This window comes from Candidatus Chromulinivoraceae bacterium (assembly GCA_035478595.1).
Classification (GTDB): Bacteria; Patescibacteriota; Saccharimonadia; order Saccharimonadales; family Saccharimonadaceae; genus CAMLKC01.
On record DATIJL010000012.1, the window covers coordinates 1 to 56,513 of the forward strand.

Annotated in this window: 59 protein-coding genes and 2 tRNA genes (1 of these 61 running past the window's edge); 45 read left to right on the forward strand and 16 right to left on the reverse strand. The window is 46.3% G+C overall.

Annotation, left to right across the window (positions count from 1 at the left end; genetic code table 11):
* Nucleotides 1-159: 159 nt before the first annotated feature.
* Entirely contained in the window at nt 160-717 is a 558-nt protein-coding gene (locus tag VLG36_03395) for a non-canonical purine NTP pyrophosphatase (GenBank protein HSW77817.1), read from the forward strand.
* Between the two features lie 66 nt (nt 718-783).
* Here VLG36_03395 and VLG36_03400 read toward each other — a convergent pair whose 3' ends face one another.
* On the reverse strand, nt 784-1,134 hold the full coding sequence (locus VLG36_03400) for an RNA-binding protein (protein HSW77818.1): 351 nt from the start codon (nt 1,132-1,134) through the stop codon (nt 784-786).
* A gap of 342 nt (nt 1,135-1,476) precedes the next feature.
* On the opposite strand from VLG36_03400, the gene VLG36_03405 reads away from it, so the two are divergent.
* The 4 genes from VLG36_03405 (at nt 1,477) to VLG36_03420 (ending at nt 3,229) form a co-directional block, all read left to right on the forward strand.
* A tRNA-Ala gene (locus VLG36_03405) sits at nt 1,477-1,553 on the forward strand.
* Between the two features lie 83 nt (nt 1,554-1,636).
* Complete coding sequence (locus tag VLG36_03410) at nt 1,637-2,278, forward strand: histidine phosphatase family protein (GenBank protein HSW77819.1); 642 nt, start codon at nt 1,637-1,639, stop codon at nt 2,276-2,278.
* Between the two features lie 58 nt (nt 2,279-2,336).
* Complete coding sequence (locus VLG36_03415) at nt 2,337-2,879, forward strand: alpha/beta hydrolase (protein ID HSW77820.1); 543 nt, start codon at nt 2,337-2,339, stop codon at nt 2,877-2,879.
* Between the two features lie 77 nt (nt 2,880-2,956).
* Complete coding sequence (locus VLG36_03420; GenBank protein ID HSW77821.1) at nt 2,957-3,229, forward strand: hypothetical protein; 273 nt, start codon at nt 2,957-2,959, stop codon at nt 3,227-3,229.
* A gap of 11 nt (nt 3,230-3,240) precedes the next feature.
* On the opposite strand, the gene VLG36_03425 is transcribed toward VLG36_03420, so the two are convergent.
* From VLG36_03425 to VLG36_03440, 4 genes are all read right to left on the reverse strand, one after another.
* Nucleotides 3,241-5,268: a heavy metal translocating P-type ATPase gene (locus VLG36_03425; GenBank protein HSW77822.1), complete on the reverse strand. Its 2,028-nt coding sequence runs from the start codon at nt 5,266-5,268 to the stop codon at nt 3,241-3,243.
* Between the two features lie 17 nt (nt 5,269-5,285).
* A complete protein-coding gene (locus VLG36_03430; protein ID HSW77823.1) occupies nt 5,286-5,570 on the reverse strand; it encodes a metal-sensitive transcriptional regulator in 285 nt (94 codons plus the stop codon).
* A 335-nt stretch (nt 5,571-5,905) separates the two neighbouring features.
* Nucleotides 5,906-6,430 carry a hypothetical protein gene (locus VLG36_03435; protein ID HSW77824.1) on the reverse strand — a complete coding sequence of 175 codons (525 nt, stop codon included), beginning with the start codon at nt 6,428-6,430 and terminating at the stop codon, nt 5,906-5,908.
* Nucleotides 6,431-6,522: 92 nt separating this feature from the next.
* Nucleotides 6,523-7,950, reverse strand: coding sequence for an MFS transporter (locus VLG36_03440; protein HSW77825.1), 1,428 nt, complete (start codon nt 7,948-7,950; stop codon nt 6,523-6,525).
* A 107-nt stretch (nt 7,951-8,057) separates the two neighbouring features.
* Here VLG36_03440 and VLG36_03445 point away from each other — a divergent pair, with 107 nt between their 5' ends.
* The 3 genes from VLG36_03445 (at nt 8,058) to treF (ending at nt 12,095) form a co-directional block, all read left to right on the forward strand.
* Nucleotides 8,058-8,486, forward strand: coding sequence for a MarR family transcriptional regulator (locus tag VLG36_03445; protein HSW77826.1), 429 nt, complete (start codon nt 8,058-8,060; stop codon nt 8,484-8,486).
* A gap of 71 nt (nt 8,487-8,557) precedes the next feature.
* Nucleotides 8,558-10,378 (forward strand): translational GTPase TypA, encoded by a 1,821-nt coding sequence (gene typA / locus VLG36_03450; protein HSW77827.1) that lies wholly within the window; start codon nt 8,558-8,560, stop codon nt 10,376-10,378.
* A gap of 139 nt (nt 10,379-10,517) precedes the next feature.
* Nucleotides 10,518-12,095 carry an alpha,alpha-trehalase TreF gene (gene treF / locus VLG36_03455; GenBank protein HSW77828.1) on the forward strand — a complete coding sequence of 526 codons (1,578 nt, stop codon included), beginning with the start codon at nt 10,518-10,520 and terminating at the stop codon, nt 12,093-12,095.
* On the opposite strand, the gene VLG36_03460 is transcribed toward treF, so the two are convergent.
* Nucleotides 12,092-13,246: a glycosyltransferase family 4 protein gene (locus tag VLG36_03460; protein ID HSW77829.1), complete on the reverse strand. Its 1,155-nt coding sequence runs from the start codon at nt 13,244-13,246 to the stop codon at nt 12,092-12,094. The genes treF and VLG36_03460 overlap by 4 nt on opposite strands.
* Nucleotides 13,247-13,367: 121 nt before the next feature.
* Between VLG36_03460 and VLG36_03465 the strand changes: the two genes are divergently transcribed.
* The 3 genes from VLG36_03465 (at nt 13,368) to VLG36_03475 (ending at nt 17,473) form a co-directional block, all read left to right on the forward strand.
* On the forward strand, nt 13,368-15,254 hold the full coding sequence (locus VLG36_03465) for an alpha-amylase family glycosyl hydrolase (GenBank protein HSW77830.1): 1,887 nt from the start codon (nt 13,368-13,370) through the stop codon (nt 15,252-15,254).
* Between the two features lie 119 nt (nt 15,255-15,373).
* Nucleotides 15,374-15,583: a hypothetical protein gene (locus tag VLG36_03470; protein HSW77831.1), complete on the forward strand. Its 210-nt coding sequence runs from the start codon at nt 15,374-15,376 to the stop codon at nt 15,581-15,583.
* Nucleotides 15,584-15,874: 291 nt separating this feature from the next.
* Complete coding sequence (locus tag VLG36_03475) at nt 15,875-17,473, forward strand: alpha-amylase family glycosyl hydrolase (protein ID HSW77832.1); 1,599 nt, start codon at nt 15,875-15,877, stop codon at nt 17,471-17,473.
* On the opposite strand, the gene VLG36_03480 is transcribed toward VLG36_03475, so the two are convergent.
* Nucleotides 17,470-18,642, reverse strand: a complete 1,173-nt coding sequence (locus tag VLG36_03480) for a replication-associated recombination protein A (protein ID HSW77833.1) — start codon at nt 18,640-18,642, stop codon at nt 17,470-17,472. The genes VLG36_03475 and VLG36_03480 overlap by 4 nt on opposite strands.
* A gap of 59 nt (nt 18,643-18,701) precedes the next feature.
* Between VLG36_03480 and VLG36_03485 the strand changes: the two genes are divergently transcribed.
* The 4 genes from VLG36_03485 (at nt 18,702) to VLG36_03500 (ending at nt 21,831) form a co-directional block, all read left to right on the forward strand.
* Nucleotides 18,702-19,757: a D-alanine--D-alanine ligase family protein gene (locus VLG36_03485; protein ID HSW77834.1), complete on the forward strand. Its 1,056-nt coding sequence runs from the start codon at nt 18,702-18,704 to the stop codon at nt 19,755-19,757.
* A complete protein-coding gene (locus VLG36_03490) occupies nt 19,758-20,507 on the forward strand; it encodes a slipin family protein (protein ID HSW77835.1) in 750 nt (249 codons plus the stop codon).
* A gap of 61 nt (nt 20,508-20,568) precedes the next feature.
* Nucleotides 20,569-20,644 (forward strand) — tRNA-Phe (locus tag VLG36_03495).
* A gap of 200 nt (nt 20,645-20,844) precedes the next feature.
* Nucleotides 20,845-21,831, forward strand: coding sequence for a Fic family protein (locus VLG36_03500; GenBank protein HSW77836.1), 987 nt, complete (start codon nt 20,845-20,847; stop codon nt 21,829-21,831).
* A 126-nt stretch (nt 21,832-21,957) separates the two neighbouring features.
* Here VLG36_03500 and VLG36_03505 read toward each other — a convergent pair whose 3' ends face one another.
* On the reverse strand, nt 21,958-22,443 hold the full coding sequence (locus VLG36_03505) for a heme-binding protein (protein ID HSW77837.1): 486 nt from the start codon (nt 22,441-22,443) through the stop codon (nt 21,958-21,960).
* Between the two features lie 122 nt (nt 22,444-22,565).
* Between VLG36_03505 and VLG36_03510 the strand changes: the two genes are divergently transcribed.
* Nucleotides 22,566-23,240, forward strand: a complete 675-nt coding sequence (locus tag VLG36_03510) for a nuclear transport factor 2 family protein (protein ID HSW77838.1) — start codon at nt 22,566-22,568, stop codon at nt 23,238-23,240.
* Nucleotides 23,241-23,326: 86 nt separating this feature from the next.
* Here VLG36_03510 and VLG36_03515 read toward each other — a convergent pair whose 3' ends face one another.
* Nucleotides 23,327-23,746: a VOC family protein gene (locus VLG36_03515; GenBank protein HSW77839.1), complete on the reverse strand. Its 420-nt coding sequence runs from the start codon at nt 23,744-23,746 to the stop codon at nt 23,327-23,329.
* 62 nt (nt 23,747-23,808) lie between these two features.
* Nucleotides 23,809-24,630, reverse strand: coding sequence for an IS982 family transposase (locus VLG36_03520; protein HSW77840.1), 822 nt, complete (start codon nt 24,628-24,630; stop codon nt 23,809-23,811).
* A 157-nt stretch (nt 24,631-24,787) separates the two neighbouring features.
* Between VLG36_03520 and VLG36_03525 the strand changes: the two genes are divergently transcribed.
* The 4 genes from VLG36_03525 to VLG36_03540 all read left to right on the forward strand — a co-directional run bounded on the left by VLG36_03525 (nt 24,788) and on the right by VLG36_03540 (nt 27,356).
* The gene (locus VLG36_03525; protein ID HSW77841.1) at nt 24,788-25,249 is read left to right on the forward strand and encodes a hypothetical protein; all 462 of its coding nucleotides are present in this window, start codon (nt 24,788-24,790) and stop codon (nt 25,247-25,249) included.
* A gap of 244 nt (nt 25,250-25,493) precedes the next feature.
* Nucleotides 25,494-26,201, forward strand: coding sequence for a 30S ribosomal protein S2 (rpsB, locus tag VLG36_03530; protein ID HSW77842.1), 708 nt, complete (start codon nt 25,494-25,496; stop codon nt 26,199-26,201).
* Nucleotides 26,201-26,800: a translation elongation factor Ts gene (tsf, locus tag VLG36_03535; GenBank protein HSW77843.1), complete on the forward strand. Its 600-nt coding sequence runs from the start codon at nt 26,201-26,203 to the stop codon at nt 26,798-26,800. Before rpsB ends, tsf begins: the two co-directional genes overlap by 1 nt.
* A gap of 154 nt (nt 26,801-26,954) precedes the next feature.
* Complete coding sequence (locus VLG36_03540) at nt 26,955-27,356, forward strand: hypothetical protein (GenBank protein ID HSW77844.1); 402 nt, start codon at nt 26,955-26,957, stop codon at nt 27,354-27,356.
* Here the strand turns inward: VLG36_03540 and VLG36_03545 are convergent.
* A complete protein-coding gene (locus VLG36_03545; protein ID HSW77845.1) occupies nt 27,337-27,519 on the reverse strand; it encodes a hypothetical protein in 183 nt (60 codons plus the stop codon). The genes VLG36_03540 and VLG36_03545 overlap by 20 nt on opposite strands.
* 21 nt (nt 27,520-27,540) lie before the next feature.
* Between VLG36_03545 and VLG36_03550 the strand changes: the two genes are divergently transcribed.
* Nucleotides 27,541-28,800: a hypothetical protein gene (locus tag VLG36_03550; GenBank protein ID HSW77846.1), complete on the forward strand. Its 1,260-nt coding sequence runs from the start codon at nt 27,541-27,543 to the stop codon at nt 28,798-28,800.
* A gap of 85 nt (nt 28,801-28,885) precedes the next feature.
* Here VLG36_03550 and VLG36_03555 read toward each other — a convergent pair whose 3' ends face one another.
* Nucleotides 28,886-29,344: a hypothetical protein gene (locus tag VLG36_03555; protein HSW77847.1), complete on the reverse strand. Its 459-nt coding sequence runs from the start codon at nt 29,342-29,344 to the stop codon at nt 28,886-28,888.
* A 57-nt stretch (nt 29,345-29,401) separates the two neighbouring features.
* Between VLG36_03555 and frr the strand changes: the two genes are divergently transcribed.
* The 7 genes from frr (at nt 29,402) to VLG36_03590 (ending at nt 36,141) form a co-directional block, all read left to right on the forward strand.
* Complete coding sequence (frr, locus tag VLG36_03560; GenBank protein ID HSW77848.1) at nt 29,402-29,956, forward strand: ribosome recycling factor; 555 nt, start codon at nt 29,402-29,404, stop codon at nt 29,954-29,956.
* On the forward strand, nt 29,956-30,651 hold the full coding sequence (uppS, locus tag VLG36_03565; GenBank protein ID HSW77849.1) for a polyprenyl diphosphate synthase: 696 nt from the start codon (nt 29,956-29,958) through the stop codon (nt 30,649-30,651). The genes frr and uppS overlap by 1 nt, the downstream gene beginning before the upstream one ends.
* The gene (locus VLG36_03570) at nt 30,652-31,800 is read left to right on the forward strand and encodes a M50 family metallopeptidase (GenBank protein HSW77850.1); all 1,149 of its coding nucleotides are present in this window, start codon (nt 30,652-30,654) and stop codon (nt 31,798-31,800) included. It begins immediately after the preceding gene.
* Nucleotides 31,778-32,548, forward strand: coding sequence for a type II CAAX endopeptidase family protein (locus VLG36_03575; GenBank protein ID HSW77851.1), 771 nt, complete (start codon nt 31,778-31,780; stop codon nt 32,546-32,548). Before VLG36_03570 ends, VLG36_03575 begins: the two co-directional genes overlap by 23 nt.
* 125 nt (nt 32,549-32,673) lie before the next feature.
* Nucleotides 32,674-33,915 carry an aminoacyl--tRNA ligase-related protein gene (locus tag VLG36_03580; GenBank protein ID HSW77852.1) on the forward strand — a complete coding sequence of 414 codons (1,242 nt, stop codon included), beginning with the start codon at nt 32,674-32,676 and terminating at the stop codon, nt 33,913-33,915.
* Between the two features lie 96 nt (nt 33,916-34,011).
* A complete protein-coding gene (gene greA / locus VLG36_03585; GenBank protein ID HSW77853.1) occupies nt 34,012-34,467 on the forward strand; it encodes a transcription elongation factor GreA in 456 nt (151 codons plus the stop codon).
* Nucleotides 34,468-34,638: 171 nt separating this feature from the next.
* Nucleotides 34,639-36,141 carry an amino acid--tRNA ligase-related protein gene (locus VLG36_03590; GenBank protein ID HSW77854.1) on the forward strand — a complete coding sequence of 501 codons (1,503 nt, stop codon included), beginning with the start codon at nt 34,639-34,641 and terminating at the stop codon, nt 36,139-36,141.
* Nucleotides 36,142-36,187: 46 nt separating this feature from the next.
* Here VLG36_03590 and VLG36_03595 read toward each other — a convergent pair whose 3' ends face one another.
* Together VLG36_03595 and VLG36_03600 are read right to left on the reverse strand one after the other, a co-directional pair.
* Nucleotides 36,188-36,505, reverse strand: a complete 318-nt coding sequence (locus VLG36_03595) for a DUF5663 domain-containing protein (GenBank protein HSW77855.1) — start codon at nt 36,503-36,505, stop codon at nt 36,188-36,190.
* 38 nt (nt 36,506-36,543) lie between these two features.
* Nucleotides 36,544-37,509 carry a hypothetical protein gene (locus tag VLG36_03600; protein ID HSW77856.1) on the reverse strand — a complete coding sequence of 322 codons (966 nt, stop codon included), beginning with the start codon at nt 37,507-37,509 and terminating at the stop codon, nt 36,544-36,546.
* 152 nt (nt 37,510-37,661) lie between these two features.
* On the opposite strand from VLG36_03600, the gene VLG36_03605 reads away from it, so the two are divergent.
* From VLG36_03605 to VLG36_03630, 6 genes are all read left to right on the forward strand, one after another.
* Nucleotides 37,662-38,207, forward strand: a complete 546-nt coding sequence (locus tag VLG36_03605; GenBank protein ID HSW77857.1) for an NAD(P)H-dependent oxidoreductase — start codon at nt 37,662-37,664, stop codon at nt 38,205-38,207.
* Nucleotides 38,208-38,250: 43 nt separating this feature from the next.
* Nucleotides 38,251-38,916, forward strand: coding sequence for a hypothetical protein (locus VLG36_03610; protein HSW77858.1), 666 nt, complete (start codon nt 38,251-38,253; stop codon nt 38,914-38,916).
* Nucleotides 38,917-38,987: 71 nt separating this feature from the next.
* Nucleotides 38,988-39,329, forward strand: a complete 342-nt coding sequence (locus tag VLG36_03615) for a PadR family transcriptional regulator (protein ID HSW77859.1) — start codon at nt 38,988-38,990, stop codon at nt 39,327-39,329.
* Nucleotides 39,330-39,338: 9 nt separating this feature from the next.
* A complete protein-coding gene (locus VLG36_03620) occupies nt 39,339-40,337 on the forward strand; it encodes a PspC domain-containing protein (GenBank protein ID HSW77860.1) in 999 nt (332 codons plus the stop codon).
* A 2-nt stretch (nt 40,338-40,339) separates the two neighbouring features.
* Entirely contained in the window at nt 40,340-41,035 is a 696-nt protein-coding gene (locus tag VLG36_03625; protein HSW77861.1) for an ABC transporter ATP-binding protein, read from the forward strand.
* On the forward strand, nt 41,035-42,300 hold the full coding sequence (locus VLG36_03630; GenBank protein HSW77862.1) for an ABC transporter permease: 1,266 nt from the start codon (nt 41,035-41,037) through the stop codon (nt 42,298-42,300). Before VLG36_03625 ends, VLG36_03630 begins: the two co-directional genes overlap by 1 nt.
* 19 nt (nt 42,301-42,319) lie before the next feature.
* Here the strand turns inward: VLG36_03630 and VLG36_03635 are convergent, their stop codons facing one another.
* Nucleotides 42,320-42,796, reverse strand: coding sequence for a hypothetical protein (locus VLG36_03635; GenBank protein HSW77863.1), 477 nt, complete (start codon nt 42,794-42,796; stop codon nt 42,320-42,322).
* A gap of 126 nt (nt 42,797-42,922) precedes the next feature.
* On the opposite strand from VLG36_03635, the gene serS reads away from it, so the two are divergent.
* The 4 genes from serS to secA all read left to right on the forward strand — a co-directional run bounded on the left by serS (nt 42,923) and on the right by secA (nt 48,055).
* Nucleotides 42,923-44,221 (forward strand): serine--tRNA ligase, encoded by a 1,299-nt coding sequence (gene serS / locus VLG36_03640; protein ID HSW77864.1) that lies wholly within the window; start codon nt 42,923-42,925, stop codon nt 44,219-44,221.
* On the forward strand, nt 44,221-44,829 hold the full coding sequence (locus VLG36_03645) for a hypothetical protein (protein HSW77865.1): 609 nt from the start codon (nt 44,221-44,223) through the stop codon (nt 44,827-44,829). Before serS ends, VLG36_03645 begins: the two co-directional genes overlap by 1 nt.
* A 33-nt stretch (nt 44,830-44,862) precedes the next feature.
* Nucleotides 44,863-45,234, forward strand: a complete 372-nt coding sequence (gene raiA / locus VLG36_03650) for a ribosome-associated translation inhibitor RaiA (GenBank protein ID HSW77866.1) — start codon at nt 44,863-44,865, stop codon at nt 45,232-45,234.
* Between the two features lie 199 nt (nt 45,235-45,433).
* Complete coding sequence (gene secA, locus VLG36_03655; GenBank protein HSW77867.1) at nt 45,434-48,055, forward strand: preprotein translocase subunit SecA; 2,622 nt, start codon at nt 45,434-45,436, stop codon at nt 48,053-48,055.
* Between the two features lie 202 nt (nt 48,056-48,257).
* Here secA and VLG36_03660 read toward each other — a convergent pair whose 3' ends face one another.
* Nucleotides 48,258-48,857, reverse strand: coding sequence for a sugar transferase (locus tag VLG36_03660; protein ID HSW77868.1), 600 nt, complete (start codon nt 48,855-48,857; stop codon nt 48,258-48,260).
* Between the two features lie 324 nt (nt 48,858-49,181).
* Here VLG36_03660 and VLG36_03665 point away from each other — a divergent pair, with 324 nt between their 5' ends.
* The 7 genes from VLG36_03665 to VLG36_03695 all read left to right on the forward strand — a co-directional run.
* The gene (locus VLG36_03665; protein ID HSW77869.1) at nt 49,182-50,468 is read left to right on the forward strand and encodes a pitrilysin family protein; all 1,287 of its coding nucleotides are present in this window, start codon (nt 49,182-49,184) and stop codon (nt 50,466-50,468) included.
* A 9-nt stretch (nt 50,469-50,477) separates the two neighbouring features.
* Nucleotides 50,478-51,758: a UDP-N-acetylmuramoyl-L-alanine--D-glutamate ligase gene (murD, locus tag VLG36_03670; protein HSW77870.1), complete on the forward strand. Its 1,281-nt coding sequence runs from the start codon at nt 50,478-50,480 to the stop codon at nt 51,756-51,758.
* 34 nt (nt 51,759-51,792) lie between these two features.
* A complete protein-coding gene (prfB, locus tag VLG36_03675) occupies nt 51,793-52,872 on the forward strand; it encodes a peptide chain release factor 2 (GenBank protein ID HSW77871.1) in 1,080 nt (359 codons plus the stop codon).
* A 57-nt stretch (nt 52,873-52,929) separates the two neighbouring features.
* Nucleotides 52,930-53,613, forward strand: a complete 684-nt coding sequence (gene ftsE, locus VLG36_03680) for a cell division ATP-binding protein FtsE (GenBank protein ID HSW77872.1) — start codon at nt 52,930-52,932, stop codon at nt 53,611-53,613.
* A complete protein-coding gene (locus tag VLG36_03685) occupies nt 53,610-54,593 on the forward strand; it encodes a permease-like cell division protein FtsX (protein ID HSW77873.1) in 984 nt (327 codons plus the stop codon). The genes ftsE and VLG36_03685 overlap by 4 nt, the downstream gene beginning before the upstream one ends.
* Before the next feature lie 48 nt (nt 54,594-54,641).
* On the forward strand, nt 54,642-55,838 hold the full coding sequence (locus tag VLG36_03690; GenBank protein HSW77874.1) for a CHAP domain-containing protein: 1,197 nt from the start codon (nt 54,642-54,644) through the stop codon (nt 55,836-55,838).
* 91 nt (nt 55,839-55,929) lie between these two features.
* A protein-coding gene (locus VLG36_03695) for a S41 family peptidase (GenBank protein ID HSW77875.1) crosses the window boundary here: on the forward strand, nt 55,930-56,513 show its 5' end (the start). The gene runs 634 nt beyond the window's last position; only the first 584 of its 1,218 coding nucleotides appear in the window; it begins with the start codon at nt 55,930-55,932; the stop codon falls past the right edge of the window.

Sequence of the window (56,513 nt, forward strand, 5' to 3'; positions counted from 1 at the left end):
ACTCCTTTGAGTGTACGCTGCGGAGCAACCATGCTACTGAAGAGTAGTAGTCCAATGACGTCGTTGACGTGAAGAATAATTGGGCTGACGCCCGCTCGGGGCAAGAAGGCATCTACCACCTCAATTAAATTCTTGATATGATGAGAACGTAAAATACGCATGTTGCTTCTCCTTTTTTGTTTTGTCACTTCAAGGATAGCAGATGCGTATTTGCATTTGGAGGGTTTTGAGACTCAGGTACTAAAACATCAAAAAATAGATGTTGACGAGATTCAATCACCTCGCCTTGAAGAGGTCGCGGCACATAAGGCTAAGCAGGCGTATGCAGCTGTCCAGAAGCCAGTGCTAGTTGAAGATGTTGCACTGTCGTTTGCGGGTCTTGATGGCCTGCCAGGGCCGTTCATTAAGTTTTTTATCACCATCGACGATGGGTTGGAGAAGATGTGTCGTATTGCCGACGTCTTCGAGACGCGACAAGCAACGGGCGAGTGTGTGTACGCCTACTACGACGGTGAGCGACTTGAATTATTCCACGGGCGACTTGATGGCAAAATAGCCGATGCACCAAAAGGTGATAATGGTTTTGGCTGGGATGCGATTTTTTGTCCCGAGGGCTACAGCGGTCGAACGCGTGCTGAACTAACAGATAAAGAATACGACGCAGTGTATCTGCAGATCAAACCAATTGATAAAGTTCGTGCGTTTCTAAATTCATAAAATTTGTTGTATCTTACCATAACAAAATACCCCGCCGAAGCGGGGTATTTCTAGAAGTGTAGCTAACTACCAGCTGCGTTGGCGGAATGAACCACCTTCGCTACGGTTGTTACTGCTGCTACGACCACCGGCACCACCGCCGTTGAAATCACGGCGAGGACGGTCTTCTTTAGGACGAGCTAGACCAACGCTAATAGCGCGTCCGTCAAGCTCTTTGCCGTCGAGTTGGTCGACTGCTTTTTGGTTGTTAGCTTCGTCAACGTATTCAACGAAACCAAAACCCTTTGAACGGCCACTGTCACGGTCAGTGATGACACGTGCGCTGGCTACTTCGCCGATTTGCTCAAAATGAGCTTTTAGGCTGTCATCAGTAGTGCTATAAGCAAGGCTACCGATGAAAAGATTCTGTTGTGCCATGTAAATTGGTACTCTTTCTTCTTACTTTTTCGTCGTCAGATCGACCTTGGGGCGAACGTTTGCAAGAAAGAGTATCCATTGTGATAACACTTCTACGCTTCGCGTATGCTTCTGAACATAGTTTATTTAATCATATTATGTAAACCAAAGCTAGCATAAGCTTGTATTTGGTGAGCGATCGAGGCATAATATAAATCAAGCTGGTACGCTTCAAGGGGTACCTTGGCGTATAAAAACAAACACGATCCAAAAACGTAACGTGCCCCAGGGTGGGCGCGTAGCAGCCTAGAAGACTCACCTCTGGAAATTCCGGGTGAGTTTTTGCTATAATAACAAGACTACGGGGCATTGGCGCAGTTGGCTAGCGCGTTTCTATGGCATAGAAAAGGTCATCGGTTCAAATCCGATATGCTCCACCAAGACGCTATATTTTAAACAAGGCTGAGAAGCCTTGTTTTTGTTATCCTATGTAATCATGTCAACGTGTAATATAGTGGTAGATATGACTTTGATCGTTGATCTGATTCGCCATGCCGAATCAAGAATGAACGTAGACATGGCAGATGCACGGATCCCTTTTATAGGTGGAAGGCAGAATGAAATCGACTTGAGTGAACTGGGTGAAACCCAAGCATTAAAACTCGGTCGTTATGCTATGTCACATGACCTAAGACCGATGGATGTCTACAGTTCACCAGCCGTACGCACGAGGCGTACTCACGAGCTCTCGGCCTTTGCGATGGGACTAGTTATTGAACCGAAGGTAGACGATAGACTGCAGGAACTAGATCAAGGCGAGTGGACTAATCAGCCTCGCGCCCTTTACGACGATCCTGATATTAGACGAGAAATGGTTAGTCTAGGTAGTGACTTCGCTCCCCCAGGGGGTGAATCGATGAATGTCGTTTACGAACGTGCCGCCGCCTTTATGGAGTCACTCGTAACTCCTGAGCTTATCGAAGGGCCAAGATATATTTGGGTGCACTCCCATGGGGTTGTTATCAAGACTTTCGTTGGCAAACTTTTAGGTAAGACTCACGAAGAAACATACAAAACCCCGATTGACAATGCGTCACGTACACGTATTGTGTATGACAACGGTCAGTGGAGGGTCGAATTCGTGAACCGTCCCACGAGCGAGTAATTGTAGCTTGAAGTTTGGTTGCGACTGTGTTTGATTTTTTAGTTGATATAATGTCTACATGAAACCTCGCTTTATATTTATACATGGTAATCAGTCAACGCACTGGTCTTTTGCGTGGGCGCCATGGCTTAAAAGCGAATTAGAACAACTTGGGTTCGAGACATTCTTCGAGACTATGCCGGATTCTATCATCGCTCGTTCCGAGTATTGGCTACCTTTCTTAAAGAATCACGTGAAGGTCGGAAAGAACGACGTCATTATTGGGTGGTCTTCAGGAGCGGTTGCGGCTATGCGATACGCTGAAGAAAACAGGCTTCTTGGATCTATTCTTGTTTCACCTTGTTATACCGATTTAGGGGATGAGCTTGAAAAGGAGAGTGGATACTATGACCAGCCATGGCAGTGGGAAAAGATTAGATTTAATCAAAAACACATAGCCCTACTATGGGGTGACAACGATCCATATATTCCTCAGTCTGAATTCGAACACATCGCTAGTCAATTGCGTCCGACGGAAATGAGAATTCGTAATGCTGGACATTTTATCGAGAGACAGAATTTCCCTGAATTATTGCAGTATGTGAAAGATACCTACCTCTAACCCTAGTTGGGGTAGGTATCCACAGCGTTTCTACACCAAAAGAAGCGGTTGAATGTCTTTTGATATAAGATAGGACTATGAAGCAAAAAGCGGAATCTATTCTAAAAAATAGGGATGGACGTATTGTCTTGTGGCAGATGCCTAATTTGCTTTTATGGATTTGGATTGTTCTAAAACTCCTTACACTAGGCGCTAGTAGCGGACGCTTACACCTTGCGCTTGAGCAGCTCAGTAACGCAGTCTTATTTACCTGGGCGTATCTAGAGATAGCAGAGGGCGTTACTGTCCTCCGTAAGATTCTAGGTTCAGTTGTGATGACGTTGCTTGTATTCGGTTTTTTCTGGCAATGATTTTGGCATTTCTATAGCTGCAATTTGCGTAGTAGTTGTGCATTTAGCGCTACGACAATCGTTGAAAGTGACATAAGTATGGCACCGAAGGCTGGTGAGAGTACGAAACCGAATCCGGCTGCTACACCTGCAGCGAGAGGTATAGAGATGGTATTGTAACCGGCGGCCCAGGCGAGGTTTTGGAGCATTTTTCGATAAGCCGCGCGGGACAAGGTTATAACTTTGACGATTCCGAGCGGATCACTCGAAATTAACACAATACCAGCAGATTCAATTGCGACATCAGTACCTGCTCCTATGGCAATACCGACATCTGCTTGGGTAAGAGCGGGCGCGTCATTAACACCGTCACCAACCATGCCAACACGTTTACCTTTGGCTTGTAGCTCTTTCACCCTGGTTGCTTTGTCTTCTGGACGTACCTCGGCAAAAACGAGGTCAATTCCAAGTTTGCGAGCTACATAGGCGGCAACATCATGAGAATCACCGGTTATCATGGCTGTTTCAATCCCCATAGAATGAAGCTTAGTAACCGCTTCTCTAGATTCCGGACGGATTTCATCGGCTAGCGTAATACATCCAAGAACTATCTTTTCTTTTAAGAGGAAGACCTCGGTCTTACCCTCTTTTGCTGCCTTGTTCGTCTTGGTGCCGAGTGCTTTTGGTAGTTCTATCTTCTGTTCGGTTAGGTACCTGCGACTGGCTGCGGTGTAGACTTCACCTCGTAAGCTTCCCCGTACGCCAAGACCAGGAAGTGCCGTGAACTTAGTAGGAGATTCTAGCTTCAGCCGCTTATCTTCTGCTCTTTGGACGATGCCTTTCCCGATAACATGTTCACTATGTTGCTCAAGACTAGCGGTAAGCTGGAGGATATCTGCGTCTGTATAACCTTCAGTCGGCCAGACGTTTGTAACGCCTTGCTGTCCCTTAGTTAACGTACCTGTTTTATCAAATAATATGACATCTATATCTCGGGCTGATTCAAGCGCAATCCGTTCACGAATAAGTAGGCCATTCTTCGCGGCAAGCGTTGTGGAGATGGCGGTGACGAGCGGGATGGCAAGCCCTAGCGCATGCGGACAGGCGATAATAAGCACAGTGACGATACGCTCAAGAATAAAGGACGGTGTCTCACCTATAATCATCCAGACAACCCCTGTAATGAACGCAGCACCGATTGCAGTGAGAGTAAGGTAGAATGCGGCCTTATCGGCTAAAACTTGGGTTTTAGATTTGCTACTCTGCGCTTCTGCAACCAGTTTCATAATTCCAGCGAGCGCCGTGTCTTGACCAACTTTTGTAACAGTAATCAGTAGTGAGCCATTTCCGTTCACTGTGCCACCTGTTACATTTGCTTGGGCTGTTTTGTTGACCGGTTTGGATTCACCAGTCAACATCGATTCGTTAACATCCGATTCGCCGTCGATCACATTTCCATCTATTGGAATTTGTCCGCCTGGTCGTACCAGAATAATATCGCCTACTTTTAATTCACTAACGGATACTCTTTTTATGTCATCGTTATCACCTACAAGCTCCGCTTCGTCGGGTAGCAACTTTGCAAGCTCGTTGAGGGCACCTTCAGCTTTCATAACAGAAGCCATTTCTAGCCAGTGGCCAAGAAGCATAATAGTTACTAGCGTTGCGAGTTCCCACCAAAAGTCCATACCGTCAACGATTTTGAACGTTACGGCTAGACTATAGCCGAAGGCTACGATGATCGCCATCGAGATCAGTGTCATCATGCCAGGGAGCTTATTGGCGAGTTCGGCTTTAGCGCTCTTGAGGAATACCATGCCACCATAAAAAAAGATAACCGTGCCAAAAATAGGTGGAATGTACTCGACACCAGTGAAGGTTAAGTGGATATTAAACCAAGCCTGTACTGCGTGCGAAAATATAACCGTAGGTATAGTGAAGGCAAGACTAAGCCAGAACTTTTGTTTGAACATGTCAGGACTGTGACCAGCGTGTTTATCGTGACTGGTAGCTTTCATTGGTGAGTGATGATGATTGTGATGCTGTATATGTTCTGGCATTTGTGTTCCTATTCTTTCTACTTACTTTTAATATTATTGAGTTCGTAAAGACTTAGCAACTCTTGAATAGCTTTATCGTGATGCTTTTCATCGCCAGAACCAAGTATCTGAGAAATATGTGTTTTCAGGTGGTTTTCAAGGATAAGCTTATTCAAAGAGGCGAGGGATCTTTGGATGGCTAGACTTTGCGTAAGTATATCTATGCAATAAGCTTCGTTCTCTATCATTTTTTCGAGCCCTTTAAACTGGCCTTCAATGATTTTTGAACGGCGATTTGTTCGTTCTTTAATGTCTTGTATCATACCTTCATAGTATACCCCGAGGGGGTATTGATAAAGTATTTACCGATCTAAAATCACTTGAAGTGTAAACCCTTTAAGCGCTACGTTACCACTTGGCGGGTCTACTGTTTGATTCCACTATTGATAGCATGCTAGCGTGGGGTGGGGAGTGTATTCGGATGTTGGCGAATAGATCCATCACTAAAGCGGTAATATTTATCATGACGATTGAGGTCAGTTTTAAGTAGCGCATGATGACGCGGTAACAAAAAACACGCTTGTAGCGTGTCTGTTTCTTATATATTCGGTTCGTCTGGCTGTCCCCCGCCCTAGGTTCAGGGCGGGGGACAGCAGTGTCACGAGATGGAGAGGTTACCTGCCCATCCGACCACGATGGTGGCTACGTTGATGAACCCGGTTAGGAACGAATAGCGCCAGAATTCTAGCGCGTACCCGACCCAAGGCACCAGTGTCGCCAACGCTGTCATGACGAGACCGAAGAGGAAGCCATCCCAGAACAGCTTCTCGGAATTCATGTAGCGAAATCCGAAAATGACGGCCAGGATGACTGCGACGACGACACCGCCGATGTTCCACAGTCCGCTCAGGCCAGCGCCGAGCTGGTTGGACAGGTCGATGAGACGCTTCGAGAACGACCCGATGAGGTGGGTGTCCTGAAGCGTCGAGACGGCCGTCGCGGTCATCATCAGGACGATGACCTGGGGGATCCGGTTGCCGAGCTTGTTGACGCCCGGGATCCTGTCCGCCCACTGATCGGCCGCGATCACGGCGAGCATCGACAGCATGAGCTGAGTAATCCAGGTCGGCGTTGCCACGGGCTTGAGCACGTGTGGCACTGCCGCGAGGATAATCGTGTGCACGCTACACCTCCATTTTCGTCTGCCAAATCTTGACAATCTATATTAACATTTTTTGATAAAAATGTGAATACATTATGTGTATATTGTCAAATTTAGTGTACAGAAACAGGTTCAACCACTGTGTTTTGCGTAGTTTTTGGTTGCTCACGGATGACGAAACTTGCAATCAAGAAAGCAGCGAGGGCAAAGAAGCTTGCAACGAGAAATGCGCGCTTATCACCATTAAGTAGGGCGGTGACAGGTCCGAGGTTAGCTGGCCCTTGAGCTACAGAGGTTGCCACACCAGAGAGAACGGCGAGTCCGAGGGCGCCACCCATTTGCTGGGAGGTATTGACCATACCAGACGCCAGACCAGCTTCATTAGCTGGTACGCCAGAAGTAGCGGCAATGTTTACTGAGACGAAACTCATGCCCATGCCGGCGGCCATTAGAATAATAGCTGGCAAAATACTAACTACATAGTTGCTAGCGAGCGTTAGCTGGCTCAGCCATACCAAACCGCCAGCAAGAAGGAACGTACCAATCATTAAAAAGCGCTTGTAACCGTACTTAGGAATAAGTCGAGGCACAGTGTTTGAGATGATTGCTAGCATTGCAGGGAACGGCAGGAAAGCGATGCCAGCCTGAACAGGTTCATACTTCATGACAACCTGGATGTAGAGCGACAGAAGAAAGAACATGCCGAGCATACTTGCCATAATTGGAGTCATGATGGCGTTGGCGCCAGCGACGTTTCGAATTTTAAAGATAGACAGTGGCATAAGCGGATGTGAAGCACGTGACTCGTTCCACAAAAAGGAGACGAGAAGTAAGATACTTGTAGCAAGGAATCCGATAGTGCCCGTACTTAGCCAGCCCCAGTGAGGAGCTTCGGTCAGGCCATAGACGAGAGTCATAAGACCTGAAGTAACCAGCAGGGCGCCTGGGAGGTCAAGATGACGATGTGAAGCCGTTGAACTATGTGGAGGCACAAACTTTAATATTCCGATTGCGGCAAAGATACCAACCGGTACGTTGACGAAGAAGTTCCAGCGCCAGTTAAGGTATTCGGTGAGCAAGCCACCTACTACTAAGCCTGCAGCGGCACCGCCGGCAGCAACGGCTGTCCATACACCAAGAGCGGTATTGCGGGCTTTACCTTCGCGGAAGGTTGTCAGCACGATAGAGAGAGCGCTCGGTGACATGAATGCAGCAGACATTCCCTGTAGTGCACGGAGTACAATCAGAAGAGTTGCTGAATTCGATAAACCGATTAGCAGGGAAATCAAGGTAAACCCAGTTATCCCAAAAAGAAGTGTGCGACGACGACCAAATAAGTCGGCTGCACGTCCACCTAATAGTAATGTACCGCCAAAGGTAAGGGCGTAGGCGGTTATAACCCATTGGAGTGTGCTCGCATCAAAGCCGAGTGTTTTTTGGATTGCCGGAAGGGCAACATTGGCCACCGAGGTATCGAGGACAACCATAAACTGGGCAAGAGCGAGGAGTGTGAGAATGATCCATCGTGATCGTTCTTTCATATAGTTCCTTTCTTAAATTACTTGACTACATCAACTATCGTATATTAATATAGTTGATGTAGTCAAGTAATTTGCAAAAAAATGTTGAATGGGATAAAATACGATTTATGAATGACGCACGTAATAGTGATAATCTCTATTGGCTCCTTCTTCGTGTTGCCTTTCAAGCTAAACAGGGGTTAATAAGATTGGCTGATACGTATGGGCTGACTGTTGCACAATTACACTCGCTGGCTATTCTTGACCCTGGTGCGGGTGTTCCTATGAACAGGCTTTCCTCTACACTACTTTGTGATGCCTCTAATGTTACGGGTATTGTTGATCGTTTGCTGTCAGCTGGATATATCGTTCGTGAAGAAAATCCAGAAGATCGCCGAGTTAAGATGATCGCCCTCACAAAAGAGGGTGAAAAGCTTCGAAATCGCTTTTTCCATGAGTTGAACGACTATCAGTTACCTTCTTTTAGTGAACTGACACCCACTCAGCGTGATAACCTCAAAGAGACACTGCTTGTGATCTTGCGGCCGATAAGCTAGAGCGCTTTTCAAATAGTTCAATCTGTGTTATACTAGTAACAAGGAATTGTCCCCAAAGGGGCATTATTTTTATGATAGATCAGAAATTTATACGCAACATTGCTATTATTGCGCACGTCGACCACGGAAAGACGACGCTTGTTGATGGCCTCTTAAAGCAAAGTAACACGTTCCGTGACAACCAGGCTGAAATGAGCCAGGACCTTATCATGGATAGCGGTGACCAGGAGCATGAGCGTGGTATCACTATTACGGCTAAACAGACATCTATCTATCATAACGATTACAAAATCAACATTATTGACACCCCTGGGCACGCCGACTTTAGTGGTGAGGTAGAACGCACGCTTAACATGGCCGACGGCGTTCTACTTATTGTAGACGCTCAGGAAGGCCCAATGCCACAGACTAAGTTCGTGCTTTCAAAGGCACTCGAGCTTGGCCTTAAGCCAGTTGTTATTATTAACAAAATCGACAAGCCTTCACGCCGTATCGCTGAAGTAGAAGACGAGATCTCTAATCTCTTCTTGGAACTTGCTGTCGATGACAGTCAGCTGCATTATCCTGTTTACTTTGCTATTGGTCGCGAAGGAAAAGCCTGGACGACTATTCCTGAGAACCCATCAGAGCACGCTGATCTTAATCCTATCTTTGAAGCTATCATTAAAGATATTCCAGCACCTACCGTTGAGCTTGAAAAGCCTCTTCAACTACTTGTAACCTCACTGCAATACGACTCTTTCCTTGGTAAGTATGCCATTGGCCGTATTACGCGTGGAAGTGTAAAAAAGAACATGCCAGTCGTGCTTATTAAGCGCGATGGCACGCAGATTAATAGCAAAATCGACCGCATATTCGGCTATCGTGGTCTTAACCGTGAAGAAATTACTGAAGCTGGTGCAGGTGATATTGTGGCGCTTACCGGTATTGCTGAAGCGCATATTGGTGAAACGATTGCCGATAAGGAACAGCCTGAGGCGCTACCCGTTATCGATATCGAGGCCCCAACACTAAGCATGTATCTTGGTCCAAACACCAGTCCTATGAAGGGCAAAGAGGGTGAGTTTAACACAAGTCGCCAAATCGGTGATCGTCTTAAGAAAGAGCTTGAAACGAACGTAAGTCTTCGTGTAGCAGACGACGGTATCGGCTTTACGGTCAGCGGTCGCGGTGAGCTTCACCTCTCTGTACTTATCGAAACACTTCGCCGTGAAGGTTTTGAGTTTGAAGTTGGTCGTCCTCAAGTAGTGACAATCGAAGAAGACGGTGTTGTAAAAGAACCAGTTGAAGAACTACTGATTGAGGTTGCTCCTGAGTTCCTCGGTACTGTAAGCCAAGAACTTGGTACTCGTCGTGCTGCTATGGTTCGTCAAGAACAAACCAGCAGTGGAACCACTCGTACTGAATTCATTTTGCCTACTCGTGCGCTGATTGGCCTTCGTAACCTCCTTTTGACTGCGACTAAGGGCACGGTTATCATGAACACCTTGCCGCATGGCTATGAACCACTTGGTCCTAAACTGCAGAAAACCCGTAACGGTGCACTTGTTGCAACTGACCCAGGAGTGACAACACCATACGCACTGCAAACTGCCGAATCTCGTGGTGATTTGTTCGTTGGGCCAGGAACAACAGTCTATGCAGGTATGGTTATCGGTGTTTACAACCGTCACGATGACCTTGATATCAACGTCTGTAAGGCTAAACACCTCACAAATATGCGTAGTAGTAGCAGTGATGGTACGGTTCAGCTAACACCGTACACCGAACTGAGCCTTGAGCAATGTATCGACTTCATTGAGGATGACGAATTGCTTGAAGTGACACCAAAATCACTTCGACTCCGTAAGCGTTTCCTTGATCCAAATCAACGCAAGCGTGCAGCTAAGTAGTAACTGATCATATAAAAAGCCCTGTCTATTGTGTAGATGGGGCTTTTTGTGTTGATTTTATTACGTAGGCTATCTCCCTACAGTCCATTGAACCTTCCAAGCGTTACCACTATACTTGATACATCCCAATAGGAACTATATGAAAATACCAGGCGAAAATAAAATCAAGTCAACGATTGTCGCTGCTACAGGCGGTTTAATTCCGACGGCCAAAAGTCCAGATGAGGCGCTTGGTGAGTTGTTTGCAGATGTGCAAAACCGCCGAGTATACGGTGACGGTAAAACGTTTGTTGATCTAATACCTCGTCGGCGTATGAAGCATATCCAGCAGGAATATCTCCTTTCGAAGGACGATCCTCAATTTGATCTTCGTGATTTTGTTTCTCGTCATTTTTATGAGTTTGGTAGTTACAACGGAACGTACCACACTGATATGACCATGACGCCAAGGCAACACATTACCGAGCTTTGGCATGTGCTTGAGCGCAAAAATCGTCGTGATCGCGGTTCGCTCATTGCACTTCCTAACGCCTATGTCGTGCCGGGTGGTCGGTTTAGCGAGCAGTTCTACTGGGATAGCTACTTTATAATGTTGGGTCTTGCAGCCGATGATCGTTGGGACATGATTGAGGGTATGATCAAGAATTATGCCTACATGATCCGTAAATTTGGTTTCATCCCAACCGCTAACCGTACCTACTTTTTAAGCCGCAGTCAGCCACCGTTTTTTGCTTTAATGGTCAAATTACTCGCTCGTCACAAGGGTCGCACGCGAACGCTCGTTGAGTATCTGCCGTACATGTTGCTTGAATACCGTTTTTGGATGAAAGGCAAACGTACGCTCGCTAAGTATGAACATAAATCGTTCGCTCGTATTGCGGAGATGCCCAATGGCGTTCTGCTTAACAGATATTATGACAACAAGGCGACACCTCGTCCCGAATCCCTTCGCGAAGATGTGGAGACGGCGGGCGAAGCAACTGACCGCGAGCCAGACCGCCTCTATCTGCATTTGCGCGCTGGTGCAGAATCGGGTTGGGACTTTAGCTCACGCTGGTTTGTCGATCCTAATGATATTCGCACTATTCACACCGCTGATATTGCTCCGGTTGATCTTAATAGCCTTCTTTGTATCTTGGAACAAACAATCGCTGAGACATACCGTCTGCTGCGTCAGCCGCTACTTGCCCGTAAATTTCAGGCTGCGGCTGATCAGCGAGAACATGGTATTCAAGAATACTGCTGGAGCGAGACGGATGGTTTCTTTGGGGATTATAACTTTCACAAAAAAGAACAAACGCACAGGCTTACGTTAGCAGGTGTCTTTCCACTTTACGCAAAGATCGCCACTACTAAGCAGGCAGCAGCTGTTGCTAAGCGACTCGAAGAAGACTTTTTAAAGGATGGCGGGCTTGTGACGACATTAATAGAGACGGGTCAGCAGTGGGATGCGCCAAATGGTTGGGCACCTCTGCATTGGATCGTTATCGAAGGTTTGCGCAATTACGGTCACCACCAGCTAGCGGATGAGATTAAACATCGTTGGATAGCTACAAACGTGCGCGTCTTTGAAACTAAAGGCAAGATGATCGAAAAATATGACGTCATTGACCCAAGTGGTGTGGGCGGTGGTGGTGAATACCCGTTGCAAGACGGTTTTGGTTGGACAAATGGCGTATTAGCGGCACTTTTAAACGAAGACGATAAAAATAACTAGCGCAGCTGATCGACAATTTTCTCAGAAATAAGACGAACACCCTTGATAAAGGCTTTTGTTTTAGGCGGCGTACTGTACACAATGCTACTAAGGACAGACTCGTATTGATTGACCATGTGCGAAAGCGTAAAGTGATGCTCAACGTGCTGACGGCAATCACGTCGTTTAATCTTGCTAATGTTTTCGATGGTTTCGGTCATGTCGGCGGTGTTTTCCACTATAAAACCGGTTTTACCATCAACAATCACCTCAGGGACGGAACCTCGCCTAAAGGCAATAACTGGTGTACCACAAGCCATGGCCTCTGCCATGGTGAGTCCGAATGGTTCTTCCCATCGAATTGGCATCAAAAGCGCGGCAGCCTTCTGGTAGTAGCGCTTTAGCTGTTCTTGATCGATAAGACCTAAGTAAAGGATGCGGTCGCTAAGGTGAGGCTTAATATACTCATCAAAATACCACTGGTAGTTTGGGAGTACCTGGCCAATCAGGAATAATCGACGACCTGTTTTAAGAGCAACTTGGACAGCCTCTCTCACACCTTTTTCCGGCACAATACGGCCAGCGTATATCAAATAGTCCTCGGCGTCTTCGCTATAGGTGAAGAGATCTGTGTCGATGCCGTTGTAAACTGTATCAACATAAGGTAGGTCGGGCGCGTCACGTCGCTGGCTATTGGAAATAGAAACGAAGTGCTGGTTTGGAGAAAGGTTCATCTCTATGACTTGGCGACGCTTTTCGTCCAGGTAGTCGTGGAGTACATATAAAACGGGAACCTTAGGATAGAGTCTGGCAAAGCCCATTGCAGATTCTGGGTGGTGAAATACAAGTACATCAAACTCACCCGCTTTCGCACGTTCAAACATATCGCGTACCATGTACTGGTCGTAAAGACTTGGTAGATAGTCCTGAAAGAGGTCGTTAGTTGTAACCATCTCATGTAGTTGTTGAGCGGTCGTTACAAGGGGACGAACGTTATTTGTGATGACTTCAACACCCTCAAGGTGAGTGCCCTCAGGGCCAAAGAAGGTGACGTCATGACCTTTTGCCGCTAGACCCTCGGCAATTGGTATTGCAACGTTGGTTGGAGAATAGGCTATGTCATTCGACACAGGAGAGGTCATAAAGCCCCTCACCATCATGGCAATCTTCATAGGTTAAATACTTCCATTGCTGTTTATACCAAGTATACACCTTGTGTGGATATGTTGTATAGTCTACATTTTGCTGGCGTACTGTTGATACTCTGATAAGAATGAGGTATATACTACGATTATGAGCGAATATCTCAGAAAAAGTATGCCGCAGGACGATGTTGAGGTCGATCAATTTCTGAGACAGGAGACGTACCGTACGCGTAACTGGAACGAGAACGTGCTTCATGTTTATCCCCGTACGTTTAATGAAGAGCGACCTGAGGGTGAAACACATCGTGGAATCGGCTCGATACTTGGAATTATTAGTAAGCTTGATTGGATGCAGGAGTCAGGAATTACAGCAATCTGGCTCGGTCCCATCTACGCATCGCCCGGACTTGATGGCAATTACGATATTTCGGATTACTATCAGGTTAATCCGGAGCTCGGTACGCTAGACGACGTAAAGTTGCTGCTCGATGAAGCACATCGACGTGACATACGTGTGATCTTTGATCTTGTTCCAAACCATACATCGGATCAAAGTGAATGGTTTAAGGCTTCTTACGACGTAGATCACCCTGATCATGATAAATACGAGGGCTATTACATTTGGCGTGATCCTATTGAGGGCGAGCTACCCGAGGGCATTGTCGGCGCTGATCGCCTTGAAGAGTTGCCTGAAGGTCTCACAGTTCCCAACAATTGGTCGAGCATTTTCTCGTTGCCACAGATTGATAGGATACGTGAAGAATACGATGGTGAAATTCCGGATGGCATTACTATTCCGGCAGTAACAGCCTGGGTTTGGAATAAAGAACGCCAGCAATTTTACCTTGCTGAATTTATGAAGGAGCAGCCGACCCTTAATTGGGACAATCCTGTCGTACGAGAAGAGATTAAAGATGTGGTTCGTTTTTGGCTTGATCTTGGAGTTGATAGTTTTCGAGTAGATGTGATGAACCATATCGGTAAAGATACAGAGTTTCGAGATGAGGATCCGGCGCCAACAGGGCAGAGCTTAGGTGAGTATAATCCCGGCGTCACTAATCCTCATGATCAGTGGGAGCAGAAGCGACTAGTAAGTCATTGGCCAGAATTAGGCAACTATGCGGCGGATCTACTTTCGGTTCTTGATGAAGATGCCTACCAAGGCAGAAATATTCGCCTAGTGTTTGAAGATTGGATGTCAGCACTGGGTGATGACACTCGCCTTGACAATCTCAGTCCATCCCAGGCGAATGTCTTTAATTTTGAAATGCTGCTTAATACTAATCGTGAGTACTGGGTTGCCAGGAATATTGGTAAAGTAGTACGTAACTACTATGAGCGCATGAGCGTGCTTGAGGGCGCTATGCCTAACCAAGTAACGGGTAACCATGATGTTGATACTCTGCGTACGAGACTTGGCGCAGCTGCTACGGCGCGGGCGGCACATCTTATGCTGGCTGCACTGCCAGGGGCGCTCTATACATGGCAGGGTGATATGTTGGGACGACCAAATATGATTGTTCCCAAGGACTTGCAAAAAGATGGTGATATTGGAAAGCGGGATGGTGAGCGCATTCCTATTCCATGGGATGGTTCGCCGCAAGGTGGATTCTCCAAGGCAGAATCAGGAAAAATGTGGCTACGGGCGGCAGACCCCAGTGTTAACCGAGATGATAATCTTGAGCTACAAGCTAAAGACCCAAATTCACCATATCGTATGGTAAAAGAGGTCTTCAAACGACGTATCGAAGATGATGCACTTCATGAGGGTGGTATAAGAATGCTTCATACTGATAATCCTAACGTCCTGGTCTTCGCCCGCAACGATCCTACTAACAAAAGACGACAGGTTATTTCTCTCACTAATCTTACGCAGGATACAGTAACAGTATCGGTGCTTGATGTGGGTCAAACGAGAGGTAGAATCACCATGACATCATCTAAAGGTAAGCAGCGGGGTGATGAAGAAGTTGATTTTGAACGACCGATTACCCTTTTGCCGGACGAATCGTATCTGATTGATAGTAGCGTATAGATTACCTGTATGTTTTACGGGCTAAAAGTTTCAATATAACTTTATAGTGGTAGTTGTATTCATTTTTTGATTAGAATAGAATGATCATGCCAGTATTGTTCGTTTCGAGAGGAAATGCAATGAATCTGATCGACGATGTCAAACGCCACGTCATGCGCAATTATGGAGAGCACACCGCCATCGGCGTGCAGCGCATCTTGGGCGATAAATACCCGCTGGAGATCATCCGTGAGGCGTTCCGGCAACTCAAGGATGATCCATCAAGTGGTACCGTGTCTTCTTCGTCTGACAGTCGCATCTGGTCCCCTGGCAGTGGATCACGACGGTAGGGTCACACTCCACGTACCTCCTGAAGTCGTACTATGCGACTTCAGGAGGTAATAGAAAATTGCCATTACGATATTGAAATTGAAGTATAGGTATCAAACTTTGCAAATCTAATCTTTTGCCGCGAGTTGCCTGATTGAATCCGTCCCCAGACAATATGAAGGTATCAGGTGTTTTCTTTAACTATAAGAAAAGCATTTGTGTTGATTGAGTGAACTGTTGCGTTGCAGTTATATGTGTTACTAACAAATAATACGAATACCCTTAAAGCATAAACTTGCTACAATAAGCACATGACACGCTGGCACGATGTTAATGGCATCTATCAGATATATCCCCGTAGCTTTAAAGACTCCAACGGAGATGGTATTGGTGATTTACCAGGCATCATTGAAAAACTTCGTTACATAAAGGATGGTCGGCACTCGCTTGGGATTGACGCAATCTGGATCTCACCTTTTTTTAAGTCTCCGATGGCAGACTTTGGGTATGATATCTCCGACTATTACACTGTAGATCCATTATTTGGTACGAACGATGATTTTAAGAGCTTGCTTAAAGAAGCGCATCGTCGTGAAATTAAGGTGATGATTGACTATGTACCAAACCACACATCCGATCAACACGAGTGGTTTAAAGAGTCGCGAAGTTCGCGTGATAATCTGCGTCGTGATTGGTACGTATGGCACGATCCCAAGCCGGATGGCTCTCCGCCTAATAACTGGCTGAGTGTTTTTGGCGGGTCTGCATGGAAATATGACGAAGTAACCGGCCAATACTATCTACATAGCTTTTTGTCGGCACAACCCGATCTTAACTGGGATAACCCAGTAGTTCGAAAAGCAATGACCGATGTGCTTGATTATTGGTTATCTATGGGGGTCGACGGTATCCGCGCCGATGCAGTGCGCTGGCTCTCTAAAGATACGGTGCTTTTCGAGGATAATCCACCCAACCCTAACTACAAGGAGGGCGACGACCCATATCATAAGCAACTGCAACTACGTAGCCGTTACGGTGACTTGCTCGACTCGTATCTATACGAAATCGCTGCTACTGTGGCTAAATATCCTGACCGCATTATCTTGTTTGAAGATTATCCGGACGAGCGAATTAACGAAGATGCTCAGTATGTTAATTTTTATTCTATCTATCCAAAAGTGGCGGCGCCTTTTAACTTCGATGGAATGCGGACATCCTATTCGGCCTCTGCGTTTCGTGGGTTTATAGATAATTTTCAAGATCTTTTAGGCAGAGAGCTGCGACCATTCTATTGCTTTAGCAACCATGACCAATCCCGCTTAGTGAGCCGTGTTGGTCATCAACAGGCTAAATTGATCGGTATGATGCAATTGACGCTTCCAGGTATTCCAGTAGTTTATTATGGCGATGAGCTTGGCATGCACGATGTGATTATGCCGCAAGAGATTGTTCGTGATCCTTTTGGCCTCGCGCAGCCGCGACTTGGCCGAGACCCAGAGCGTACGCCAATGCAGTGGACGGCCGGTGAAAATGCTGGTTTTAGTGTAGATAGGCCATGGCTACCAGTTGCTGATGATAGTGCGCAGAATAACGTAGATACAGAGTTGGAGGATCCATCATCGTTTCTTTCTATGTATCATTCGCTACTCGAGCTGCGTCATGAGCACGATCTTCACACGGGAGTTTATCATCGGTGGGAGGGTTCGAATGACCAAGTCTTTGGCTATACACGTAAAAGCGGTGACCATGTATTCCTGATGCTCTTTAATATGTCCGATACGCCAGTAAACTGTCAAGAGGTTCAAGGCGCAGTTATCTATTCGACGCATCCGTCTATACAATGGGATACTGAAAGCTGCGCAACCCTTGAACCTCATCAAGGACTTATTACGCGCTACCACCAAGATTAAAATATTTTTTTGTCTTGCAGTTCATCGGGTAAGAAGCCTTTTTGATGTTTAAAATCAGCTTCCCATTTATAATCTTTGTTGTATCCCAAATCCTTCATGAGCTTTGTCGGTGCATTTCGCAGATGGAGCGGTACGGGCGCGTCCGGATACTGGCGGGCGAGAGCTTGAGCTCGACCCATTGCCTCTGTCGTTTGGCGCGATTTAGTCGCTTTAGCAAGGGCAGTGGCGGTGTGAAATAGCACATAGTTACTTTCTGGCATACCAATTCGCTCCACCGCCTGGAACGCGTTAAGTGCTAGGCCCAGCGCACCGTTTCCAGCGAGACCGATATCCTCGGATGCAAAAATAATCATTCGTCTAGCAATAAACTTCGGGTCTTCGCCAGCATCAATCATGCGAGCTAGATAATAGAGCGTTGCGTCGACATTGCCACCGCGCATGCTTTTAATAAAAGCTGAAATGACATTGTAATGCATCTCACCCTTTTTATCGTAGCCAGGTACTCGCCTTTGAGCAGCGGTTTTTACGATTTCAGGTGTGACTTTTTCATCTAGAGAAAGAGCTAGTTCTAGGTTACCAAGTGCAACGCGGGCATCTCCCCCAGATAGCTCGGCTAGGTAGTCGAGTGCCTTTGGCGTGACTCGTTTAGTCGATTTTAAGTCCTTAAGCGCACGCTTTAGAATATTGATAATCTCCTCTTTTGCAAGCGGCTGCAATACGAGGACACGACTTCGTGAAAGTAGCGGCGAGATAACCTCAAAACTCGGGTTTTCGGTAGTCGCGCCTATAAGAGTAATAAGACCAGACTCCACGTGTGGTAAAAACGCATCTTGCTGAGCTTTGTTAAAGCGATGAATCTCATCCACGAATAGTAATGTTCGCAGTTGGAGGTTCCAGTTTTGACGAGCGTGCTCAACAACTTTCTCAACATCTTTTTTACCGCTTGTTACGGCTGAAAGCTCAATAAACTCCGCGTTGGTCTCGCGCGCAATAATACGAGCAAGGGTTGTCTTGCCGCTGCCGGGTGGTCCCCATAAAATAAGGCTCACAGGCTCTTTTTTACGAACAATCTGCCGCAAAATTTCACCATCACCAAGCAGGTGGGTTTGTCCAACCACCTCATCCAGCGTTTGAGGACGCATTTTTTCTGCTAACGGCACTCTCTCCATCTCTTTTATTATACGCGTATATTTTACAGGTATGCTAGTTGGAGGTATACTAGTCTTTAATGGATCGAACTACCGTATTACTACTTTTCGGCGGTGAATCATCCGAACACGATGTTTCGATTTCTTCTGCACGCAATGTGTATGCTGCCATAGATGATGCTAAATATACCGTTCTTCTTGGTTATATTGATCGTTTAGGTAAGTGGTGGCTTATAGATAAGCTTGGTAACGAGCTAGATACTCACGGCGCACCTCAGCTTACGCCAGTTATGGGCGCAGGTAGCTTTATTACTATTCCAAGCAGTCGTGTCGTTAAGCCAGATGTTATCCTGCCTATATTACACGGTAAAAACGGCGAAGATGGTAGTGTTCAAGGCTTATCACAGCTACTTCATATCCCTATTGTTGGTTGTGACATGACTTCTAGCGCGCTTTGTATGGATAAGGTTGCGACTAAAGAAGTGCTTTCTAAAAACGGTATGTCGGTTGCTCCGTACGAGGTTCATCGTGATGGTGCGGCTATACCGGACTTTAACCAGCTTAGTATGCGTCTTGGCTCGCCGATGTTCGTTAAGCCATCTAGAGCAGGTAGCTCTGTTGGGGTAAGCAAGGTATATAGCGAAGAAGAGCTGGTTCGCGCACTCGAAACGGCACATCAGCACGACAAGACAGTGCTGATAGAGCGCGGAATTACTGGTCGAGAGCTAGAAGTAGCTGTACTCGGTAATCCTCCTAATCACAAAGCTAGCGGTGTAGGTGAAGTCAAACCGGGTGACGATTTTTACAGCTATGACGCTAAATACGCAGCTACTAGCACCTCGCAGGTTATCATTCCCGCTGAGCTCGAAGAGCGCGATGAAGCAAAAATAACGCAGTTAGCAGCAAAAGCCTTTGAGGTGTTAGGGTGCAGTGGGCTTTCACGGGTGGATTTCTTCTTAGCTGATGACGGCACAGTGTATGTAAATGAGATTAATACATTGCCTGGCTTTACAAACATCAGTATGTATCCAAAACTATGGCGCCAAAAGGGAATATCATATTCTGAGCTCATCGACCAACTGATTAGTCTTGCATTTGATGGCTCGCGGGCAGACACTGAAGATACGGAGGAATAAATGGACGGACTAGCAGTAACAATAGTAATCATTGTTTTGATCTATATCTTTAGTGGCATAAAAGTTGTCAACCAGTACGAACGAGGTGTTGTTTTGACGCTAGGAAAGTTCACAGGTATGCGAACTCCTGGTCTTTGCGTTATCGTGCCTGTCTTTCAGCGAATGATTAAGGTTGACGTTCGTACTAATACCATCGATATTCCTAAACAAGAGGTTATCACACAAGATAACGTCACCGTTAATGTTGATGCGGTAGTGTATTTTAAGGTAAAGGATGCCGAAAAGGCTGTGCTTGAAGTGAGGAATTACATATATGCAAGTAGTCAGTTCGCTCAGGCTGCATTACGTGATGTAACGGGAAATGTAGAACTCGACTCACTCCTGGGAAAGCGGAACGAAGTCAGCACCCAAATTAAAGAGATTGTCGATGTCCAAACTGAGAAGTGGGGAATTGATGTAGAGAGCGTGAAAATCCAAAATATTGAATTGCCACAGGATATGAAGCGTGCGATGGCAAAGCAGGCTGAGGCCGAGCGTGAGCGTCGAGCGGTTATTATTACGGCCGAAGGCGAAAAGGCAGCAGCACAGGCTGTGGCGGATGCTGCAGGTATCCTCTCGAAGGCGGCAGGCGGTATTAATATTCGTACACTTCAAACTCTCGAGAAGATTGCTGTGGAGCCAAGTCAAAAAACAGTTGTTGTTCTACCTTCGGAACTGACGAATGCTGTTTCGAAGCTTATGGGCAAGTAGCCTTGTGAAAAACGTCCATCTCTAGTAAAATGGTGAAGTTGCAGTTTAATACTGCCTGTGTGGCTCTTTAGCTCAGTTGGTAGAGCAGAGGCCTGAAGAGCCTTGTGTCCCCAGTTCAAGTCTGGGAGGAGCCACCAAAATTATCAGTAGATACAAATAGTTCCAGATTTTATTTTCTGGAACTATTTGTTTTATGTCGCCTCTGTTATTTCAATTCCGGTCTGGGAGGGTGACTCGGTGTGGATGACCCTAGTTAATCTAAATGTAGACGGCTATTACAATATTCTTCATACGACAAAAATGGATATTTTTCTGAAAATTATGCTAAAATTGTCGTATGAGATTAAACAAAAGCAGTTCGTACGTGCTTATATATCTTCTACAGGGCTATGAGACAGCTCCTGCGATAAGTGAACAGCTTAAGAGCGTCGATATTCGATCTATCCAGCGTTCACTGATAAGACTAGTGGACTTGGGGATAATCACGAGAAATGGAACAAACAATAATCCGACGTATAGCGTTAACTACCCGCAACTTATCGTCTCGGACATAGACGAGAAGCTTCTGGAAGATGAGAATCGTCCATCAACAACGCTTAATCATCAATTTATCGCTTGGCTCGACGGTCTTTCCAGCGAGGTCTTGGAAGAACTATTCGGTAATCATGCTGTGAAATATGAGCCCGGTACTCAAATGACCCCTAAGGAACTGGAGTATTTAACGGTTGAGCTGTCCTGGAAGTCCTCTTCTCTAGAAGGCAATACGTACACACTTCTCGATACACAACTTCTTTTAACTGAAGGCATTAAGGCGAAAAATAGAACTGAATTTGAAACGCAAATGATACTTAATCATAAAGATGCTATATCGTTTATAGTTGAAAATCCAGAGTTATTCACGTCATCTGTAGTTTTTCCTACTATTGAGGAGCTACATCGTATTATTGGACGAAATCTAGGTATTGAAAGCGGTGTCCGAAAAAAGATAGTTCGTATTAGTGCGAGCAACTACGAACCACTCTCTGGTCCACAGCAGCTAAGAGAAGCTGTTGATACGGTCTTGTCAGTTATAAGCCGTGTTGCAGATCCTTTCGCTCGAGCCTTACTTGCGTTAACGCTTATTCCGTATCTCCAAGTATTCGAGGATGGTAATAAACGAACAGGTCGCATGCTTGCAAATGCATTACTCATCACTACTATAGGTAAGGGTTTTAGTTTACGTAAGACTGAAGCTCGTGAGCTAGCGCTTGCATACCTATCATTTTACGAATTCAACAGTGTTAAGCCTTTGTCTAAAATACTAGACAAAGAACTCTCAAGGTAGTATCGCCCAGATATTGTCGGGGTCCACCAAGATTATCCAAAAAGACAAAAATCCGAAAATTATATTTCTTCGGATTTTTTGTTTGCAGAGTTGCTCTACTTCTTATTTTGGCCTGGGAGAGCACGACTATTGGAGTGGTTCGCCCTTCTCGTCAAAATTTGTCTTATACCCCATCTTGTGAGCTGCAAGAACCATCAGGCGACGATTGCCCTCAGATGTTCGTCCAGCTGCTGCCAGGGCGCATAGCAGCTCTCCGTCTTCGTCCATGACGACGATACCGCCATCCCATGGCAAGAACATCGGAGCGGTAGTTTGACGAAATAACATATCGGCTTCTGACCATGATCCGTCTTTCAGCTTGTTGGCATGTTTTATCGAATCTGCGCCGTATGCTAACACGGTGAAGGCAATATGGAGAGCAGTTGTAGCGCTCAACGCTTTGACGCCATCCATACGTCTAGAAACGGTAGGGACGGCCATGACGTCGGGCTGGGAAGTTATGCAGCAGATAGCCGCCGGCTTTATACCACCTTCGTCTGTAGTGGTTGTTTTGGCTATATCGACAGCGGTTTGTACGAGATCCGCTGCATCTTGATCAGTAAAATTCTTCATTATTACTAGTATACTAGATTCATAATCTACAACACCAAAAGTATATTGGCACTATCTCTAACTTTGATGACGGCCTGCTATGATAAGAGTATATAATCAGGTAAATGTGAGGCGAAAAATTAATGGCAGATGTGATAATCGGCGAAGGTGCTCTTGCGGGTAGAGGGGTTTACGCCGCTCGTGATTTCAAAAAAGGTGAAGTAGTTATACAGTTCAGACTCAAGGAGCTTACTCAGGAAGATTTCGACACGTTGCCTGATGGTGAGTGGGAGTGGACGCATACGTTTGGCGGTAAGATATATCTCTTCTCCACACCTGAACGTTATGTTAATCACGATGACAATCCTAGTACTTTGCCTACGTCTGAAGGTGATATTGCACTACGTGACATTAAGAAAGGCGAAGCGATCACAATTAACGACAAGCTAGAATTGCAGCGTGAGCTAGATACCTTCCTAAAGGCATACGAAGAGGCTGCAAATAGTCGTGACTTCAATAAGGTCGCGCCCTTCATCGCTGACGATGCGTCATTCTGGTTTACGAACGGTCAATACCAAGGCAAGCAGGAGGTACGAAAAGCTTTTGAGGAAACCTGGGGGAATATTAAAGACGAAACATATACGATTTCAGACGTTCGCTGGGTTGGCAAAAATTACTGGGTCTCAGCGTGTAGCTATAATTTTAAATCGGATGGGATTGTCAATGGAGAGCGCCAGGTATATGAAGGTAGAGGTACGAATGTGGTCGCCCGTATCAAGGGACGATGGCGGGTAACACATGAACACCTGAGTAAATAAGCTCTCATTGGTAGGCTGTTATTCTTCTAATCTCATGAATCAAGAACGAGGCATTCTGCCTCGTTCTTGATGAAATAGGGAACCTATTATGCTACTTGAAGTACCTCTAAGATATTACCCTGCGGATCCTTGAACCAAGCTGCATCTGGACCTTTATGCGCTGCAAGACCGCGAGCGATACCTTTCTCGTCTTGCGGAAAGCCCATATCCTCATAACGTTCGAACATGACACCTCGTTTAGTAAGAGCATCTACTGCTTCGTCAATATCATCAACGAAAAAGTTTAGCATGGTGTATGCTGCTGGTTGGTTTTTGTCGCTTTGATATACGGCGATCTTTGCGCCACCGGGTAGGTTAATTTCTAAGCCTGCTGGCGAATCTTTCACTTCGAGACCAAGTATCTCAGTATAGAAACTCCTTACGGCATTGAGATCTTTTGCCGAGAACGCGCTGAGTGCTGTTTTTGGATTGAACATTTTTGACTCCTCATTACTTTCATTTTGCAAGTATAAGTATAGCATATAGTTCATTCACTGACACGCGTTGTCAATTATGTAGGACCTGAGTCTCAAAACCCCCACATAAGCTGGTACGCGAGCAATGTTCGGATGTAGTGAACGGCGTAGCCGTTCACCGAGCGGGGAAACGAACTCTGTAAGAAGAGATGTTCTTTAAGATAGTCAAAGACGCATTCAATCCGTGGTCGAGCCCGCAGCAGCGTTAGCTGCCAGCGGGCCAGTACTTTCTTTTTCTGCGTGGGATGCGGTGGCGAAACAATGTAGGCATGGTGTTCTCGCCACATCTTTCGTCTCATAACGCTGGCAGTGTAGCCACCGTCGCCTACGGCGACGGTGGTAGCGTCATTCACGAGTCGAGGTATCTGTTGGCTATCCGCTTCATTGGCGGGTGTAAAGAAAACGGCCGCCAGTTGGCCACGTGTGTTGCACGCCGCATGCAACTTAAAGCCGTAGTGCCAGCCCTGCCAATTCTTGCCGAAGGCGGCGATTCCTCTCGCCACCTTGTGGCGGTCGGCTCGAACTAAGCGGCAGACTTCCAGCATGGTACTGTCCATGAAGCGGAGCACACTGTCTTTCACGAGCAGTTGGTCAAGCATGGCCAACATGCTCGGAAGTGCCTGGTGGCACTTCCGTACCCATGACTTGTACGAAGGAAACTGAAAGCGACGGTAGTAGAAGGTTTGTGCCCAGACGTACACTCCTTTGAGTGTACGCTGCGGAGCAACCATGCTACTGAAGAGTAGTAGTCCAATGACGTCGTTGACGTGAAGAATAATTGGTCTGCCGCCGTGCGGGCTCACGCCCGTACGGGGCAAGAAGGTATCTACCACCTCAATTAAATTCTTGATATGATGAGAACGTAAAATACGCATGTTGCTTCTCCTTTTTTGTTTTGTCACTTCAAGGATAGCAGATGCGTATTTGCATTTGGAGGGTTTTGAGACTCAGGTCTCTTAAAAAACTTGTTGACAATACGGCGTGATAAATATATTGTTGTCAGGTCAAAAGTGACAGAGCAGGGCTGATGCCATGCTCCAGACGAAGGATGTGTTGCAGATGGCTGCTTCGACTAGCTTCACCGATCGCACGCTGCGGTTGCCCGTGTGGGCGATCGCCACCATGCTCGTCGCTGGGCTGCTGTCCGTCGCGTTCGCGGGATCGTTCTTCACCGTCGTGGCGCTCGCGCTGCTGGTGGTGAACATCGTCGGCGCGTTCAAGTACTTCGGCGCCGAGGTCAAGCGCATCAGCGCGGCTCACGCCGGACACCCGATCGACAAGGCGTCGCTTCGTAAGGACGCCATGGGTTCGCTCGCGACCCCGATGTGGCTGGTGATCACACTGGCTGTCGGGTCCCTGTGGACCGGCTTCGCCCTGGCGGAGCTCGTGGGCGTCCTAATCGGACTGGTGTTCATGCTGGTCATCGTGGCCGGCCTGGGCGTCGCGCTCTACCTCGGTTACAAGGTCGCCAAGAAGCGAGGCTACATCAGCTAGTCGTTCACTGCGACCTCGGTGCGGAGGGCGGGCGCGCAGCTCGCCCTCAGCACCCCCGGTGCTACAGCGGATTTCTGTAGCAGAAATCCTGAAGTGATAACGTGTTTGTCGCTTGAGGATTTTTTTAATCCGTTGACCTCTGATAAAAAGTGCGTTATAATGGTCAGGTAAACAATTTTTAATGACACAATCCGTGCCATACTCCTGAACCTCAGGGGCGCGGATGAGGAACAAGGAGTTTCAAATGGCAGTAACTGTCGATATTAAAGCTCTACTCGAAGCTGGTGTTCACTTTGGACACAAAACGAGCCGCTGGCACCCAAAAATGGCCCAGTACATTCATTCTAAGCGTCAGGACAGTCACATCATTGACCTGACTAAAACGGTAGAAGGCCTTGATAAGGCGCTTCCATTCCTTACTAAGGTCGCTGGTAGCGGCAAGCAAATTTTGTTTGTTGGCACAAAAAAGCAGGCTAAGGATATTGTAAAGGCAACCGCTGAACAAGTAGGTCAGCCATTCGTTACTGAACGTTGGATCGGTGGTATGCTTACCAACGTTGACACCGTATCAGCACAAATTAAAAAGCTAAAAGATCTCGAACGTCGCATGGCTTCTGGTGATCTTGAAAAGCGCTACAATAAGCTCGAAGTTCAGCGTTTCCAAGAGGAAATTGACGAACTTAACATTAAGTACGGTGGCATTAAAGACCTTAACGGCAAGCCAGGTGCGATGATCGTTATTGACGTTCTTACTGATGCGAATGCCATTAAAGAGGCAAAGACACTCGGTATTCCAGTTGTTGGTGTCGTAGATACTAACGCTGATCCAACTCCAGTCGACTACGTTATTCCTGGTAACGACGACGCGATCAAGGGCCTTCAACTGCTTCTTAGTTACTTTGGCGAAGCGGTCGCAGAAGGTGCGGGAACTGTTAAAAAAGAGGAGAAATAATGATGGCTGTTTCAATCGAAGACATCAAAAAGCTTAAAGAACTAACAGGCGTTGGTTTGACCGATGCTAAAAAAGCGCTCGTAGAAGCTGATGGCGATTTTGATAAAGCTCTCGAAGCAATGCGCAAAAAAGGTCTTACTAAAGCAGAGAAAAAAGGTGACCGTGAAGCCCGCGAAGGCATCATCGACAGCTACGTTCATGGTGGACGTATCGGCGTTGTAGTAGAGGTTAACTGTGAGACTGACTTCGTTGCTCGTCTTGATGACTTTAAAAAGGTCGCTCACGAAATCGCTATGCAGGTTGCGGCTATGAGTCCTAAGTATGTCACTGAGGCTGATATTCCAGCTGAAGAAGTAGACCGCTTTAAGACTGAGGCTATGGAACGCGTAAAGAACGAAGGCAAGCCAGCCGAGATCGCCGAAAAGATCGTTGAAGGCCAGGTTAAAAAGCACTTTGCTGAGCAAGTACTTATGAGTCAACAATTTATTCTTGACGATAAAAAGAGCGTCGAAGAATATGTTAAAGAAAACATCGCAAAACTTGGTGAAAACATTGTTATTCGCCAGTTCAAGCGTATCGAACTCGGCGTAAACGAGTAGATATATCTTTGACTCTTTTAAAAACCCGGCAGTATAGCCGGGTTTTTAAGTTGACAGGAGGGAAGTAATTGCATTATTTGCATTTTTATGTTACAATAATATTAACCTTAGGGTAGAGCACTAGCGGAGATTCGTTCTAGGTTAGGGGAAAGCAATGCGACGCGGTCGCGTTATAGTCGTAGCGGTTCTTGCAGTCGCTATATTGGTGACGGCCGGTTGGTTTTTCTACAGCCGTAGCCAGTCACCAGTCAACCCGGCACTACCGTCTCGTCTCACAGAGTCACAGGTCTCGTTCCTTGAGTCCGGGCTTAACAGTCAGGATAAGAGCGAACAGGCCAAGATTCTCACTCCGCCGCTTCGCAGTGGCGAGTGGAACCCGGGAGGGGTTCGCGCAAACGGGACGACGGTCAAGATCGATCCGTCCTCGTTTGTGGCGGACGGTCTTGGCGGTGCACACGTGAATGCCAAAGTGAGCGGATTGGTTTCGGCCGAATTCGTCCTCACGCTGGCCTATATCGACGGTCAGTGGTTCCTCGTCACCTCAACCAAGAAGTAGGGCGGTGAAGATCATGAAGCGCTACACGGCGGGCCTTTGGGCCTTGCTTGTCAGCGTGGGTTTGGTACTGGGCACGATCGTCGGCGTTCAGCCGGCGGTGGCCAGTGAGTCGATCGCCTGCGATAGTGGCTTTGGCACCAAGGTGCCGGTGCTGCTGGTGCATGGGTTCGATTCGAATTCGAGCATGTGGTCTGAGGGTAAGCCATCAATGATTGATGCCGCTAGTAATATTGACGGTGTTGAGGTGGTAAAGCCGTTCGACTACAAAGACAACCACTTCGACTGGGTCACCAATGACAACATCGGACCCAAGCTAGCCCGAACGATCGACTGCCTGGCGCAAACCTCCCGTAAGGAGGGTGGCCCAGGCAAAGTGATCGTCGTGGCACACTCGATGGGTGGCTTGGCGGCACGGTTTGCTGCCAATCAGACCATCGACGGCCGCAAGGTGGCCGATGAGCTTGGTCTGGTGGTCACACTTGGTACGCCCAACACGGGCAGTCCCTGGGCAACCGCCTTTGGCGACCTACCGCGGGCATACTGCCGGCTGCTTGTCGACAATTCGCTAGCTCCCGAGCAGCGAATGGAGCAGGTCAGCCTGTGCTGGGCGAGTAGCGCCCTCAGCGCTATGCGCGAGGGATCTAACGAGCTGGCGCAGCTCCCACACTTTCCGGATTCCGTTCCGGTCAGGGCGATCGCCGGGCAGGTGACCCTGTATGCGCAGTACCTGTTCAGTGATGTCAAGCAGCCCCTCTCGGACGATCTGATCGTGCCGGTGAATTCGGCCTTGGCCGAGTACACCAACAAGGGTGTCGGTGACGGTCGGTTCGTGTTTTCGTGTGACCTTCGTCGCTATGACACTTACGGATCGTCGGGACCCATTCCGAACGTCAAAGGTGGCCAGTGTTCTCATAACGAGATGTACAAGACTGGCTACATCCAGCAGTCAGTGACAAATGGGATCGGCGACTACCTGGCAAGTCGGTCACCGAACCTTGCTCCGATGCCAGATTATGGCCATTTCGGCTCCGGTCGGACGACCATACTCGATCGACTCGTTATCCCCACACCAAAGGGCTGGCAACTGTCCTTTACGAAGCCGGGGACGTTCGTGAACTTCTCGGATGACACGAACTGCGACGAGCAAACGAGTGCATGTCCCCACATTCACTTCATCAGCATATCACCAGGTAATACGGGTGATGATCTGATAAAGTTGTGGACAAATGGGCATGGTGACTGTGTGTCTGGGTCTCCCCGCAATGTCGAGGGGCCAGTGAACGTCACCGTAGGAGGTGAGCTTGCTCAACTGTACCGGCAATACTGCGGTAATGCTCCACGCTACGCATGGACTATTCCGAGCAAGCAGCTTCATATAGACATCGATGAAGGAGGTGATGCGAGAATACTAGCAGGTGCGCTTGAAAAGGCCACCTGGAAGTAGCCATCAAAACTCAATAGTGCTCCCGAAGGCTCCGGCCGTTTCTACACAATCCAGTGTGGTGAACGGTCGGAGTTTTCATACTTGCCTAGAGGGATTGCTTTGCTACCTGGTATTTAAAGTTTGGTATCTCGAGAATGTGCTGCTTTTTTGTAGACTTTAGGCTGGTGTTGCTATTATAAACATCATTTTTATTTATGTAATAGTTTGTGTAGATTGTTTCGCCGCTTGGTGTTTTAATACCAAAATATATTTGGCCGTCTATGTTGCTAGGCTGCTTCACAACAGTCGCTTTTTGAAAATATTTGATAACGCTAGTGATGTCCAGATCCGTTCCATAATAATAAATAGCATTAGGATTAGAATCACATATAAGCCAACATCCGTAGCCAGTCTGCCCGATATATTCAAGCTGATCCCCAAGAGGATAGGTCTTTTGGGAAGCAGATTTGTTCACTAAAAAGATGGTTGTTAAGGCGCCCGCTATGATAATTACAATAACAAGTAGCAAGTATGCGATTTTTTTGTTTTTTATAAGTTTTTTCATGATAGTTTCACTATAGCACACCAGTGCAGGCCACTAAATATGGTAAAATAATCTTATATGTTTGATTCGAATTCCTACCAAGACAAGATAAATAGTGCACTTTCTCATTTTGAGGAGGAGCTTAAGAAAATTCGTACCGGTCGTGCTCACGCCAGTATGCTAGAGAGTGTTAAGGTGGAAGTCTATGGGACGCTCATGCCTCTGAATCAGGCTTCTAACATTACGGCAGCCGAGGCGCAAATGCTGACCGTTACGCCGTTTGATCCTAGTAATATTAATGCTATTTCTGCAGCGATTCGTAATGACCAATCACTCGGTTTGAATCCTTCTGATGACGGCCGCGTGATTCATGTGCCTGTTCCAGCACTTACCGAGGAACGCCGTAGGCAATTAGTAAAACAATCATCTGAAAAGGGTGAAGAAGTCCGTATCGTACTTCGTAACATTCGCCAGGATGGTCTTAAAGAAGCAAAGCGTAGAAAAGACGCCAAAGAACTCAGCGAAGATGACGTCAAACGCATCGAAAAGGATTTTGATAAGTCTATGGCTGATGCGCAGGGTAAAGTGGAGGCGACGCTCAAGGCTAAGGAAAAGGATATCCTCACAATCTAATGGCTGAGGAAGCAATTGTTCCACAGCATATAGGATTTATCGTCGACGGCAATCGTCGATGGGCCAAAAAGCATGGTATCCCTACCTACGAAGGACATCTCGCTGGTTATAATACAAGCATCGATGTTATGAAGGCTACCTTTGAGGCGGGTGTTAAGGTTGTGTCGATGTATGCGTTTAGCACCGAGAACTGGAAACGTTCTGAGTCGGAAGTTTCAAAAATCATGTCGCTCGTACTACGTCTCCTCACCTCTGATATTCATATTTTGCAAGAGAACGGAATCCGATTAAAAATGATCGGTTCTCGTGAAGGTCTCAGCAAGGGGATTGCAAAGGCGATAGATGAAGCTGAGGCTAAAACGGCAAGTAATACACGTGGAACGCTGGCAGTCTGTTTTAACTACGGTGGTCAGCTGGAAATAGTCGATGCCTGCAAAAAAATCGTAGAAGCTGGCGTATCTGCAGACAAAATCACTCCAGAACTTATTATAGAAAATCTATACGCGCCAGGACTACCGCCCGTTGATCTTGTAGTTCGTACGAGCGGAGAGCAACGCCTCTCTAATTTTATGTTGTGGCGAGCAGCGTATAGCGAATTTATATTTTTAGAAAAGTTCTGGCCGGACATGACAAAAGACGATGTGACCGCTATACTAGAAGAATATTCACGCCGCGGTAGACGATTTGGAGGGTAAATGCAGTTAATTTTCGGTATCATTCTAGGCTTATTAATTTTGGTCATTCTTGTTGTCGTACATGAACTTGGGCACGCTGTTATTGCTAGGCGCAATGGGGTAATCGTAGAGGAATTTGGTATAGGTTTTCCTCCGCGTGGCTGGGCAAAAAAGCTTAAAAACGGTGTCTTATTCAGTCTTAACTGGTTGCCGCTTGGTGGTTTTGTAAAACTGCAGGGCGAGCATGATAATGCGAGCAAAAAAGGGGATTATGGTGCCTCTGGTTACTGGGCTAAAACTCGAATCCTACTTGCTGGCGTTGTTATTAACTGGCTTGTTGCGGCACTCCTCCTAACTGGTCTTGCTTGGACGGGTCTTCCGAAAATCTTACCAAACCAGTTTTCAATGCCAGGTGATACTATTCTTAGCGAAAAACCGGTCGAGATTGTGGAAATTGCTAAAAATTCCCCTGCAGAAACAGCAGGTTTGAAAGTTGGTGACCAGATACTTCGCTTCTCTGGTGAACCGGTGCCAACATCGGCTGCTCTTGCGGCTCAGTCAAGGTCTAAAAAGGGTCAGAACGTTGAAATTATATATTCGCGTGACGGTGTGGAGCGTACGACGCGCGTTCAGCTTCGTGCCGACGACCAGAACGGACGAGGATATCTTGGTGTAGGCTCGGGTCAACAAGAGTTGATTCACGCCAGCTGGTCAGCTCCTGTTGTCGGTGTTGTGACAACAGGCCAGTTTACGATCGTAACCTTGCAGGGTCTCGGTAACCTATTAGGCAACCTTGTTTCTGGTGTTGTATTACAATTTAGTCCTGATGCAACGATCCGTACACAGGCACATCAAGATCTTGGTGCTGCAAGCAGCAGTGTCGCCGGTCCGGTGGGTATTTTGGGAACAATCTTCCCGGCAGCAGAGCAAGCTGGTCCTACTCAGTTGATTTTCTTGACTGCAATCATATCACTCACTCTTTCTGTTATGAATGTCCTACCAATCCCTGCGCTTGACGGTGGTCGTTGGTTTGTAATGACAATTTACCGTTTACGTAAAAAAACGCTCACAAAAGAGCGCGAGGAGCGGATTCAGGGTACCGGCTTCTTGATTTTAATGGCCCTTGTAATAGTGGTAACAATCGCCGATGTTAGTAAACTCTTCAAGTAACAAACAACAATTACTGCGGCTGGTTAAAAAACTAGCGCATAATAAAATTGTGCAGGCCGTCGCACTACCCGCGTGGGTACTTATCGGGTTTGGTGTTGCACTTGTTATTGTGCAGCAGCTAGTCTATATTCTTATAGATTTTGGCGTGAGTTTTGCGAATGTCGATAGTTCAATTATAAATGCAGTGATTGCAGCCGTTATTTATATTGTCAGTATTGCCATCGTAATTGGCGTTCCGTGGTATGTCAGACGCGACTTTATAACTAGAGAAGATCTAGGTATGGCGCGGCTTCCTAATTGGACAGATATCTTTTTATCTCCCGTTGGTTTTATCGTTTACCTGATCGGGTCGGGGCTACTTGTTTATATCGCTTCACAGATTATTCCAGGCTTCAACGCCGACCAAACCCAGTCGACTGGGTTTACCCATCTCATGTACTATTCACAGTACCTCGTCGCGTTCATCACGCTTATTATTGTGGCGCCACTAGCCGAGGAAACACTTTTTAGAGGTTTTCTGTACGGTAAACTACGTAGGATCATGCCAGTATGGGTTGCTATGGTCGTCACCAGCGCACTTTTTGGCTTCGTACATGGCCAGTGGAATGTTGGCGTTGATGTTTTTGCACTTAGCTTAGTGCTTTGTGGTCTGCGTGAGGTAACGGGAAACATCTGGGCGGGTATGTTGCTTCACATGATAAAAAATGGCATAGCATTCTACATCCTCTTTGTGAATCCGATAATGTAAGGTATAATATAGCCTAATGACGGAGATTTCCATTACATTTATCGCTCCCCGTATGCCGGCTCGCCGGTAACTTTGACTTTACTCATATTTTCTATCAATTCGTAATGTAAGCAGGAGCAACAATTATGCGCGTATCACATCTTTTTACTAAAACCAGCAAAACAGCACCAGGGGATGAGGTTGCTAAAAACGCACAACTACTCATTCGCGCAGGCTATGTCTATAAAGTTATGGCTGGTGTTTATGCATATACACCACTCGGTCTTCGGGTTCTCGAAAATATCAAACAGATTGTTCGTGAAGAGATGAATAAAGTTGGCGGACAAGAACTCATCATGACGAACCTACAGCGCAAAGAAACGTGGGAAACAACCACTCGCTGGAGCGATGACGTTGTAGATGTATGGTTTAAAACCAAGCTCAAGGACGATACGGAAGTTGGTCTTGCTTGGTCTCACGAAGAAGCTATTATGGAGATGATGCAGCACTTTGTAAACAGCTACAAAGATCTCCCAATTAGCGTCTACCAGTTCCAAACAAAGCTTCGTAATGAACTTCGAGCTAAGAGTGGTATCATGCGTGGTCGTGAGTTTGTTATGAAAGATATGTACTCGCTCCATACGAGTGCCGAAGATCTTGACGCTTATTATAGTAAAGTAACCGATGCTTACACGCGTATTTATGACCGTCTTGGTCTTGGCGAGGACACCTATGTTACGTTTGCTAGCGGTGGCGCCTTCACTAAGTTCAGTCACGAGTTTCAAACTATCTGTGATGCTGGAGAGGATATTCTCTACGTACACCGCGAGAAAAACATTGCTGTAAACGAAGAAGTTCTCGATGATGCCATTAAGGAGCTTGGTCTTTCAAAAGATGAGCTTGAGCGGGTAAAAAGCGCCGAGGTTGGCAATATCTTCAATTTCGGTACTGAAAAATCTGAACAGATGGGTATCACGTTTACGGGCCAGGATGGCAAAGAACACCCTATTTATCTTGCATCGTATGGTATTGGCATTACTCGTGTTATGGGTGTTATCGTTGAAAAGTTCGCAGATGACAAGGGTATTATTTGGCCAGAGAGCGTTGCGCCAGCAAAAGTCTATCTTGTCCGTATTGGTGGAGCAGAGGCGACTCAACACGCAGACGAGCTCTACAAAGAACTTACTGAAAAGGGAATTGAAGTACTCTACGATGATCGTGATGAGCGTCCGGGTGCGAAATTTGCCGACAGCGAACTTATGGGTATCCCACATCGCGTAACGGTCAGCGATCGACTACTAGCGGAGCATAAGTACGAATATACACCTCGTATAAGTGGTGAAACGGAGGTGTTGACACGTGATGAGCTGCTTGTTAAACTAGGTTGAATTGTAAATCTATGAGTGGGGGTTTACACTATATATAGCGTATTATATTTGAATTGAAGCACTATTCGTAATCGAAAGGTGAAGGGAAAAAATTAGATGAAAAAAACGTATCAGATCACAAGTGAGGGTAGGCAAGAACTAGAGGCTGAGCTTGAAGAGCTCAAGGGTCGTCGCGGTGCGATTGCAGACAAAATTGCTGAAGCTCGTGACTATGGTGACCTGAGCGAAAATGCAGAGTATGATGCTGCCCGCGAAGAGCAGGGTTTAGTAGAAAGCCGCATTGCCGAAATCGAAGACATTCTCCTTAACGCTGAACTTATTAAGAGCAGCAAAAGCTCGCACGTTAGTCTTGGAAGCAAGGTAGAGCTCAAAACTGGTAAGAAGACTGTTGTTTACAACGTCGTTGGTCCTGTGGAGGCTGATCCCCTTGAAGGGAAGATCAGTAACGAATCACCAATCGGTGAAGCACTTATGGGTAAAAAAGTAGGTGACAGCGTCACTATCACCACTCCAAAAGGTGAGATCTCCTACGAGATTGTCTCAATTCACTAATAATCCATAGTAGTCTTTAGAAGTGATGGCGTCTACCGTACTGGTGGCCGTCATTTCTTCATTCGCCCTGTTTTGTAAACTTATGCGAATAGGTTCACTCTTAACTAAGAGTGTCAATTCATTCAAACAATAAAAGACTTTTTTCCGTTAATACGCTATACTGTAACAGATATGGCAACACTGCAGGACTACCGTGACGAGCGGTTAAGAAAATTAGAAGAACTCAAATCAATCGGGGTTAATCCGTACCCAGCGGAAAGTCACCGTACTCATAACGCGGGCGAGATCTCGCCAAAATTTGCCGAGCTTGAAGGTAAGACGGTTACCGTGGCCGGTCGCGTTGTCGGTCTGCGTAAGTTTGGTAAGTTGGCGTTTATTGTGGTCAAAGATTTTAGCGGACAAGTGCAGTTATTCCTTCGTGATGGTGACATGGATATGCTCGACGCTCCTAAAAGTGTCCTTGGTATCAAAGAACTGCCCCTCCTTGATACGGGTGATTTCGTTGAAGCTACAGGTGAAGTTATCAAAACTAAAACTGGTGAGATATCTGTCGGCGTTAAAACATTGCGCCTTCTTACGAAAAGCTTGCGTCCAATTCCGACTGAGTTGACTAATAAAGAAGAGCGTCTTCGCCGCCGTTACCTCGACATGGGCGTCAATCAAGATGTACGGGATCGTTTCGTCCGTCGCTCAAAGTTCTGGCAAGCAACACGTGATTATCTTAACAGCCATGACTTCATAGAGGTAAATATCCCTGTGCTTGAACATACGACTGGTGGTGCTGATGCTAATCCGTTTGTCACCCACATGGACGCTCTTGGTCAAGATTTTTATCTTCGGATAAGTCACGAGCTTCCACTTAAACGACTTGTTGGCGCTGGTTTTGAAAAGGTTTACGATCTTGGTCCACGTTTTCGCAACGAGAACTACAGCGACGAACATCTTCCCGAGCATGTGGCTATGGAATGGTACTGGGCTTATGCTAACTGGCGGGATGGTATGGCATTTATGGAAGGCATGTATAAATATGTGCTTCAAGAGACATTCGGTACACTCAAATTTAAACTTGGTAGGTTTGATGTTGATATGAGTGGTGAGTGGGAGGTCTGGGACTATGCCGAGGTTATTAAAAAGCATTACGATATTGATGTTTACGAAAGTTCGCTCGATGATGTCAAAAAGGCGCTTGCAGATAACAAGCTAGAAGTAGAGCAAACTGAAAACCGCGCTCGTGGTATTGATAAGCTCTGGAAGAATATTCGCAAAGACGTTGCTGGGCCTGTGTGGCTTATTAATACGCCTAAGTTCATTAGTCCACTCGCTAAGAGTAATCCTGACGATGATAATACCGTCCAACGTTTCCAGCCGGTTATCGTGGGTAGTGAGCTTGGTAATGGCTTTTCCGAGCTAAACGATCCGATCGATCAGCTTAATCGATTTCTTGAACAGCAGGCAATGCGCGAAGCGGGGGATGACGAGGCGATGATGCTCGATATTGACTTCGTTGAGATGCTCGAATATGGCATGCCACCAGCTTGTGGCTGGGGTTATAGTGAACGCGTTTTCTGGATTTTTGAGGGTGTCACTGCGCGTGAAGGTGTACCATTCCCACAGCTTCGCGTCGAGTATGACTCTACGACACGTGAGCTCTATCCTGGTGTAAAATTTGATTAAAAAATAGCTCCTCTGGGAGCTATTTTTATGTATAGTTCAAATAGTATTAGGCGGTCTTATTGATCGCGTCAGTGTTCTCGGCAATCTCACCCATTAAGATAGCAATTTCATCTTCTACAATTTCTTTCAGCTCAGGTACGTTCTGTTGTAGCCATGTGCCAATCTGTTCGTCGGTGCTATTCGCCTCTTGTAGGTTAATTAACTGCTCGAGTCGAGTCTCGTCAAGTGTTGAGGCTACTTCCGCGCCGATGCGCTCTTGTAATATTTCGTTCAAGTGCTCAAGCAACGATTCTTCATCCTGGTCGCCAATAGCAACGCCAAATGTTTTAAGTGTGTCTTCTGTGATATATTGTTCTTCCATCATAATCCTTTGATTTTTATCTATGTAATAGTCTTACTATACTACTCTCTGCCAAAGTCCATCCAGGCGGTTGCGGCTGCCGAGGCACTCGCCCGCGCGCGGCCTAATAAGGCGAGTGCGCCTTTACCTAGCTTTCCGAGCTTAAGTTTCTGAACGATATTCTTTGCACGTTCACTCACATTTTTAACTCGTTCGCGGCGTCTTTCACGTCGTTCTGCTGCAGCTGCAGCTCGTTCCGTGGCTTTTTCGCGAGCAGCAAGGGCACGCTCTTCGTCGCTACCAGTCTCTTTTTCGGACTCGGTGGTTGCTTTAGTCTCGGACTCTGTAACCTCGGGGACACTTTTCTCGTCAGGCTCTGGAGCGGGGGATTCAGACACGGTATCTTTATCAGGAGCTGGCTCCTTAGTCTCAGCGGCGGTATCGTCTGCTTCGGTGTCTATTAGTTCGGGTTCCCCCATGATTGCCTCATTCTGTTCGTCAGAAAGAAATCCAGCAGTTCGAGCGTCGCGGCGTTCTTTGGCTGCGACGTACTTACGCGCAATCCAGGCAGAAAAGTTCATATTTAACTTACCCTTACCCTGTTTGTGCCATTCACCCCGAGGCGGAATAATACCTTGAGACTCCAAAAAACTAAGGCTGGCGTTTCCGATCTTATTAAAGAGCTTTTTAGCTTTTTCACGACGCTCTTGACTGCGTTCGTTGCTTTCTCGTTCCTTGACTACGTCTATGTTCTCTGTATAAGAGTCGTACGCTTGATCCTGTGCTTGAGCCTTGCGGCTCTGGTCTTCATTTAAGGCTTCTTTATGAGCCTTATTAATTGCCCGGTCTTCAAGGAATGAACCTACTTTTTCTGCAGTGATCTCAAGGCGAATAGCCCATTTTGAAGTAACACGCGTATCGATTGGTTCTTCGATTGAATTGATTTCGTCTATCGTTTCCGGATCCACATCAGGTGTGGCGGGAAGCGATTCGGGTGCTGGTAGTGTGCTAGGTAAGTGCTCAGACATATTTTTCTGTTTTTGTTATGTTGTATATACATATAAGCATAAACATGTTTAAAAGTCAATGACCATCAAACATTTAACAGAAAAAACAATAGTTGTACAAAATAGGAATTATACTATACTAAGTATAGTATTTTGTAATAAGGGAGTAAAAAATGACCAAAATTGCCGTATTTGTAGGTAGTCTGCAAAAGGAGTCGTACAATAAAAAAATAGCTAAAACGCTTGAAAAGCTTTTGCCTGAAGGCGTAGAGTTTAACTATGTTGATCTTCAGCTACCTCTTTTTAACCAGGATCTTGAGTCTAACTATCCGGTTGAAGCTCAGGCTGTCAAAGATATCGTAGTAGCGGCGGATGGTGTATTGTTTGTGACACCTGAATATAACAGAAGCATACCGGGTGTGCTAAAAAATGCCATCGACTGGGCTAGTCGGCCATATGGTACAAGTGCTTTTGCAGGTAAGCCAGTCGGAATGATTGGTGCTTCTATCAGTCCTGTTGGAACAGCCATCGCTCAGTCTGACCTTCGGCATATTGTGGCATTCCTAGGCATGAAACTGATGGGCCAGCCAGAGGTGTATGTAGCAAATACAATGGGATTGTCATTTGACGAAGACGGCTTACTAACTGACGAGCATTGGCGCGAAAATCTCAAAAAATATGGTGAAGCTTTGACTGCATGGATAGAGTCTGAGAAGTAACAATCTTGACTTTTAAGCATATGTATGATATAAAAATATCACAATGCGTTTACGACGAGACAAACACGAAAAAACATCCACAGCTGTGAACGAAATACCTGTTTTACAGGGGAGAACACCTAACGTTCTTCGAGGACATGAGGATAATCCAGAGCAGCCGGTACGGATTTTGTCTCAGTACGGTGTGGTTGATATGGAATCGGGCCAGTCTAGGCTTCAGATGGAACTGATTTGGGCGCAAACTGCAGTTGACCTTAAGAGAATTAAGGTAGAGGATATAAACGAAATCCTTTTGACGATGGGTGAACGTGTCGTGAAGCCGCTTCTTTCTGGGGTCGCACAGCAGTTTGGTCGCTATATTATTGAACATCCGCGTGCGCATGAAGAAGACCCAATTGAAGGCGAGGTCTTTGTATTAGGTCGTCGGTTAACCGACTACTCTTTTATAGAGCAGGGTGATGAAATTACAGTGACATCCCATCGATTTGTTGACTCGGTTCGTGAGAAAGTGGATATTCCTGCTGGTTCACGTATGACGGCAGCGGTTACGATGAGCGCACCCGAGGCTGTACCGTGGACGCAAGAAGTGCTTGAGGCTAAGAATGTGAATTCAGTAGTAAACACCACTGGTGACCCGACGGACGAAGAGAAATTTACGCGTCGTGTTCGCGATGCAATCGGTTTATATAGAACTATGAACGATTTATAAATAAGACCGGCTATCAAGGCCGGTCTTATTTTGGGCTTGTATTTTTGTAGTACCTTGTATAACATAGAACTATGACACAGAAAAGTTCAAGCGAAGAATATGCCGAACAATTGGCAGTGCAACTGCGCAAGGGTTTTTTGGCGTACTGCGTTTTAAAGGTGTGTAGCGACATTCCTGTCTACACAAGTGATGTAATTCGTCGCTTGCGCGACGCCGAGCTCGTGGTTGTAGAGGGTACGATCTATCCGTTACTTAGTCGTCTACAAAAAGATGGACTTTTGACACACGAATGGCAGGAATCGGAGCAGGGACCACCTCGCAAATACTACAAAGTAACCGATTTTGGGCGTGAGGTTATGAGTGAAGTGACACATAAGATTACAACGTTAAATACAACGCTGAAGAAGCTATAAGGAAAAGCTATGAAAGAAGTTACGAGAATTCATATCGCCAAAACCTCCTACGACGTAGAGATTGGTGCAAAAAAGGACCTTGAAGTATATCTGAAAGCGTTGGAGGCATATAGCCACGATGCTGATTTGGTAGAAGACGTTGAAATTAGGATGACTGAAATTTTGGCCGAGCGTGGCGTTAAAAAAGATCATGTGATTTCAAGTGCTGATGTAAAGGCGTTGAAGACACAACTGGGAGAACCTCAAGAATTTAAAGCCGATGGTGAGGACATAGAGGATTCTGTAGAAAACGAGATTCCTATGAATAGCGCTGGTCGCAAGCTGTACCGTGATACCGATCATGCGGTTCTTGGTGGTGTACTAAGTGGAATCGCGGCGTTCTTTGGAGTTAGCCCGGCTCTTATTCGTGTTGTGTTCATCTTACTTCTACTTGCATCGTTCGGTACGGCGCTTTTAGCGTATATACTTTTATGGGCGGTTGTTCCACCTGCTCGCACAGCTGCGGATAGGTTGCAAATGGCTGGAAAGCCAGTCACGATTGCTTCAATTCGTGAGGTAAACGAAACGATCGAGCCAAGGGCAACTAGGATGGATGAAGGTACAAAGCGAGTGCTTCAAAATATCGTCGGTGTTGTGTGCGTTGTTGGCGCTGCTGGAACAGCATTCTTTACGGCAATGGTAGGCTTCGCAGTGTTCTTCAATCGCTACAGAGCATTTACACAGAATATCGCTGAATCGCATATGCTGACGATAGCATTGGTCTTTGCTATCATAGCCGGATTACTTCTTGCTTCATTATTCGGTGTATTGGCCTATGCCGCTTTTGCGCGAAAAATGACCAAGCGTGTCATTACGAGCGTTTGTATTATTATCTGTGTAGGACTGCTAAGCTTTTTCGCGGCTGTTGGCCTGACACAATACGTTGTTGTAAAATCACGAGTTGAACAAGATGGTACGATGCCAACGATGCAATTTATTGAGCCACGTAATATAAAGGTAACCAGGTAGGGATGATGATAGAAATAAAGCATGTCACAAAAACGTACGGTAAAAAACAGAACATTTTTACAGCGCTAGATGATATTAACTTTGATATTCCGGAAGGTGCCAGTGTTGCTATTATAGGTAAGTCAGGTTCGGGAAAATCGACGCTTATGCATGTAATGAGTGGTCTTGACCGTGCGAATAAGGGCGAGGTTGTGATTGATGGTCGCAGCATTATGAAGCTTAGTCAAAAACAGATTGACATGTTTCGTTCTCGTCGCATGAGTTTCATCTTTCAGAGCTTTTTCGTTCAAGCCAACGAATCTTGTTACGACAACGTGAGCTTACCTTTAGAAATTGCTAACGTTTCGCAGCGAACGCGCGACAAGAAAATTGAAGCAGCGCTTGAAGCGGTGGAACTGCTTGATAAAAAAGAATCTCGCGCTCGCGATCTCTCGGGTGGCCAAAAGCAACGTCTTGCCATTGCGCGTGCTATTGTTAATAATCCAAAAATTTTATTCGCAGATGAACCAACTGGCAACCTTGATAGCGCAACCGGGGAAGTCGTTGAAAAGCTGCTTTTTGGTTATAACAAGAATAATGGTGCGACATTGATTATTGTGACGCATGATCCAGAGCTTGCGGCAAAGTGTGATATGCGTGTTCATATTAAGGATGGCAAAATTGAAAAGATTGAAACAGCAAAAAGGAGTGCTAAATAATGAAAACACGAGATATTGTTCGTCGTGCTGGTCAAAGCTTGCGTCATGCGAAAGGACGCACCTTGCTAACGAGTCTTGCTATTAGCGTCGGTGCGTTTACTGTAACAGTTGCGCTGGCGGCGGGTGCTGGAACGCAGGATTACACGAATAATCTTGTAAAGAGTAATGGTGACGAAAGTAGTATATTCGTCTTCGCAAAAACAAACACACAAGATCTTTCGCCAAAAGTATACGACCCTAGCGTAGCAACGACAGACAAAAATGTTTTGACGGATGCTGATGTGCAAAAAATTGAGAAAACGGCTGACATCCAAGATGTAACGCCGATGTATAGTATCAATCCGACGTATATGCAACGCGACAACTCGGCGGCTAAATATCAGACCAGCATTACTATTAAAAGCGATCGTATGGTTGTGCCACTTGCAGCTGGCACGATGCTGAATAATCAGGTATCGACAGGTCAGGTTGTCGTACCGGAAGAATATCTTAGTGCGCTTGGATTTAAAGATGCACAGGAGGCGATCGGCAAGACCATTTCTATCCACTTTGATAAAACACCACGCGTCCGCGGCGATACAGGTGAGGATAAAAACTTGATGGTAACAGCCGTAAGTAAAAAATCGAGTTTACAACTGCGATATCAGCCACAGCTAACGATATCGGCCGGTGACGGTAAGGGTATCTACACTTATCAGCGTGACGGTTCCGGTCAAGCAAACGAGTACAGTGGCGTTACGGCCCGTGCTAGCGATGTATCTAAAGTAGATGCAGTTAAGAAGGCGATAGAAGACGAAGGTTACACGGTTCAAACCCTAAAAGACATCCAGCAAACACTATTCCAGTTCATTGATGTCGTTAAATGGGGTGTTGCCGGCTTTGGATTCCTTGCTATTCTTGCCTCGGTATTTGGTATTATCAACACACAGTACATTAGTGTACTTGAGCGCACGCAGCAGATCGGCCTCATGAAGGCACTTGGTGCACGTAAAAAAGATGTTGGTCGCTTGTTCCGCTACGAAGCTGCTTGGGTTGGTTTCCTCGGTGGAATTATCGGGACCGGTCTTGCAGTTGCAACGAGTCTTCTCAATCCTTGGATAGCTAATAAGTTAGGACTTGATGCGGGTACGGCCTTACTGCAGTTTAACCCTATGACAAGTATTATTTTGATACTTGCGCTGATGCTTGTTGCGGTTGCGGCTGGATACTTTCCATCGCGAAAAGCTGCTAAACTCGATCCGATCGAGGCATTGCGAACAGAATAAATGAACTAAAAGACCGGGGTTATCCCCGGTCTTTTAGTTGTAGATGCTGGCGGATGGCGCGTATGTCTTGGCGGTCTTTACGGCTAGGCATTCCAGTGCGATACACTTTGTGATCTAGGACGAGATCTAGAGGCATGACGGGATATCCATGTACATGTTCGAACGAAGCGATCGTCCGTAAGAACTCTCTATCGAGTTCAAGGTTTGGCTGGTGATGTTTACCATCATGCGGGTGTGTTACATCAACGGCGAGCGTATCTCGAGGGGTATACATTGGCACTGTCTCTAGAAAAGGATGTAGAGCACCAACCTTGTCCTGAAGGGGCGAGCCATTGGGGAGTTTGCGTGAGGTTTGTAGATTTCGGTAAGTGGCAAAGTAAGGTACGACCAAATCGAGGTCACCTGCGCGACGAATGCCGGCAAGGGCGAGAGCGCTACCGCCCATGACAAGTGTTGTCTCTGGATTAAGTTTTGTTTTTTCGAGCGCATCAACCACTTCGCGAGCAAAAGTGTCTGGTTCGCTGTTGTTAGTAGTGCGTCGGACCTAATTATAACATTAAAGCATAAGTATTTCAAGTTTATCTCTGTAGGCAATTATGTCCTATAAGGTTATAATAGTGGCATGTTAGATATACGTTACATCCGAGAAAATGCCCAAGCCGTGCAAGAAAACGCACGTCGCAAGGGTTACGACGTCAACGTCGAAGAGGTGCTGCGTTGGGATAAAACCAAACGCCAGCTCCAGCAGCAAGCAGACGAACTACGTAATCGGCGTAACGATATCTCCTCACGTATGAAAGGCGGAAAACCAACCGACGACCTGATTGCTGAAGGAAAGGAAATAAAAGAGCAATTAGCAGAGGTTGAAACGAGCCTTAAGGAAGCTGATGAAAACTTTATGGCACTGCTTAAAAAAGTGCCAAATATGGCCCTCGCTGATGTGCCAGTGGGTGCGACTGAAGACGAAAATGTGGTTGCCAAAAAAGTAGGTGAGCCCACCAAGTTTGATTTTGAACCTAAGAATCACGCCGTACTTGCTGATGCTCGCGGCTGGATGGATAAAGAGAGAGCTGCGAAAGTAGCAGGATCTCGTTTTACCTATCTTAAGGGTGACATGGTAAAGCTGCAATTTGCGATTATTCAGTTCGTAATGGACAAGCTGAGCGACCAGACATTTCTGGATGAAATCATTCGCGAAAACAACCTAAACGTATCGAACAAGCCGTTTTTGCCAGTTTTGCCACCATTCATGCTTCGTACAGACTTGTATGATGCGATGGATCGTCTTGAACCGCGCGATGATCGCTATAAAATTGAGGGTGATGACTTATGGCTGCAGGGAAGTGCTGAGCATGTTCTGGGGAGCATGCATGCCGATGAGATATTAGACGAAAAAGATCTTCCCCTACGCTACATTGGCTACGCAACTAGTTTCCGCCGTGAGGCTGGAACGTATGGCAAAGATATGGAAGGTACGTTCCGGATGCATCAGTTTGACAAGTTGGAAATGGAAAGCCTAGGCGTGGCTGAAAAAGGTCTTGATGAACACTTGTTTATGGTTGCTATCCAAGAAAAACTTATGCAACTTTTGGAAATACCGTATCAGGTGCTACTAAAATGTACTGCAGACATTGGTAAGCCGAATGCGCGTGGAGTTGATATTGAAGCATGGCTACCTGGCCAGAATAAATATCGCGAAACACATACGGCCGACTATATGACAGACTATCAGGCTCGGCGTCTTAAAACTCGTGTCCGTCGTGATAGTGGCGAAGTAGAGTTGATTCATACCAACGATGCGACCGCCTTGCCATTAAGTCGTGGACCAATTGCAATTTTAGAAAACCATCAGCAGGCCGACGGAACAGTTCGGATCCCAGTAGCGCTACGTCAATACATTGGCGGTAGAGAGATTCTTTAGTGATCTACCTTATTGGTGGGCCAGCACGATGCGGTAAATCAACGCTTGCAGCGCGGGTCCGTAAAGAGATTGATGGACAGGTGATTGCAGGTGATGCGTTTGTTCACTCTCTTCAGGCAAATCTTGAGCCAGAGTGGGTTCCTGACATCTTTGATCATGTCGCAGCGAACGTTTCGACAGCTACGAGTTCCGAGGCGAAAATTGATCGGCTACGACGACGCGACGAGGCTATGTGGCAGTTCTATCAATCTTATATACAAACAGCGATTGGTGACGCACCCGCTGACGATATATTGATTGAGGGGAATATCTGGCCGGACTTTCTCGAACTTTTTGAGCTTAAACATGAGGCCGCTTTTCTGGTGGATACTTCACCGTTGCAATACGAAAGACTTATGAACATTCGTGATAGTGACAGCGATAACAATTGGATGCAGGATTTTAGTGATGAAAAGATGCACGAGTGGGCTAAATTTAATGCAAAACGCAGTGAGCGCTATGTCGCATTGTGCCGACAGTATGGCTACGCTGTCTTTGACATTGCCGAATTAGGAATCCAAGAGGCCGAACACGCGGCGTTTAGCTATCTGCTTAAAAAGGCAGTATAATAGATATATAGACCTAACCAAAAGGAGGGTAGCATGATTGAAGCGATTGATATCACAGGCGTCAAATACGAGTTGGACGCTGCCACCAAAAAGTACGTCACCAGAAAAATTGGCCGGCTTGATCGCTACCTCCCCAAGCACGCACGTAAAAGCGTACGAGCTGAAGTTAAGATCAAGCAAGTTAACCGTGACTACGGCAATAAATACGAAGCCGAGGTCATCTTGACCGTACCGGACAAAGTCTTGACTGCAAAAGATTCAACGGTCAACGCACTAGCGGCACTCGATATCGTTGAGGCAAAGCTAGTTAATCAGTTGCGTAAATATAAACAAAACACAGTGCTGCATGTTGGTCGTCGCGGTGTTTTAAGTCGCTTCAAGCGCAGCTATGCCCGTGAATTGTAAATCGTACTTGTAACAGTACGCTCCTTAGGGCGGATGTGACTATTTTTCGGGCATTTTTTTATGCTACATGGTTGTCTATCTTATATCCTCGGGCGAGCGGTTGGAAAAGTGTGACATACATTGTCCCACTAGGTCAAACAGCGTATACTGTATATAGTATTTTACAGAAGTTTCAGTTCACCGGAGGGATGAGGATTTTATGGTCAGCCGACAATCAGCGTTAACGAAGATTTTTGGTGATCCGCAGCGACGGATTGTTAAGAGTTTAGAGAAAAAAGTCGGTGCAATTAATGCACTTGCCGACAAGTATAAGGCAATGAAGACGCCTGAGTTACAAAAACAGACGGCCGTTCTAAAAAAGCGTCTTGAAGATAAAAAGGTGACACTTGATGATATTTTGCCCGATGCATTTGCGCTTGTTCGCGAGGCGAGCGATCGTGTTCTTAGTATGCGTCACTTTGATGTGCAGCTGATCGGTGGCATGGCCCTTCATGACGGTAATGTGGCTGAGATGAAAACTGGTGAAGGTAAGACACTTGTCGCAACACTTCCAGTTTATCTAAACGCACTTGAAGGCAAGGGTGTGCATGTGGTGACTGTAAACGATTATCTCGCGCAGCGTGACTCAAGCTGGATGGGTAAACTGTACGACTTTTTGGGGCTTTCTACCGGTGTTATTATTAACGACGCTTCGTTTATCTACGACCCTGACTACAATAATGAAGCACATGACGATCCTCGTATGCGTAAACTCCGTCCGGTTAGTCGTAAAGAAGTATATGCCGCAGATATTACTTACGGTACAAATAACGAATTTGGCTTCGACTACCTTCGTGACAACATGGTGAATGAAGTAGATCTTCTTCGTCAACGCGAATTGAACTTTGCGATCGTGGACGAGGTTGACTCGATTCTCATCGACGAAGCCCGTACGCCGCTTATTATTAGCGCACCGGCTGCTGAAAATCCTGATAGCTATTACCAATTTGCAAAAATTTCTGCGAAACTAACGTCTGAAGACTATACACTAGATGAAAAGCGTCGCAGCGTGTCTTTGACGGACGAAGGCGTTGAAAAAGTGCAAAAGATGCTAGGTATAAAAAACTTGTACACGCCAGATTATGTACGTTCTGTCTATCATATGGACCAAGCACTTCGAGCACAAACCTTGTTCAAGCGTGATAAAGATTATGTGGTTACAAATGATGGCGAAGTCATCATTGTGGACGAACACACGGGTCGTTTAATGCAGGGTCGTCGTTACAACGAAGGTTTGCACCAGGCCATTGAGGCGAAAGAAGGTGTGAATGTACTACAAGAGAGTATGACACTTGCAACGGTCTCATTCCAGAATTATTTCCGTTTATATAAGAAGCTTTCTGGTATGACTGGTACGGCCTTTACTGAGGCAGAAGAATTCCAACAGATTTACAGCCTCGATGTTATTCAGATTCCTTCTAACATGCCAGTTGTTCGTGATGACAAAGAAGACCTGATCTTTAAGACGGAAAAGGGAAAGCTGAAGGCTGTTGCGGATGCAATTAAGGAATATCACAAAGAGAAGCGTCCGGTTTTGGTGGGATCGGCTTCAATCTCAAAAAACGAGTTGATTGCTAGCTGGCTTGATAAGGAAAAAATTCCTTACGAGATCTTGAACGCTAAAAACAACGAACGTGAGGCTGCGATTATCGCTAAAGCGGGCGAAAAAGGCGCGGTAACACTAGCAACGAATATTGCCGGTCGTGGTACCGATATTGTGCTTGGAAAAGGCGTAAAAGAACTCGGTGGCCTGGTGGTTATCGGTTCTGAGCGACATGAGTCTCGGCGTATTGACAATCAGCTTCGTGGTCGAGCTGGACGTCAGGGAGATCCAGGTGAAACACAATTTTACGTTTCAACCGAAGACGACCTAATGCGTATTTTCCAAGGTGAGCGTATCGCGAGCCTGATGGATCGTCTTGGCGTAGAAGAAGATCAGCCAATTCAGAATAAGGCTGTGTCTAAGACGCTCGAGTCTGCGCAAAAGCGTGTCGAAGGCTACAACTTTGATACACGTAAAAACGTTGTGCAGTATGACAATGTTATTAATCGCCACCGCCGTGTTGTTTATGTGATGCGCCGCAAGATTCTTGAGGGTGATGACATTAAATCAGAAATCGAACGCTTGATTGCCGATAAAGTACTTGAGCTGACGTACGTACCCGCCAAGAACAATCTTAAGTTTGTTGATGAGTTTGAAGAAGTATTTCCGCTTGATAAGAAGAGAATTACTGAGATTGGTGATGAGAAGAAGGACAAGATCCGTCTTCAGCAGGCTAAGGACCTAGTCGAAAAGCTTTATAAGGACAAAGAAGATGAGCTAACCGCAACAGTCCTTCGCAAAGTGGAGCGAGAAGTCTATCTGCAGATCCTGGATACGCTTTGGATGCAGCACCTTGAGAACATGCAACATCTCCGTGAAGGTATTCACTGGCGTTCTGTCGGTCAACGTGATCCGCTAGTAGAATACCGTGCTGAATCACAGAAGCTCTTCGAGAGCCTACAGGCAACACTGCGCGACGAAGTGTTGCGTGCAATTATGCACGTTCGTCCGAGTGATATCACTGTGCAGCAAGAAGAGGAACATGACACTGAATTAACCCGCCTTGCAGAGTCTGCTGTTGAGCGCGGCGTAAACGAAGTGACTGGTGGTGAGGAAAGTCGCGACAGTGATTTTAAAGTTAAAAAAGCCAAGACTATCGCTGAAGTAAGCAAACACAAGAACGATGTTCGCAAAAAGAAAAAAAGCGAACGCCAAAATCGCAAAAAGAATCGCAAGTAAAAATAGCAAAAAATGAAAGCGCCCGGCGCTTCGGATTCTCCCTTAGGGTATATCCGAAGCCCGGGCTTCTTTCATCATGCGGTGGTTGCGTGGTGAAACTGCGCTGGTAGACGTCTCACCGATAATGCTTCTATTTCCGTAAAAGGAAGAAGCCCCCGTCGAGTTTCGACGGGGGCGACCACCTAAGACCTGCGCGTAGGGGCTACGACGGGTCGTGTCCGTGGACTATGTCCACGAGCGAAACCCTTATAGCTTTGAACTCGAGCCGCCACGACCACTCCTGTGCGTACGACAGATCGTACTCGAGCCGGAGCAATCCAGTGTCTTGTACTTCTTGCTGTACACACAGACGGTTGGTTACAGTGCCGATGCCCAAGCCCAAGAGGCCAGGCAGAGCGCCATACCGCTGCGTGAAGCGTGAGTCGATTTCAATGTAGCGACCATGTTGTTCCGGAGTTACCGGGCGAGGACCAACGAGGCTCATATCCCGCTTGAGGATATTGAGTACCTGACCGATCTCGTCGATCCCCCAGCGACGGAGGAACTCCCCGAAGCGGGTAGGTTGGCCCTTGCGTGACCGAACACGTAGTTTGTAGAACTTGAACGATCCGTTCCTTCCCATACGCGGCTCGCTAACCAGTGGCAGACCACCCCCATTGAGGAGGCAGTAGACGCCATTGACGGTGACGAGCAGGACGAGAGGCACAAAGAACAGTGCCCCAACGAGTAGGTCGACAGCAAGCTTGACGCGGCGAGCGCCATACGGCAGGGTCTTGGTGGAGAGGTACGACGCGGGCACCATGATGGCGCCTCCGTTCTATGCGAGAGGGATGGAGCGTATAACTATACTTATATCATAACATAAGCGTTCAGTCAAGCAGTCCGTACCGCATCGCTAGCACTCTTCGTTTAAAATAGGTGACTAACAAAAGTTTGGTAATACTCCTCTGGTTCGTCAATACACGTTAAGCCATGGACTTTACTGAGTGAAGGTGCTAGTGTGTGGCATTCTCGTCACACTGACTAAAAATCTTATAAAAACACAGAAGAGAAGGTGGTAATCATCCGTAAAAAGTGTCAAAATAGAGGACAGTATTTTAGCGAGAACCTAGATTAGGAGAGGATTTTGAAACATACAGTTGAAGAAGTGAAGCTTCCTAGCGGTGCGCGCGGTCTGCTGATTGATATTCCAGGCGCCACCGTCATGAGCTTTCAGTTTCAGTTTCGTGCAGGAAACCGTTATGTTCGGAGCAGGGACATTTATGAAACAGCCCACGTGATGGAACATATGGCATTTGGAGCTAACGCGTTATTTAAGAGCGAGCACGATTATGAGGCTGAGTTTACAAAAAATGGCGCATACCATAACGCCTATACGAGTGATCTCTCTATGGTTTACGTGGCGGATTGCGCTGACTTTGAGTGGGAACGTATTCTTGCATTGCAGCGTGTGGCCATTTGTGAGCCAAAGTTCAATCAAAGTGAACTTGAGGCTGAAAAAGGCAACGTGAAGAGTGAGCTTACGGGTTATCTGAATAATCACAACCGAGTATTGTGGCCAAAAATTCAGCAACTGCTCGGCGAGGACGTCTATACATTTTGGCAGCGTCTACAGACAATTCAAAATGTGAGTCTTACCGATATTCGCGAACATCATAAGCGCACGCATACTGCAAAAAATATGTGTTTTGTGATTGCCGGTAAGTTGCAGGGTCGCAAGAGTGAGATCAAACGCCAGCTGGCGGAGTGGGAGCTACCAGAGGGTGAGCGATTTGAGGTCCCGCGTGATATTTTGACAAGTGCAAATCCTACGCTCATACGTCGTAAAGAAGCATCTAACCTAACATTTGGTTGGTCGATTACGCTGCCACGTGAGCTTACGGATGACGAAGCTGAGGCAATGAATATTCTTGACCATATTTTAACCGGTACTATGCATTCACGTATCTATGGTGCGGCTCGTAAAAAAGGTCTTGCCTACGGCGTATTCTCCGATACATCAGTTGGGTTTCATGACAGTAGTTGGGACTTTGGCGGTCAGGTAAACCTTGATACGGCAAATGGACTGTTTGATATTATCGTACGCGAAATGAAATATGTCATGGACGGGAAAGTTACCGAGGACGAACTAGCGGCAGCTAAGTCGTATGCGCTTGGTCGCTACCAAATGGGAGCTCAAACGGTAGCGCAGATCAGTAACTTCTACACAGGTCGTTACTTTGCCGATGGTGTAGTAAAGGAGTATGAAAAGGTTCCAGATTCTATTCGCAAGACAAATCGTGAACAAATGATTGAAACGGCTCGCGAGTTTATTGCCAGCGACGCATGGGTACTTGCCGGTGTAAGCAGCGGTGAAAAGAGTGAGATCGTCGAGTTGAATGATAAGCTCGCTCGTTTGTTTGAAAAGCGTTAGAATGAAGCTATGAAGATCGCTATCGCAGGCTATGGAGTTGAAGGTAAATCAAATTACGATTATTTTATGCGTCATGGACATGATGTAACGATTATTGATGAACGCGAAGATATACTGGATTTACCGGTAGAGGCGAAAACGATCCTAGGTTTAGGGGTGTTTGAGAAGCTAGATGGCTTCGACATGGTTGTCCGAACGGCGGGCCTTGCGCCACGTAAAATTAAAACAGATGGCAAGGTATGGTCGGCAACTAATGAATTTTTTGCTGAGTGTCCGGCGCCAATCATTGGCGTAACGGGCAGTAAGGGCAAGGGAACGACCTGCAGTCTGATCGCAAGTATTTTGCGTACGAGTGGTAAAGCAGTTCATCTAGTTGGTAATATCGGTATGCCTGCGCTTGATGAACTCGAAAAAATTGCTGAAACAGATATTGTTGTGTACGAAATGAGTAGCTTTCAACTGTGGGATATTGAAAAATCACCGCATGTAGCTGTGGTGCTCATGATTGAGCCGGATCATTTGGATGTCCATGCTAGTTTCGAGGAATACGTTGCAGCTAAAGCGAATATCGTACTGCATCAGAATGAAGACGATATTACGGTATACAATGTTAATAATCCTCACTCAGCCATAATTGCGAAACAGTCAAAAGGGATGAAACAACCTTACCAGTTTGAAACCGCTGCTCACGTAGCACATGGTGCATTTTGGTATGGCAAAACACAACTTTGTTCAACGGATGAACTAGTAATTCCAGGCGTGCATAATCAAGATAATGCCTGCGCGGCAATCAACGCAGTTTGGTCGTATGTGCAAGATGGTGAAGTTATTGCACGAGGTCTCTCTGAATTTACCGGGTTACCCCATCGACTTAAGCTAGTTGACGAGAAAAGAAACGTTCGCTATTACGATGATAGTATCGCTACTACACCAGGCAGCGCTATCGCTGCTATGGTCGCATTTGACGCACCAAAAGTGCTGATTTTAGGCGGTTCAAGCAAAGGGGCTGATTTCACATCGGTGGCTGAAGTTGCCGAGAAGGCGGATATCAGAGTTACTCTGTTGATTGGTTCTGAAGCACCAAAAATTGAGGCAGTGTTGAAGCCTCGAGGAATTCCATATCTTAATTTAGGTGAAACTATTACGATGGATGAAATCGTTAAAATTGCAGCAGTCCAGGCGCACGCGGGCGATGTGGTGGTATTAAGCCCGGGGTGCGCAAGTTTTGGTATGTTTAAAAACTACAAAGACCGCGGAGACCAGTTTATTGCAGCGGTTAAAAATTTATAATCTGCTACAATAAAAGTACAAGAGGAGAGGAATTATGCAGCCATTGTTAAAACGGCTCGATGCCTTGCGTCAGTCGATATTGGCTGCCTATACGCAACTGGCAATTGAAGACAAAGCTGCCTTGGCGAGTACGATCGAGGATGAATTAGCGGCGCCCGAAATTTGGAACAATCCCGTATATGCTCAGGATAAGAGCAAGCAACTTGCTAGTTTGAACGCTATGGTAACACCATGGAAGACACTTCGTGCTCAAGCTGAGGATATGCATGAGCTGATGGAGCTTGGTGACGATAGTCTACTTGGAGAATTCGAGGGTCAGGTCAGTGCGCTTGAAGCTGAGTTTGCCGAGCGTAAAAAAGAACTACTTTTTAATGGTGAATACGATGACCATAACGCTATCATTCGTATTAGTGCTGGAGCCGGTGGGACTGATGCTCAGGATTGGTCTGAAATGCTTGAGCGAATGTATTTGCGTTGGGCAGAAAAGTCCGGGTTTGTAACATCAATTGTGGAACGTTCCGTTGGCGATGAAGCGGGCATTAAAGCGAGTGTGATTGAAATTACAGGTCCTTACGCGTACGGAAGACTGCGTTCTGAAAACGGCGTACATCGACTTGTTCGTCTCAGTCCGTATAATAGCGACAACCTCCGACAAACTAGCTTCGCGCTAGTCGAGATCCTACCTCAGATTGAAGCGCCTGAGGAGGTTAGTATCAGTGACAAAGACCTAAAAATAGATGTTTATAGGGCAGGCGGCCATGGTGGTCAGAGCGTTAATACGACAGATAGCGCTGTGCGCGTGACGCACCTTCCAACTGGCATTGTGGTTGCTATTCAAAATGAACGATCGCAGCTTCAAAATAAAGAAACGGCTATGCGTATTTTACGCTCAAAATTAGCACAGCTGCAACTAGAGCAGCATGCTGAAAATGTCAGTGATTTACATGCCGGTGAATCAGCAAACTGGGGAAGCCAAATTCGTAATTACGTGTTGCACCCCTACACTATGGTGAAGGATACTCGTACTAAATATGAAGATCGTGATGCTTCAAGCGTACTCGACGGCAAGCTAGACGGCTTTATGACTGCCTATCTTGAGCATGGTATGAATTAGTTAAAACACTAGCCGATCTGTAGCCATAAAAGTGATTATGGTATACTATAGACAGCGATGATTCTTTTAGATAGGGTAACTAAAACATACGGAAAAGATGCCAAACCTGCGCTCAACCGTATAAGCTTACATGTCGAACCAAATGAGTTCGTCATTTTAGTCGGTACCAGCGGTGCAGGCAAAACAACACTCCTAAGATTACTTACTCGCGAAGAAAAGCCAACTAGCGGCAAGATTGTCGTAGGTGGTATTGATTACGATACGTTAAAAGATAAGCATATCCCGCTATTGCGCCGTAAAATTGGCGTAGTATTCCAAGATTTTAAGTTGCTGCCGCAGCGTACTGTGTTTGAAAACGTAGCCTTCGCCCTTGAAATTGCTGGCATGACTAACCGTGAAATTAAGAATACCGTACCAAAGGTGATTGAGCTTGTTGGCCTTGCCGGTAAAGAAAACCAATTTCCACACCAGCTGTCCGGTGGTGAACGTCAGCGTGTCGCGATTGCTCGTGCCGTTGTTCGTCAGCCAAAAATCCTTATCGCCGATGAGCCAACGGGTAATCTTGACCCACGCCACAGTTGGGATATTGTTCGGTTGCTTGAAAAAATCAACAAGTACGGTACAACGGTACTTTTGACAACTCATAACGTTGACATCGTTAACAAGCTGAAGCGTCGTGTTGTCACGTTGGAACACGGCAAAATTACCAGTGATCAAGCGCAGGGGAGTTACAGACAATGAGTAAGCGTAAACTGGACGCCAAGGCTTTTTCTCAGCAAAAACATCACCGTCGCCAGTGGCTGACGTTTGTGCGTATGTGTAAATATGGTGTAAGCAACTTCAGCCGTAATGCATGGCTTACAATCGCTGCTACGGCGGTTATGACTATCACGCTTTTAGTGGTATTTGTAACGCTATCTGCTCGTAGTGTCCTGCTTGATACGGTCAGCGAAATCCGCGATAAAGTGGATATGTCAATCTATGTCAAAACTGATACGACGAGCGATGATATTCAAAATATAGAAACTGGTCTTAAAAATCTTAAAAATTCGGTTCGTGATGTTCGTTATGTCAGCCCTGAAGAAGCGCGTCAAGAATTTGCTCAAGCAAATAGTGGCGATGCTGGAACGCTTAACGCATTAAACGAGGCAACCAACGAGTTTCCAGGAACGTTCCGCATTAGCCCGGTCGATATTAATAAGACCGACGAGTTGCGCAACTTTGTAAACACTGATCCAACACTTAAAAGGGATATTGATCCAAATCGTGCACCATCTTTTGCAGGTGACCGTAAGACCGCCATTGATAATATCGGTCGCTGGGTAAACTTTGCCGAACAAGCAGGTCTTGTTGCTAGTATTATCTTCATTGCAATCTCGTCACTGATTATTTTCAACACTATTCGCATGGCTATCTTTAACCGCCGTGACGAGATTCAGATGATGAAGCTTATTGGTGCTGATCGTAGTTTTATTCGCGGACCGTTTATTGTGGAGGCGGTTGTATATGGCTTTATTGCAGCCATTATCGCCACAGGTCTTGGTGTTGGGCTTTTGTACGCTTCTAAAAACACGTTAATGAGTTATGGTATTGGTATCGACAACACGATACATCTTGCGACAGTTTATATTGTTGTTGTCTTGCTTGGTATGATTATCCTCGGTGCTATTATTGGTATTATTTCCGCGCTTCTTGCCACTCGACGCTACCTCAAGATCTAGTTGTATATACGGTTGACATTTCATCGTGCTTGTGGTAATATCAGGCTAATGAAACAGCGGTCCACCACACCAGTTTCAAAAGGGTTAGTTACACGTTCAATGCTTGTAGCTTCTGCCATTTTGATGGTTATAGCCGCACCACTCTCGATTATGCCTCGTGTATATGCTGATAAGTTTGACGATCAGATTACTGCATTACAAAGCGAGATAGACCAATATACTGCTCAGGCTGGTCAACTCCGAACGCAAATAGGAACACTACAGCAAGAGATTGCTGGTATCGAAAAGCAGAAGGCTATTATCCAGGCGCAAATTGACTTGAGTCAGGCAAAGTACAACAAGTTGCAAGAGCAGATTATTCAAACTCAACAGCAAATTTCCGATAACCAGAAGGCCCTCGGTACGACTATTGCTGACCTTTATATCGATGGATCTATATCGCCACTCGAAATGCTAGCTAGTAGTAAGAACATTGGAGATTATGTTGACAAGCAAACGTACCGTTCTTCGGTTCAAACGCAGCTTACCGAGGCTATTACTCGAATTAGGGCTTTAAAGGCTGACCTTGAAAATCAAAAAGCAGATGTACAGCGAACGCTTGCTGACCAGACTAATTCACGCAAGGCTCTTGCTGACCAAGAGAGTGCGCAAAACGCCTTACTTGCTCAAACACAAGGCCAAGAAAACGCATACCAGAGTCTCGCATCCGATCGTGAAGCAAAAAAACTTCAGGTACAACAGCAACAACAGGCTGCAATTGAGGCTGCTATTGCTGCCGCTAGCGGTGGTCGTGGAACGGGGGTTGTATTACCCGGTACGACAGACTACCCATGGAACTCATCTAACTGCTATGTCGATGCCAATGCGTGGTCTTACGGCGGTGTCGATGGGAACGGTACTGATGGTCTAGGCTATGGCTGTCGTCAGTGTGTAAGCTATGTCGCATGGCGCGTTTACAAAGAAACGGGTTACGCACCAGTTAGTTGGGGCAACGCCTATGACTGGCCGTCGAGTGGCCATGCAGCAGGGTATACAGTGAGTCCCGTGCCACGTGCACATGCTGCCGGTGTTATTATGTCGGGCGGTGAACCTGGCCACATCGTTTGGGTTGAAAGTGTCGACCAAAATGCAGGTACGATGATCGTTAGCCAATACAATTACTACAACGCTGGTGGTTCTGGCTGGGGTAACTATAGTAAGATGCAAGTTCCAATTGGAACTTATCAGCAATACATCTATTTCTAAGAGAAAGAAAAGCATAGGAAGTATAGCGCGCTCCACCTGGAGTGCGCTATACTTGTAGAAGCTTACTGATAAGAGAGGGAATGATTCTATAGTGGCAGATAACCAACATACTATGGCGAATGCGCACAAGCGATCGGCCGGTATTACTAAAAACATATATTTTTTGACGATTGCGATTACGGCAATACTTGGGTTTGTGGCGGGCACGCGAAGTGCGGACGTCGTTGGTGCAATTGCGCCTGTTTTTGGCTTTAAGGTCGTAACAGGAACACTTGATCTTAGTTCTGTGCAGCGAACTTACCAACAACTTGCAGCAAACTATGACGGTAAACTCGATACAAAAGCGCTTGTTGATGGTGCAAGCAAGGGTCTTGTCGCAGCTGCAGGTGACAAATTCACGGTATTTATGGATGCTAAAGAAGCAAGTGCGTTTGATAATGATCTTTCGGGCAATATTGGCGGTGGTATCGGTGCAGAGATTGGTCTGAGAAGCGATAAACCAACGATTATCCGGATTTTGCCAGGTAATCCAGCCGAAAAGGCAGGACTTGTAGCTGGAGACGTTATTTTGGCAGTTAACGATCAGTCAACGAGTGGCTGGTCAGCCGATCAGACTGCAACGGCGGTGCGTGGTGACGTAGGCACTACCGTAAAGATGACAATTATGCGCGGTAC

What these genes read in the sequence shown, in the direction of transcription:
- VLG36_03395 (HSW77817.1), top strand. Translation starts at nt 160, where the DNA reads ATGTTGCTTCTCCTTTTTTGTTTTGTCACTTCAAGGATAGCAGATGCG.
- VLG36_03400 (HSW77818.1), bottom strand. Translation starts at nt 1,134, where the DNA reads ATGGCACAACAGAATCTTTTCATCGGTAGCCTTGCTTATAGCACTACT.
- VLG36_03410 (HSW77819.1), top strand. Translation starts at nt 1,637, where the DNA reads ATGACTTTGATCGTTGATCTGATTCGCCATGCCGAATCAAGAATGAAC.
- VLG36_03415 (HSW77820.1), top strand. Translation starts at nt 2,337, where the DNA reads ATGAAACCTCGCTTTATATTTATACATGGTAATCAGTCAACGCACTGG.
- VLG36_03420 (HSW77821.1), top strand. Translation starts at nt 2,957, where the DNA reads ATGAAGCAAAAAGCGGAATCTATTCTAAAAAATAGGGATGGACGTATT.
- VLG36_03425 (HSW77822.1), bottom strand. Translation starts at nt 5,268, where the DNA reads ATGCCAGAACATATACAGCATCACAATCATCATCACTCACCAATGAAA.
- VLG36_03430 (HSW77823.1), bottom strand. Translation starts at nt 5,570, where the DNA reads ATGATACAAGACATTAAAGAACGAACAAATCGCCGTTCAAAAATCATT.
- VLG36_03440 (HSW77825.1), bottom strand. Translation starts at nt 7,950, where the DNA reads ATGAAAGAACGATCACGATGGATCATTCTCACACTCCTCGCTCTTGCC.
- VLG36_03445 (HSW77826.1), top strand. Translation starts at nt 8,058, where the DNA reads ATGAATGACGCACGTAATAGTGATAATCTCTATTGGCTCCTTCTTCGT.
- typA (HSW77827.1), top strand. Translation starts at nt 8,558, where the DNA reads ATGATAGATCAGAAATTTATACGCAACATTGCTATTATTGCGCACGTC.
- treF (HSW77828.1), top strand. Translation starts at nt 10,518, where the DNA reads ATGAAAATACCAGGCGAAAATAAAATCAAGTCAACGATTGTCGCTGCT.
- VLG36_03460 (HSW77829.1), bottom strand. Translation starts at nt 13,246, where the DNA reads ATGAAGATTGCCATGATGGTGAGGGGCTTTATGACCTCTCCTGTGTCG.
- VLG36_03465 (HSW77830.1), top strand. Translation starts at nt 13,368, where the DNA reads ATGAGCGAATATCTCAGAAAAAGTATGCCGCAGGACGATGTTGAGGTC.
- VLG36_03470 (HSW77831.1), top strand. Translation starts at nt 15,374, where the DNA reads ATGAATCTGATCGACGATGTCAAACGCCACGTCATGCGCAATTATGGA.
- VLG36_03475 (HSW77832.1), top strand. Translation starts at nt 15,875, where the DNA reads ATGACACGCTGGCACGATGTTAATGGCATCTATCAGATATATCCCCGT.
- VLG36_03480 (HSW77833.1), bottom strand. Translation starts at nt 18,642, where the DNA reads ATGGAGAGAGTGCCGTTAGCAGAAAAAATGCGTCCTCAAACGCTGGAT.
- VLG36_03485 (HSW77834.1), top strand. Translation starts at nt 18,702, where the DNA reads ATGGATCGAACTACCGTATTACTACTTTTCGGCGGTGAATCATCCGAA.
- VLG36_03490 (HSW77835.1), top strand. Translation starts at nt 19,758, where the DNA reads ATGGACGGACTAGCAGTAACAATAGTAATCATTGTTTTGATCTATATC.
- VLG36_03500 (HSW77836.1), top strand. Translation starts at nt 20,845, where the DNA reads ATGAGATTAAACAAAAGCAGTTCGTACGTGCTTATATATCTTCTACAG.
- VLG36_03505 (HSW77837.1), bottom strand. Translation starts at nt 22,443, where the DNA reads ATGAAGAATTTTACTGATCAAGATGCAGCGGATCTCGTACAAACCGCT.
- VLG36_03510 (HSW77838.1), top strand. Translation starts at nt 22,566, where the DNA reads ATGGCAGATGTGATAATCGGCGAAGGTGCTCTTGCGGGTAGAGGGGTT.
- VLG36_03520 (HSW77840.1), bottom strand. Translation starts at nt 24,630, where the DNA reads ATGCGTATTTTACGTTCTCATCATATCAAGAATTTAATTGAGGTGGTA.
- VLG36_03525 (HSW77841.1), top strand. Translation starts at nt 24,788, where the DNA reads ATGCTCCAGACGAAGGATGTGTTGCAGATGGCTGCTTCGACTAGCTTC.
- rpsB (HSW77842.1), top strand. Translation starts at nt 25,494, where the DNA reads ATGGCAGTAACTGTCGATATTAAAGCTCTACTCGAAGCTGGTGTTCAC.
- tsf (HSW77843.1), top strand. Translation starts at nt 26,201, where the DNA reads ATGATGGCTGTTTCAATCGAAGACATCAAAAAGCTTAAAGAACTAACA.
- VLG36_03540 (HSW77844.1), top strand. Translation starts at nt 26,955, where the DNA reads ATGCGACGCGGTCGCGTTATAGTCGTAGCGGTTCTTGCAGTCGCTATA.
- VLG36_03545 (HSW77845.1), bottom strand. Translation starts at nt 27,519, where the DNA reads ATGCACCAGCAGCACCGGCACCTTGGTGCCAAAGCCACTATCGCAGGC.
- VLG36_03550 (HSW77846.1), top strand. Translation starts at nt 27,541, where the DNA reads ATGTGGTCTGAGGGTAAGCCATCAATGATTGATGCCGCTAGTAATATT.
- VLG36_03555 (HSW77847.1), bottom strand. Translation starts at nt 29,344, where the DNA reads ATGAAAAAACTTATAAAAAACAAAAAAATCGCATACTTGCTACTTGTT.
- frr (HSW77848.1), top strand. Translation starts at nt 29,402, where the DNA reads ATGTTTGATTCGAATTCCTACCAAGACAAGATAAATAGTGCACTTTCT.
- uppS (HSW77849.1), top strand. Translation starts at nt 29,956, where the DNA reads ATGGCTGAGGAAGCAATTGTTCCACAGCATATAGGATTTATCGTCGAC.
- VLG36_03570 (HSW77850.1), top strand. Translation starts at nt 30,652, where the DNA reads ATGCAGTTAATTTTCGGTATCATTCTAGGCTTATTAATTTTGGTCATT.
- VLG36_03575 (HSW77851.1), top strand. Translation starts at nt 31,778, where the DNA reads ATGTTAGTAAACTCTTCAAGTAACAAACAACAATTACTGCGGCTGGTT.
- VLG36_03580 (HSW77852.1), top strand. Translation starts at nt 32,674, where the DNA reads ATGCGCGTATCACATCTTTTTACTAAAACCAGCAAAACAGCACCAGGG.
- greA (HSW77853.1), top strand. Translation starts at nt 34,012, where the DNA reads ATGAAAAAAACGTATCAGATCACAAGTGAGGGTAGGCAAGAACTAGAG.
- VLG36_03590 (HSW77854.1), top strand. Translation starts at nt 34,639, where the DNA reads ATGGCAACACTGCAGGACTACCGTGACGAGCGGTTAAGAAAATTAGAA.
- VLG36_03595 (HSW77855.1), bottom strand. Translation starts at nt 36,505, where the DNA reads ATGATGGAAGAACAATATATCACAGAAGACACACTTAAAACATTTGGC.
- VLG36_03600 (HSW77856.1), bottom strand. Translation starts at nt 37,509, where the DNA reads ATGTCTGAGCACTTACCTAGCACACTACCAGCACCCGAATCGCTTCCC.
- VLG36_03605 (HSW77857.1), top strand. Translation starts at nt 37,662, where the DNA reads ATGACCAAAATTGCCGTATTTGTAGGTAGTCTGCAAAAGGAGTCGTAC.
- VLG36_03610 (HSW77858.1), top strand. Translation starts at nt 38,251, where the DNA reads ATGCGTTTACGACGAGACAAACACGAAAAAACATCCACAGCTGTGAAC.
- VLG36_03615 (HSW77859.1), top strand. Translation starts at nt 38,988, where the DNA reads ATGACACAGAAAAGTTCAAGCGAAGAATATGCCGAACAATTGGCAGTG.
- VLG36_03620 (HSW77860.1), top strand. Translation starts at nt 39,339, where the DNA reads ATGAAAGAAGTTACGAGAATTCATATCGCCAAAACCTCCTACGACGTA.
- VLG36_03625 (HSW77861.1), top strand. Translation starts at nt 40,340, where the DNA reads ATGATGATAGAAATAAAGCATGTCACAAAAACGTACGGTAAAAAACAG.
- VLG36_03630 (HSW77862.1), top strand. Translation starts at nt 41,035, where the DNA reads ATGAAAACACGAGATATTGTTCGTCGTGCTGGTCAAAGCTTGCGTCAT.
- serS (HSW77864.1), top strand. Translation starts at nt 42,923, where the DNA reads ATGTTAGATATACGTTACATCCGAGAAAATGCCCAAGCCGTGCAAGAA.
- raiA (HSW77866.1), top strand. Translation starts at nt 44,863, where the DNA reads ATGATTGAAGCGATTGATATCACAGGCGTCAAATACGAGTTGGACGCT.
- secA (HSW77867.1), top strand. Translation starts at nt 45,434, where the DNA reads ATGGTCAGCCGACAATCAGCGTTAACGAAGATTTTTGGTGATCCGCAG.
- VLG36_03660 (HSW77868.1), bottom strand. Translation starts at nt 48,857, where the DNA reads ATGGTGCCCGCGTCGTACCTCTCCACCAAGACCCTGCCGTATGGCGCT.
- murD (HSW77870.1), top strand. Translation starts at nt 50,478, where the DNA reads ATGAAGATCGCTATCGCAGGCTATGGAGTTGAAGGTAAATCAAATTAC.
- prfB (HSW77871.1), top strand. Translation starts at nt 51,793, where the DNA reads ATGCAGCCATTGTTAAAACGGCTCGATGCCTTGCGTCAGTCGATATTG.
- ftsE (HSW77872.1), top strand. Translation starts at nt 52,930, where the DNA reads ATGATTCTTTTAGATAGGGTAACTAAAACATACGGAAAAGATGCCAAA.
- VLG36_03685 (HSW77873.1), top strand. Translation starts at nt 53,610, where the DNA reads ATGAGTAAGCGTAAACTGGACGCCAAGGCTTTTTCTCAGCAAAAACAT.
- VLG36_03690 (HSW77874.1), top strand. Translation starts at nt 54,642, where the DNA reads ATGAAACAGCGGTCCACCACACCAGTTTCAAAAGGGTTAGTTACACGT.